Here is a 54,502-nt window from a genome sequence, read left to right as displayed (position 1 = left end):
ACGGGATGGAGCGGCTGGTCAGCAGCGCCCGCTGGGACTCGTCGAGCCCGCTGAGGACGAGCACGACCCCGTACGGGCGGCGGGCGGCGACCTGGTCGGCCCAGGTGCGCCCGGGCGTGAGCCGCCCCGCGCTCTCGGACAGGACCACGCTCAGCCCCTCGTCCCGCGCCACGTTCTCCACCCCCCGGATGACCTCCATCGCCCACGCGCTCTCCAGTTCGTGGAAGACGAGGTCGATGAGCGGCGACCGGGACGCCTCGGCCCGGCGGCGCCGGTAGCCGTGCCGGCGCAGCAGTTCCTCCACCCGGCTGCGGGTCGACGGGGCCACATCGGCGCGGCCGTTGAGCACCTTCGAAACAGTCGGAGCCGAGACCCCGGCCTCGCGGGCGATCTCAGCAAGCGTCGCTGACTGGGCTACGGCGGGATTCGGGCGAGTCATGAACGCGATCGTATCCCTGCGCAACCTCTTGACGAAGACCCTCGGTCGCCATACGTTCCCGGAACATTCGAAATACCACCCGAAACATTCGTGACGCGAGTGCGCCGCACAGGCGAGCGTGCCGCAGAAGAAGAGGTGCTGTCATGGAGTCGATCACTGGGCGGTCCAACGGCGGGCGGCCCACGGGCGCAGGCGCGGACGGCGGCCTGAGCGGCCGCGCGTTCAGCAGGCGCTGGATCCTGGGCGCCGGTGCCACCACCCTCCTCACCACCGGACTCACCGCCTGCGGCTCCGACAGCGACTCCGGCGGGGGCGGCGGCACCCTCACCGCCTTCGTGTACGGGGACGACGCGGTGAAGGTCCAGCAGGCCGCCGTCGACCGCTTCAACAAGTCCGCCGCCGCCGAGTCGGCCAAGGGCAAGGTGAAGCTGGAGAGGATTCCGGGCGCGGAGTACCCGGCCAAGCTCCGCACCGCGATGGGCTCCCCGAGCGCCCCCGACATCTTCTTCAACTGGGGCGGCGGGTCCATCAGGGACTACCAGGAGGCGAAGCAGGTCCTCGACCTGACCGACACCATCGAGAACGACCCGGCCCTCAAGTCCGCCTTCCTGCCCTCGGTGCTCGCGGCGGGCGGACTCGGCGGCCGCAACTACGGGATACCGATGCGCGGCATGCAGCCGGTCATCCTCTTCTACAACAAGTCCCTCTTCGCCGAGCACAAGCTGCAGCCGCCCACCACCTGGGCCCAGTTGCAGGACGTCAACGCGAAACTGAAGAAGGCGAAGATCACCCCGTTCGCGCTCGGCGGCGCGGACACCTGGCCCGAGCTGATGTGGCTGGAGTACCTCGTCGACCGCATCGGCGGCCCGGAGGTCTTCGCGAAGATCCAGGAGGGCGACGCGTCCGGCTGGGGCGACCCGGCCGTCCTGAAGGCCGCCGAGACGGTCCGGGAGCTCATCGACGACGGCGCCTTCGGCTCGAAGTTCAGCTCGGTCGCGTACACCAACGGCGGCGCCCCGGCGGTCTTCGCCAAGGGCAAGGCGGCGATGCACCTGATGGGGTCGTGGGAGTACTCGACGCAGCTGGGCAAGTTCCCGTCCTTCGCGAAGAACAACCTGGGCTGGTGCGCGTTCCCCACGGTCGAGGGCGGCAGGGGCGACATCCGCAACGTCGTCGGCAACCCCACCAACTACTGGTCGGTCAACACCCGCGCGGGGAACAAGGACGCCGCCATCGCCTTCCTGAAGGACTGCGCCTCGGAGACGTACGCCAAGGCGCTGGTCGCCAACGGCGACATCCCGACGACCTCCGGCGCGGCCGAACTGCTGGAGGCCTCGCCCAACCCGGAGTTCGCGAAGTTCCAGTACGAGATGGTCGAGAAGGCGCCCGCCTTCACGCTCTCCTGGGACCAGGCGGTCGGCTCGAAGACGGCGACCCCGATGCTCACCGAGATCAACAAGCTGTTCGTGGGGAAGTCCTCGCCGAGCGAGTTCGTGTCGGCGCTCAAGGAGCTGAAGTGAGCGCACCGAGCCCCGTGAAGGCCCCGGCGGACAGCCGGGCCGCGCGGCGCGGACCGTCCGAGGGGGCGGTGCGGCCACGGCGCCCCGCGGCCTCCGCCGCCGGCCGCCCGCACGCCGCCTGGGCCCTGCCCGCCGTCGTGTTCTTCACGTTCTTCGCCGTGGTCCCGATGGGCCTGGCCTTCTACCTCTCCTTCACCAGCTGGGACGGCCTCGGCGACCCGCGGCCCGTCGGCCTCGACAACTGGCGCAAGCTCCTCGACGACGACCGGATGCTCCAGTCCCTGTGGCTCACGGTCCTGCTGACGGCGGTGAGCTGGGTCTTCCAGACGGTGGCCGCGCTGCTGCTCGGTGTCTGGGCGGCGGGCCGCCAGCGCAACCGGGCGGTGCTGTCCGCGATCTTCTTCGTCCCGTTCCTGCTGTCCTCGACGGCGATCGCGCTGCTCTTCTACGCCCTGCTCGACCCGAACTTCGGCATCATCCAGAAGAACACCCTCGGCTCCTCCAGCGGCGCGTTCCTCGCGATCGTGTTCGTCGGCGGCTGGCAGTTCATCCCCTTCCACACCCTGCTCTACCAGGGCGGGGCCCGGCAGATACCCGAGGTGCTCTACCAGGCGGCGGCGATCGACGGAGCGGGCCGGTACCGCCAGTTCCTCTCGATCACGCTTCCGCAGCTGCGCCACACCATCACGACGTCCACGGTCCTGATGGTCGTCGGCTCGCTCACGTACTTCGAGACCGTGCTGATCCTCACCAAGGGCGGCCCGGGCACCGACACCGCGGTCCTGCCGTACCTGATGTACGAGGCGGGCTTCAAGAGCTACGACTTCGGCTACGCGAGTGCCATCGCGACCTTCCTGGTGCTGGCCGCCACCGGCCTGTCCCTGATCCTCGTGCGGCTGACCGGCTTCGGCGGCATGCGCAGTACCCGTGAAGGGATGTGACGCAGTGTCACACGATACGTTGCCGCGTCCGCGCCCCGTGAAGAGCGACGAGCCTCCCGCCGGGCCGTCCCCGCGCGGCCGCCGCCGGCACCGGACGAAGCGCGCCAACCCGCTCGCGGGGCTCGGCTCCGTCCTGTGGCTCGTGGTCGTGATCGTCCCGATCTACGCGATGCTGTCGGCCTCGCTCACCAGCCAGGACAAGGCGCTCACCGGCAACCCGCTGTCCCCGCCCACCAGCCCGACGCTCGACAACTACAACACCGTGCTGCACAGCGGCTTCGGCCACCTGCTCGCCAACACGGTGATCGTGGCCGTCGCGGTCGTGGCGATCGTCCTCGGCCTCTGCGTCCCGCTCGCGTACGTCGCCGTCCGCACCCGCAACCGCTGGTCGGGCCTGGCCTTCCGGCTCTTCCTGCTCGGCGTCGCGATCCCGGCCCAGGCGGTCGTCGTCCCCCTGTACCTGCTGATCGCGAAACTCGACCTGTACGACAGCCTGCTCGCGGTCATCCTGCCGACGGCGGCCTTCGCCATGCCGGTCTCGGTGCTCGTCCTGGTGGGCACCCTGCGGGACGTCTCGGAGGAGCTGTACGAGGCGATGGCCCTGGACGGCGCCTCACCGCAGCGGATGCTGTTCCAGCTGGCCGTCCCGATGGCCAAGGGCGGCATCAGCACCGTCGTCATCTACTCGGCGCTGCAGGCCTGGAACGGCTTCCTCTTCCCGCTGATCTTCACCCAGTCCGACGAACCGCGCGTCCTGACCCTCGGGCTCTTCAACTACGTCAGCCAGTTCGGCGTGAACATCCCCGCCCTGCTGGCCTCGGTCGTCCTCTCCGGCGTCCCGATCTTCGCCGTCTACCTGGTGGCCCGCCGCGCCCTGGTCGGCGGCCTGATGGGCGTGGGCGGAAAGTGAACCCACTCGACTCTGACAGGAGTTCCATGACCACCGCCCCTTGGCGTGATCCCGCACTGCCCGCCGAGGCCCGGGTCGACGACCTGCTGGCCCGGATGACCCTGGAGGAGAAGGCCGCCCAGCTGTACGGCGTGTGGGTGGGCGCCGCCACGGACGGCGACGGGGTGGCCCCGCACCAGGCCGAGATGACCTCGGACCTCGACTGGGACGAGGTGATCACCCACGGGCTGGGCCAGCTCACCCGCTCGTTCGGGACGGCCCCGGTGGACCCCGCCCTGGGCGCGCGGGCGCTGGCCCTCGCCCAGCGCCGGATCAGCGCGGCGGGCCGTTTCGGCATCCCGGCCGTCGCCCACGAGGAGTGCCTGGCCGGCTTCACCGCGTGGGGCGCCACCGCGTACCCCGTCCCGCTGGCCTGGGGCGCGTCCTTCGACCCGGACCTGGTGGAGGAGACGGCCCGCAGGATCGGCCACGACCTCGCGTCCGTCGGCGTCCACCAGGGCCTCGCCCCCGTCCTGGACGTCGTACGGGACCTGCGGTGGGGCAGGGTCGAGGAGACCATCGGCGAGGACCCGTACCTCGTCGGCACGATCGGCGCGGCCTACGTCCGCGGGCTGGAGTCCGCCGGGATCGTCGCCACGCTCAAGCACTTCGCCGGGTACGCGTCCTCGGCGGGCGCCCGCAACCTCGCGCCCGTACGGGCCGGGATGCGCGAGTTCGCCGACATCACGCTGCCCCCGTTCGAGTTCGCGCTGCGCGAGGGCGGGGCCCGGTCGGTCATGGCGGCCTACACGGACACGGACGGGGTGCCCGCGACCGCGGACCCGTACCTGCTGACCGAACTCCTGCGGGAGCGCTGGGGGTTCACCGGAACCGTCGTCAGCGACTACTTCGGCGTCGGCTTCCTGAAGACCCTGCACCGGGTCGCGGGCACCGAGGCGCAGGCCGCCCACGCGGCCCTGGCCGCGGGCGTGGACGTCGAACTGCCGACGGTCCACTGCTACGGGGACCCGCTGGCCGGGGCCGTACGGGCCGGTGACGTCCCGGAGTCCGTGGTGGACCGGGCCGCCGCCCGGGTCCTCCTCCAGAAGTGCGAGCTGGGGCTGCTGGACGAGGACTGGAGCCCGGAGCCCACGGGCCCGATCGACCTGGACTCGACCGCGAACCGGGAGCTGGCCCGCCGCCTGGCCGAGGAGTCCGTGGTCCTGCTCACCAACCCGGCCGGCCTGCTCCCCCTCGCCCCCGACACCCGGATCGCCGTGGTCGGCCCGCGGGCGTCGGACGCGCTGGCCATGCTGGGCTGCTACTCGTTCCCGTCCCACGTGGGCGTCAACCACCCGGCCCTGCCGATGGGCATCGAGATCCCCACGCTGCTGGAGTCCCTGCGCACCGAACTCCCGGACGCCAAGCTGACGTTCACCGAGGGCTGCGACACCACGGGCCCGGACACCTCCGGCTTCGGGGAGGCCGTCGCGCGCACCACCGAGGCGGACGTCTGCGTGGCCGTGCTGGGCGACCGGGCGGGCCTCTTCGGCCGGGGCACGTCGGGCGAGGGCTGCGACGTGGCGGACCTGCAACTACCGGGCGTACAGGCCGAGTTGCTGGACGCACTGACGGCGACGGACACCCCGGTCGTGCTCGTCCTGCTCACCGGCCGCCCGTACGCGCTGGGCCGCTGGCACGACCGGCTGGCCGCCACGGTCCAGGCGTTCTTCCCCGGCGAGGAGGGCGGCTCCGCGGTGGCGGGCGTCCTGTCGGGCCGGGTGAACCCCTCGGGCCGGCTCCCGGTGAGCGTCCCGCGGGCCCCGGGCGGCCAGCCGTGGACCTATCTCCAGCCCCCGCTGGGCCTGGCCGGCGAGGTGAGCAGCCTGGACCCGACCCCGCTCCACCCCTTCGGGCACGGCCTGTCGTACACGGACTTCACCTGGGAGAACGCGACCGGGACCCCTGCGGAGCCGGAGACGGAACCAGGAACCGGGCCGGAGACAGGGACGGAGCCGGGACCGGAGATCGGCACGGACGGCTCGTACGACGTCTCGGTCACCGTCCGCAACACCGGCTCCCTCGGGGGCACGGAGGTCGTCCAGCTCTACCTGCACGACCCGGTGGCCTCCGTGACCCGCCCCGACGTACGCCTGATCGGCTACCGGCGCCTGGAACTGGCGCCGGGCGCGGCGCGCCGGGTGACCTTCCGCTTCCACGCCGATCTCTCGGCGTTCACCGACCGTTCGGGCCGGCGGGTGGTCGAGCCGGGCGAGCTGCAACTGCGGTTGGCGGCGTCCAGCGCGGACGTACGGCACACGGCGCGGCTGACCCTCACGGGACCGGTCCGCGTACTGGGCCCGGACCGGCGGCTGCGGTGCGAGACAGAGGTGTCGGAGGCGGGCTGACCCCGGCGCGGGGACGGGGGGACGCGGGGGCACAAGTCCGTGGGAGTGTGCCCCCGTCAGTCCTGCGGTACCGGTTCGAAGCGCCAGCGGTGTGCCGGCCGTGCGACCAGGTCGCCGCCAGGTTCCGGCAGTTCGGGCAGCTCGGCGTCGTACGCCGCGTCCCACCAGGTGATGACGAGCACGCGGTCCTGCGGGGCCCGGAGGATCTCCCGGCGCAGCGGCGTCCCGGGCAGTTCCTGCGCCCGGACCCAGGCGAGGAGTTCCGCGCCCCGCCCCTCGGCGGCCCGCGCCTCCCACATCAGCGCGACGGTCACGGGTACAGGTTCCCCTCGCCGGCCTCGTGCACGTGATCGTGGGTGTGCGCGTGCTCGCCGGAGTGGCCGCGCCCCGGCACGTGCGGGTCGGTGACCGGCAGCGACGAGTCCGCCGACAGGTCCCAGTCGGAGGCGGCCCGCCCGCGGGCCACCATCTCGGCGCCGAGCGCGGCGACCATCGCCCCGTTGTCCGTGCACAGCTTCGGCCGCGGCACCCGGAGCTTGATCCCCGCGGCCTCGCACCGCTCCTGGGCCAGCACCCGCAACCGCGAGTTGGCGGCCACCCCGCCACCGATCATCAGGTGGTCGACACCCTCGTCACGGCAGGCCCGTACCGCCTTGCGTGTCAGCACGTCCACCACCGCCTCCTGGAAGGACGCGGCCACGTCCCGCACCGGCACCTCCTCGCCCGCCGCCCGCCTGGCCTCGATCCACCGCGCCACGGCGGTCTTCAGCCCGGAGAAGGAGAAGTCGTACGCGGCGTCGCGCGGCCCGGTGAGCCCGCGCGGGAAGGAGATCGCGTCCGGGTCGCCCTCCTTCGCGTACCGGTCGATGACCGGCCCGCCCGGGAACCCGAGGTTCAGCACGCGGGCGATCTTGTCGAAGGCCTCGCCGGCCGCGTCGTCGATGGTCGCGCCCATCGGCCGTACGTCGCTCGTGATGTCCGAGGACAGCAGCAGCGAGGAGTGCCCGCCGGAGACGAGCAGCGCCATCGTCGGCTCGGGCAGCGGGCCGTGCTCCAGCTGGTCCACACAGATGTGGGACGCCAGGTGGTTGACGCCGTACAGCGGCTTCCCCAGTGCGTACGCGTACGCCTTCGCCGCCGAGACCCCCACCAGCAGCGCACCCGCGAGTCCGGGCCCGGCGGTGACGGAGATGCCGTCGAGGTCGCGGGCGGCGACCCCGGCCTCCTTCAGCGCCCGCTCGATGGTCGGCACCATCGCCTCCAGGTGCGCGCGGGAGGCGACCTCCGGCACGACCCCGCCGAAGCGCGCGTGCTCGTCGACGCTCGACGCGATGGCGTCGGCGAGCAGGGTCGTGCCCCGGACGATGCCGACACCGGTCTCGTCGCAGGAGGTCTCGATGCCGAGGACGAGAGGTTCGTCAGCCATTGATCTCGGTTCCTTGTACGGAAGTTGACGGGTCGTTGAGGCGCATCACGAGGGCGTCCACGTTTCCCGGCTGGTAGTAGCCGCGCCGGAAGCCGATCGGCTCGAAGCCGAAGCGCTCGTAGAGCTTCTGGGCGCGGATGTTGTCGACCCGGCACTCCAGCAGCACCTCGGTGCACTCGAAGGCGGTCGCGGCCCGCAGCAGTTCGGTCAGCAGCAGCGCGCCGAGCCCGGTGCCCCAGTGCTCCCGGGCGACGGCGATGGTCTGCACGTCACCGGCCTCCCCGGCGGCGGCGAGTCCCGCGTACCCGACGATCCGCCGGCCCTCCCCGGGCTCGGCGCCGAACTCGGCCCCGGCCTCGGCCACGACGTACCGCCGGGTCGCCGCGGGCCCGCGCGCGTGGGCCAGGTCGGACCAGAACATGCCCCGCGACCAGGCGTCCTCGGGGAAGAGGTCCTTCTCCAGCTCCAGTACGGGCTCGATGTCCCACCAGCGCATCTCGCGCAGCACCGCGGTCGTCACTTGGGGGTGACCACCTTGTAGTTCTTGGGCACCTGGGCGTCGGGCCGGCGCAGATAGAGGGGCCGGGGCGCCTCCAGTTCCTCGCCCGCCGCAAGCCGCTCCGCCGCCAGGGACGCGAGCGCGGCGGCCGAGACGTGCTCGGGGGCGCGGGCGTCCGGGAAGGTGTCGGGGTAGAGGAGCGCGCCGGCGCCGACGGCGGGCAGCCCGCCGATGTCCAGCTCGCCGGGCCGGTCCACGGCCGGCTCGGTGACCCGGGTACGGGCGTCGGCGTACCGCGCCCAGTAGACCTCCTTGCGCCGGGCGTCGGTCGCCACGACGAAGGGGCCGTCGACCTCGCCCTCCACCCCGGCGGCGTACGCGAGGCCGTCCAGCGTGCACACTCCGTGCACGGGGACGCCGAGCGCGAGCCCGAAGGTGTCGGCGGTCATCAGGCCGACCCTGAGCCCGGTGTACGGGCCGGGGCCCACGCCGACGACGACGCCGGTGACGGAGTCGAGCCGCAGCCCGGCCTCGGTGAGCACCCGGTCGACGGCCGGCAGGAGCAGTTCCCCGTGCCGACGCGCGTCCACCTGGCTGGAGGCGGCGACGACGGACATCCCGTCGTGCAGCGCGACGGTGACGGCGGGGGTGGCGGTATCCAGAGCGAGCAAGAGCACGCGAACAGCCTACGGCGCCCGGACCCGGCGCACGGCCGCCTCAATCCGGCAGGCACTTCCTGCTAACGTCACACCGGCACAACACGGACAAATGCACGGACATGCGTACGGGTATGCGCACGGACGCATCCGCACGGACACATGCCGCACGGACCGTACGAGAGGTGGGCACGCAAGGTGGTTCGGAGCAGCTCGGGAATCGTGGCCGGGCTCACCGCGACGGCATTCGCCGTGATCGGCTTCCTCACCTACCAGGCATCGGCGAACGCGCCGGACGACCTGGCCTCGCCGCCGGCCTCCGAGTCCTCGGCCGCCGCCGCTCCGAAGGCCCCGCGGGACAGCCGGCACCCGACGGCGCTGCCCGCCGGGTCGGGCACCGGGCGGCGGGTCGTCTACTCGCTGGACGACGACCGGGTGTGGCTGGTCGGCCAGGGGGGCGGCGTCGAGCGGACGTTCCGGGTCAGCCCCGGCACGGTGGACCCGCCGCCGGACCGGTACGCCGTCTCCTCGCGCTCCGCCACCATCGTCGGCACGGACGGGGTGGCCGTCGAGCACGTGGTCCGCTTCGCGGGTCTGGACGGCGTCGCGATCGGCTTCAGCGCCGCGTCCGACGGCACGGTCGCACCCCCGGACCCCACCAGGAAACTGGGCGCCATCAGGGAATCGAGGGAGGACGGCACACAGATGTGGACCTTCGCCACCATCGGCACCCAGGTCACAGTGATCAAGTAGCACCCACGGGGCGCCCCTCAGGGACGCGGGGAACCACGCAGTCCTTTCGCCCCTCAGGGACGCGGGGAACTGCGCAGTCCTTTCGCCCTTCAGGGGCGCGGGGAACTGCGCGACCAGCCACAGCGAACCCGCGGAATCCACCCGGCCAGAGCCCCGCGAGGGAACCGCGAGGAAACCGCTAGGCGGCCCGCCGCTCCTCCCGCACGGACCCGACGGACCCACCCGGCTCCACACCCCCGCCGGGGGCGGCCGGCGGCGAGGAGACAGCCCGCACGAACCCCCCTACGGCCAGCAGTTCCGCCACGGAGACCCGAGGAGCATCAGGAACCCCAGGACCCTCGGAAACCGCACCCACACGCGAAGGACCACGTTCCGACGACGTCACGGCGACCTCCTACCGGCTCCGGGAGCAGACGTGGTTAGGTAGACCTAACCAACTCCTCCGCCCATGTCACCACGCCGGACCCGCCGGACGCAACATCTTCCCGACACCCTGTCGGAACGTTGGGACGAACCTACAAACACAGGCCGGCCGACGGCTCGGTCAGCCGGCGAGCCCGGCCAGCTCCACGGAACGCCACCGCTCCCCCACGCCGCGGAGCGTCACCCGCCGGACCTCGTCCGTCGTGTCCCCCTCCGCCCGGTGGATCAGCACGTGCAGCCGGTCGTCCGTCAACTCCTCGACCTTGCCCTCACCCCATTCGACGACGACGACGGAGTCGGACAGCGACACGTCGAGGTCGAGGTCCTCCATCTCGTCGAGTCCGCCACCCAGCCGGTAGGCGTCCACGTGGACCAGCGGCGGCCCGTCACCGAGGGACGGGTGCACGCGGGCGATCACGAAGGTCGGCGAGGTGACCGCGCCCCGGACACCGAGCCCTTCGCCGAGCCCGCGCGTCAGGGTGGTCTTGCCCGCGCCCAGTTCGCCGGTGAGCATCACGAGGTCCCCGGCCCGCAGCAGCCCGGCGAGCCCGCGCCCCAGCTCCCGCATCCGCTCGGGCGAGGTGACGGTCAGCTCGGCCGTGGCGCCGGCCCGGAGGGAGTCGGCCCGGGGAGGGCCGGGCCGGGAAGAACCGGCCCGGGGGGAGGACGTCGAGGAGGCCGGACGCTCCGGCGCTCCCAGGGGGTCAACCGCGTCGTGCGGTGCTGCTGGTGCTTCCATAACCGCCCACGGTAGCCCCTGCCGGGACGGCACCGACGCGGGTGAGCAGGTCGGCGAGCCGGTCCGTGACGGCCTCCGGATGCTCCAGCATCACGAGGTGCCCGGCGTCCGGCACGAGCACCAGTTCGGCGTCCGGCAGCAGGCCGGCGATGGACTCGCTGTGCTCGCTGGGCGTCACCAGGTCCTTGACCCCGGCCAGTACGAGCACGGGCAGGTCGGCGAACCGGGCGAGCGCCGCGGTCTTGTCGTGGTCGGTGAAGGCCGGGTAGAACTCGGCGACCACGTCGATCGGCGTGCCCTCGATCAGCCGTTCGGCGAACCGCGCGACCGCCGGGTCGACGTCCCTGGACGCGAACGAGTACCGCTTGATGATCCCGGCGAACAGATCGGCGGTGGCCCGGCGCCCGCGCTCCACCAGCTCGGCCCGCTGCCCCAGCGCCTTCAGCACACCGGGCAGCACCCGCCGCACCGCGTTGACGCCTGCGACGGGCAGCCCGAAGTTGACCTCGCCGAGCCGCCCGGACGACGTCCCGACCAGGGCCACGCCGACCACGCGCTCGCGGATCAGGTCGGGGTACTGGTCGGCCAGGGCCATCATCGTCATGCCGCCCATCGAGTGGCCGACGAGCACGAGCGGGCCCTGGGGCGCGGCCGCGTCGATGACGGCCTTCAGGTCCCGGCCCAGCTGGTCGATGGTGACCGGCATGCCGTCCTCGGCCTGGGCCACGCCCCGCCCGGACCGGCCGTGGCTGCGCTGGTCCCAGTGGACGGTCCGCACGACCCCGCGCAGCGCGGCCCGCTGGAAGTGCCAGGAGTCCTGGCTGAGGCAGTAGCCGTGGCTGAAGACGACGGTGACCGGGGCCGGCGCCCTGCGGCCGAAGAGCCGGCGGCGGCGCGGGGCCAGGGTCTCGTCGACCTCCACCTCGTCGATCTCGTAGTACAGCTCGGTGCCGTCGTCCGCGGACGCCTTGCCCGGCGTACCGCGCAGCGCCCCGTACGGGCCGGCCGAGTCGAGGGCGAGCCGCGCCTTCCTGCGCATGCCGCGGCCGACCGTGAGCCGCTCTATGGCGACTCCGGCGGCGGCGCCCGCGGCGACCACGCCTATCGCGGCGCCGGCGACGCCCGCCCGGCGCCAGTTCGCGGGCCCGGCCGCGGAGACGGCCGAGGATGCGGCCGCGGCCACCTCCACCGCTGTCTCCGCCCTGCTCTCGCTCACGAACCGCTCCTCTTCGCCGGGTCCTGCCCACGTCTGCCACTGCGTCTGCCGTTACGTCTGCCGGTGCACCTGCCGGTGCGCCTGCCCCTGCCGCCGGTACGACGACCGGTACGACGACCGACTACCCCACTTGTTCCTCATTCACGTTGTTCCTCGTCCACATAGACGCGCGGCACGCGGGTTCCGATGCGGGTGACGATCTCGTACGCGATCGTGCCGGCGGCCCGGGCCCAGTCCTCGGCGGTCGGCTCCCCGTGGTCGCCGGGCCCAAACAGGACCGCCCGGTCGCCGGCCGACGGCTCGTCCCCGCCGAGGTCGACCGCGAACTGGTCCATCGCGACCCGCCCCGCGACCGTCCGCCACTTGCCGCCCACCAGGACCGGGCCGGTGCCGGAGGCGTGGCGCGGGACGCCGTCCGCGTACCCGACGGGCACCAGGCCGAGGGTCGTGTCGCCGGTCGTGACGTAGCGGTGTCCGTAACTGACGCCGTGGCCCGCCGGCACGTGCTTCACCAGCGCGAGCGACGCCCACAGCGTCATCACGGGACGCAGTCCGAGGTCGTCGGGGGTGCCCAGCTCGGGGCTCGGCGAGATGCCGTACGTGGCGATCCCGGTCCGTACGAGGTCGAAGTGGGTCTCGGGGAGCGTGAGGGTGGCGGGCGAGTTGGCGATGTGCCGCACCTCCGGGCGCAGGCCCTGCCCCTCGGCGTGGGCCAGCATCTCGCGGAAGACGGTGAGCTGCGCCTGGATGGAGGGGTGGCCCGGCTCGTCGGCGCAGGCGAAGTGGGACCAGAGACCGGTGACGGCCACCAGGCCCTCCACCTCGGCCCGCCGTGCCTCGGCGACCAGTTCGGGCCAGTCGGCGGGCGGGCAGCCGCCCCGGCCCAGACCGGTGTCGGCCTTGAGCTGGACGCGGGCGGTACGCCCCGTCGCCCGCGCCGCCCCTACGGCCTCCCGCAGGGCCCACAGCCCGCTGATCCCCAGGTCCAGGCCGGCCTCGACGGCTTCCCGCCACGGGCCGCCCGGCGTCCACAGCCAGCACATGATCCGGCCCGGCAGGCCGGCCGCGCGCAGGGCGAGGGCCTCTTCGGGGGTGGCCGTGCCCAGCCAGGTCGCACCCGCGTCGAGGGCCGCGCGGGCGCAGGGCACGGCTCCGTGTCCGTACGCGTCGGACTTGACCACCGTCATGACGGCGGCGGCCGGTGCCGTGGCGCGCAGGGTCCGCACGTTGGCCCGCAGGGCGGCCAGGTCGATCTCCGCGCGGGCACGCGCGGGTGCTGTCTCAGTCATCGCGCCCAGTCTCTCAGAGGGGCCGCGGGGTTCCGGGAGGGGTCAGAGGGTTCGGCAGGCCCTTCGCGCGCCCGTTTCCGGCAGACTCTTCGCGTGCCCGTCCGCACCCTCAGCCCGTGACGTCCCGCCAGGCCTCGCGGACCGCCTCGGCCACGTCGTGCGCCCCCACGGGCGCCCCGCCGGCCGCGCGCCGTCCCGCGAGTCCGTGGAGGTACGCCGCCACGCTGCCGGCGTCCGGCGCGTCGAGCCCGGCGGCCAGCAGCGACCCGGCCAGCCCGGACAGCACGTCCCCGCTGCCCGCGGTGGCCAGCCAGCCGGTGCCGGTGGAGTTCACCCGCACGGGGCCGTCGCCGGGGGAGGCGACGAGGGTCGTCGACCCCTTCAGCAGGACGGTCGCCCCGTACCGCTCGGCGAGCTCCCGTACGGACGCGAGCCGCGCGCCCTCGACCTCCTCGCGCGGGACGCCGAGCAGGGCGGCGGCCTCTCCGGCGTGCGGGGTGAGCAGCGTGGGCGCCCGCCGGGCCCGTACGGCGCCGCGGTCCGCGAGCCGCAGGCCGTCGGCGTCCACGAGCACGGGTACGTCGGCCTCCAGCACGGCCGCGACGGTGCCGGCGTCGTCCCCGGCGCCGGGGCCCACGACCCAGGCCTGCACCCGGCCTGCTTCCTGCGGCCTCCCCGTCGACACCAGCGTCTCGGGGAACCGGGCGAGCACCGCGTCCCCGGCGGGCCCGACGTACCGCACGGCGCCGGCGCCGCCCCGCAGGGCTCCGGCGACGGCCAGCACGGCCGCGCCGGGATAGCGGGAGGACCCGGCCGCGATGCCCACGACGCCGCGCCGGTACTTGTCGCTCCCGGCACCGGGTACGGGCAGCAGGGCCGCCACGTCGGCGTGCTGCAGTGCTTCCAGTTCGGCCTCGCCGGGGAGCGCGAGCCCGATGTCGACGAGCCGCACGGACCCGGCGTACTCGCGCGCCGGGTCGACGAGCAGGCCGGGCTTGTGGGCGCCGAAAGTGACGGTCAGGTCGGCCCGTACGGCGGCGCCGCGCACCTCACCGGTACCGGCCTCGACGCCGCTGGGCAGGTCGACGGCGACGACGGCGGCACGGGTCTCGCCGACCACGTCGACGAGCGCGGCGGCGTCGGGACGCAGGCCGCCCTTGCCGCCGATCCCGACGATGCCGTCGACGACGAGGTCGGCGCGGCGCAGCGCCGCCTCCGCCGTCTCCGGCCCGCGCACCGCCCTCCCCCCGGCGCGGCGCAGGGCCGCGAGCCCGCCGGGGTGGGTGCGGTCGGGGGCGAGCAGGACGGCGGTGACGCCGGCGCCGCGCTTCGCCAGGCGGGCACCGGCGTACAGGGCGTCGGCGCCGTTGTCACCGCTGCCGACGAGCAGCACGACACGGCTGCCGTAGACCTTCCCCAGCACATCGGCACAGGCGGCGGCGAGCCCGGCGGCCGCCCGCTGCATCAACGTCCCGTCCGGAAGCCGCGCCATCAGCTCGCGCTCGGCGGCCCTGACCATCTCCACGCTGTACGCAGTACGCATGGCACGAGTGTCCCGCACGGGCTGCACACGCGGGCCGGCCACCGACGGCGGCCCGGGACAGCGAGTCCGCTCCTGTCCGACTTGCGGCGCCTGCACCCGATGTTGGCTGAAACATCAACTCACCACAGCCGAAAGGCAGTTGTCGTAGATCCTTCTGATTGGCAGACTCGCCTCGCCGACGGAAAGACACGAACAAGTGTGCGAATGCATGCGCGGAAACATCACGTCGGCGAACGGAGCTCACCGCATCCCACCAGGGGGAACATCCATGAACCTCAGCCTGCCCAGAGGCATCCTGGGCCGCGCCACCGCCACCCTCGCGCTGGCACTGGCCATGGCCACCGGCACCACCGGCCTGCTCTCCGGCACCGAAGCGCACGCCCTGCCCGTCACCGAGGGCTCCTTCGGCTTCGGCGGCGACGAGGGCGACTACATCAGCGGCGGCCGGTCCTACGCCTACGAGGCGTCCCAGGACCGTATGAACGTCTTCGGCAACACCGACAACGGGGTGGTCACCGTCTCCGTCGACGGAGCCAACGGCGACTGGTGGACCCTGAACCTCGCGGCGCCGTCCGGCGAGACCCTGGCTCCCGGGACCTACACGGGAGCCACCCGTTACCCGTTCAACGAGGGGACCGAACCGGGCCTGTCGCTCAGCGGCAACGGCCGCGGCTGCAACCAGCTCACCGGTGCCTTCACCATCTCCGCGGTGGAGTTCGGCCCCCAGGGCTACGTGAAGAATCTCGACGCCACCTTCGTGCAGCACTGCGAGGGAGGCACCCCGGCCGCGCGCGGCGAGGTCCACATCGAGAACCCGGCCCCGCCGGCCGAACTCGGCCTGGACCTCGGCATCGCCCTGGACGGCACCGCGAGCTCCCTCAACGGCAAGGCCACCTTCCACGGCACGGTGAGCTGCAACAAGCCGGTGCGGGTGACCGTGACGGGCGACGTCACGCAGGTGAAGAAGCGGGACCTCATCCGCGGTTCCTTCTCCACGTCGGTGTCCTGCACCCCGGGCACCCCGGTCGCCTGGACCGGTACGGCCGTGCCCACCGGCTCGGTCCCCTTCCAGAAGGGGGACGTCGAGGTCGAGGGCCACGCGACGGCGACGGACCCCGACTACGACCAGCCGTTGACGGTCGGCGAGACGGTGGCGGTCCGCCTCACCCGGGTCTGACCTCCACGTCCTGACGTACGGCCGCAGCCGCACCACCCGGCCCGGGTGGTGCGGCTGCGGCACCCGGACCACACATCTCCACACCATCTGCGACGACCTCCGAGGGACGCGCGGAGCGTCACCCCTCCGCGATCACCACCGCCGAGGCGACCCCCGCGTCATGGCTCAGCGAGACGTGCCAGGAGCGCACGCCGAGTTCCGCCGCGCGGGCGGCCACGGTCCCCGTGACCCGCAGGCGCGGCTGCCCGCTCTCCTCGACGTAGACCTCGGCATCGGTCCAGCGCAGCCCCCCGGGCGCACCGAGCGCCTTGGCCAGCGCCTCCTTGGCGGCGAAGCGGGCGGCGAGGGAGGCGACCCCCCGCCGCTCCCCGCCGGGCAGCAGCAACTCGCTCCGCAGGAACAGCCGCTCGGCCATCCCGGCCGTCCGCTCCAGCGACGTGGCGAACCGCTCGATCTCGGCCACGTCGATCCCGACCCCGATGATGCTCACCAGGGCACCTTACGACCCGCCCGGCCAGGGCCACCCTCACCTTCCCGGCCGGAGCCTTCGCCCCCTTCGTCGACGCCCTCAGGAGCGCGGGCTACTCCACCGTCACCGACTTCGCCAGGTTGCGCGGCTGGTCCACCTCGTTGCCCCGGGCCGTGGCCAGCTCGCAGGCGAAGACCTGCAGCGGCACCGTCGCCACCAGCGGCTGCAGCAGCACCGGCGTGGCGGGGATACGGATCAGGTGGTCCGCGTAGGGGACCACCGTCTCGTCGTCCTCCTCCGCGATCACGATCGTCCGCGCACCCCGCGCCCGGATCTCCTGGATGTTGGACACGATCTTGTCGTGGAGCACGGACCGCCCCTTGGGTGACGGCACCACCACGACCACCGGCAGGTCCTCCTCGATCAGGGCGATCGGCCCGTGCTTCAGCTCGCCCGCCGCGAAGCCCTCGGCGTGCATGTACGCGAGTTCCTTCAGCTTCAGCGCGCCCTCCAGGGCGACGGGATGGCCCACGTGCCGGCCCAGGAACAGCACGGTGTCGTGGGAGGCCAGCGACCGCGCAAGCTCCCGTACCGGCTCCATCGTCTCCAGGACGCGCTCGACGTCCTCCGCGATGCGGGACAGGTCGCGTACGACGGCCCGGATCTCGTCGCCCCACTTCGTGCCGCGCACCTGCCCCAGGTACAGCGCCACGAGGTAGCAGGCCACGAGCTGCGTCAGGAACGCCTTCGTCGAGGCGACCGCCACCTCGGGCCCGGCGTGCGTGTAGAGGACGGCGTCCGACTCGCGCGGGATCGTCGAGCCGTTGGTGTTGCAGACGGCCAGCACCTTGGCGCCCTGCTCCCGGGCGTGCCGCAGGGCCATCAGCGTGTCCATGGTCTCGCCGGACTGCGAGATGGCGATGACCAGCGTCCGCGCGTCCAGGATCGGGTCCCGGTAGCGGAATTCGCTCGCGAGCTCGACCTCGCAGGGGATGCGGGTCCAGTGCTCGATGGCGTACTTGGCGATGAGCCCGGCGTGGAAGGCGGTCCCGCAGGCCACCACCACGACCTTGTCGACCTCCCGGAGTGTCCCGGGAGAGATCCGTACCTCGTCCAGTGTCAGCGAGCCGCTCGCGTCGATCCGCCCGAGCAGCGTGTCGGCGACCGCCTTGGGCTGCTCGGCGATCTCCTTGAGCATGAAGTAGTCGTAGCCGCCCTTCTCGGCGGCGGACACGTCCCAGTCGACGTGGTACGAGCGCGTCTCGGCCGGTGCCCCGTCGAACCCGGTGACGTGCACCCCGTCGCGCCGCAGCTCGACCACCTGGTCCTGCCCGAGCTCGATCGCGGATCGCGTGTGCGCGATGAACGCGGCCACGTCCGAGGCGAGGAAGGCCTCGTCCTCGCCGACGCCCACGACGAGCGGTGAGTTGCGGCGCGCGCCGACGACCACGTCCGGTTCGTCGGCGTGGGCGGCCACCAGGGTGAAGGCCCCTTCGAGGCGCCGGCACACCAGCCGCATGGCCTCCGCCAGGTCGGCGCACGCGGAGAACTCCTCGGCGAGCAGGTGCGCGACGACCTCGGTGTCGGTCTCGGAGGTCAGCGCGTGCCCGCGCTCGGCCAGCTCGGCCCGCAGGGCGGCGAAGTTCTCGATGATGCCGTTGTGGACGACCGCGACGCGTCCCGCGTTGTCGAGATGCGGATGCGCGTTCGTGTCGGTGGGCCCGCCGTGGGTGGCCCACCGCGTGTGCCCGATCCCCGTCGAACCGGTCGGCAACGGCCGCTCGACCAGCTCCTTCTCCAGGTTGGCGAGCTTGCCGGCCTTCTTCGCGGCGGCCATCCCGCCGTCCGCGAGCACCGCGACGCCCGCCGAGTCGTAGCCCCGGTACTCCAGCCGCTTCAGTCCGGCCACCACGACATCGAGCGCCGGCTGCGACCCCACGTATCCCACGATTCCGCACATGCACGGCAGCCTAAGCGCGGACGCCCGCCCGACCGGGGCACCGCGTGCCCGATACCGGAAATTCCCGCGCCCCCGCCCACACGCCCGCGGGTCCGCGGGTCCGCGGGTCCGCGGGTCCGCGGGTCCGCGGGCCACGCATCCGCGGCTGTCGGTCACGTGTCCGGGCTGTCGGGCCGATGTCGGCGGGGTGTCGGAGGGGTGTCGGCGGACGCCGGGACCTTGGTGGAGGTCCGCCGGGCGACCGTCCGGCGGGCCCATGGCACGTCACGACACGTAAGGAACCACCATGACCCCTCACGTCACGATCATCGGCGCCGGACTCGGCGGACTGACCCTCGCCCGCGTCCTCCACGTCCACGGCATCCCCGCCACGGTCCACGAGGCCGAGGCCTCACCGACGGCGCGCGCCCAGGGCGGGATGCTCGACATCCACGACCACAACGGCCAGCCGGCCCTGCGGGCGGCGGGTCTGACGGACGAGTTCCGCGCTCTCGTCCTGGAGGGCCGTCAGGCGATGCGGATCCTCGACCGGGACGGGACCGTCCTGTTCGACCAGCCCGACGACGGCACGGGCGGCCGGCCCGAGGTGCAGCGCGGCGAGCTGCGGCAGATGCTGCTCGACTCGCTCCCGGCCGGGACCGTCCGGTGGGGCCGCAAGGTCGGCGCCACCCGGTCCCTCGGCGGGGGCCGCCACGAGGTGGTCTTCGCCGACGGCACCACCGTCGTCACGAACCTGCTGGTCGGCGCGGACGGCGCCTGGTCCCGGGTCCGGCACCTGCTCTCCGCCGCCACCCCCGAGTACGCCGGCATGTCGTACGTCGAGACCTACCTGTACGACGCCGACACCCGCCACCCCGCCGCCGCGAAGGCGGTCGGCGGCGGGTCGATGCTCGCGCTCGCGCCGGGCAAGGGGATCCAGGCCCACCGGGAGAAGGGCGACACCCTGCACACCTACGTGGCGCTCACCAGGTCGCGCGACTGGTTCACCGGCGTCGACTTCACCGATTCCGCCGCGGCCGGCGCACGGATCGCCGGGGAGTTCGAGGGCTGGGCGCCGGAGCTGACCGCGCTGATCACCGACTGCGACACCCCGCCGGTCCTGCGCCCCCTCAACGCCCTCCCGGTCGGGCACCGGTGGGAGCGGGTACCGGGGGTGACCCTGCTCGGCGACGCCGCCCACCTCTCGATCCCGAACGGCGAAGGCGCCAACCTGGCCATGTACGACGGCGCCGAACTCGGCAAGGCCCTCGCCGCGCATCCCGACGACACCGAGGCCGCCCTCGGCGCGTACGAGCGGGCGATGTTCCCGCGCGGCGCCGAAGCCGCGGCCGACGGCACCCAGCTCAACGCGGAGCTCTTCGGCGACGACGCGCCGCACGGCCTGATCGCCTCGTTCACCGGAAGCACCGGGAACACCGGAAACACCGAGGACACCGGAAGCACCGAGGACGGGCGGACCTCGTGAGCCGGCCGCCCTGCTCTCCCTACTCGCCCCACTCGATCCGGTCGATCGCCTCCTGCACCATCCCGAGGAACTCGGCCTCCTCGCAGCGCGGCTTGCTGCCCATCTCGTACAGGTCGATGCAGTCGTAGAGGTACTCGCCCAGGTCCTCGTCGGGAAGGTCGAGCGCCAGTTCGCTGCAGACCCGGCCCGCCACGTCGTCGGCCGGACGGCGCCCGGGCCTTCTTCCGACGAGGTCACGCACTCGGAAACGTACGGTCATGACGACCATCCCCACCACCGGCGTCCCGGCAGGCGGCTCGCTCCCGGGTGGGCGGCACGCTATGCCCGTTACGACCCGTCGGTCCAGGGCTCGGAGGCGTGCGGGACGCGCACGGAACGTGGCCGGAGCGCACACGGAGCGCTCCGGCGTGACGGACTCCACCCGACGCTTCGTTCAAACTGCCGTAACAATGGAATGTGATCCCATCGGTCTCCCCGTTGCCACGGAGCGCCCACCGGCCCAGGCCGGAGGCGACTCCCTACGTCGACCTCACCCGCGCCCAGTGGAGCGCGCTGCGTGAGAAGACGCCGCTCCCGCTGACCGCCGGGGAGGTGGAGAAGCTGCGCGGTCTGGGCGATGTCATCGACCTCGACGAGGTACGGGACATCTATCTGCCGCTGTCCCGGCTCCTCAACCTCTACGTCGGCGCCACCGACGGTCTGCGCGGCGCCCTCAACACCTTCCTCGGCGAGAAGGGCTCCCAGTCCGGTACGCCGTTCGTGATAGGCGTGGCGGGCTCGGTCGCCGTCGGCAAGTCCACCGTCGCCCGCCTCCTGCGGGCCCTGCTGTCGCGCTGGCCCGAGCACCCGCGGGTCGAACTGGTCACCACGGACGGCTTCCTGCTGCCCACCGAGGAGCTGCGGGAGAAGGGTCTGATGGCCAGGAAGGGCTTCCCGGAGTCGTACGACCGCCGGGCGCTGACCCGGTTCGTCGCCGACATCAAGGCCGGCAAGGACGAGGTGACGGCGCCCGTCTACTCGCACCTCATCTACGACCGGGTCCCCGGCAAGCGCCTCACCGTGCGCCGCCCCGACATCCTGATCGTGGAGGGCCTGAACGTCCTGCAGCCCGCCCTGCCCGGCAAGGACGGCCGCACCCGCGTCGGCCTCGCGGACTACTTCGACTTCAGCGTGTACGTGGACGCCCGCGCCGAGGACATCGAGGGCTGGTACCTGAACCGCTTCCGCCGGCTGCGCGAGACGGCCTTCCAGGACCCGTCCTCGTACTTCCGCAAGTACACCCAGGTCTCCGAGGAGGAGGCGCTGGACTACGCGCGCACGATCTGGCGGACCGTCAACAAGGTCAACCTCCTGGAGAACGTGGCCCCCACCCGGGGCCGGGCCACCCTCGTCGTGCGCAAGGGCCCGGACCACAAGGTCCAGAAGCTGAGCCTGCGCAAGCTCTGACCCGGGCGGTCCCGCGGCACCATTACGCTGCCCCCATGCTGCACCTGCGCCTGATCACCCCGGCCGACCGGACCGACGCCGTGATCCGTCTGATCGGGACCACCGTCGGTACGACCCATCTGGCGGTCGTGCCGGGCGCCGCCCGCGTCCCCGCCGGCGACCTCGTGATGGTCGACGTGGCGCGGGAGGCGGGCGACGAGCTGATCAGCGGGCTGCGTGCCCTGGGCATCGACACGGACGGCTCGATCGCCGTCGAGGACATCGACCTGTCGCTGTCGAAGCGCGCCGAGAAGGCGGAGGACGACGCTCCCGGAGAGGGCGCGGACGCGGTCCTGTGGGAGCAGCTGTCCGACGCGACGCACGAGGAGTCGACGCTCTCGGTCACCTACCTCGCCTTCATCACGCTCGCCACGATGATCGCGGCCTGCGGGGTGGTGCTCGACAACGCGATCCTCATCGTGGGCGCGATGGCGGTGGGCCCGGAGTTCGGCCCGCTGGCGGGCATCAGTACGGCCCTGGTCCGGCGCCGGCCGCGTCTGGCGTTGCGCTCGCTGCTGGCCCTGCTGGTGGGCTTCGCGGTGGCGATGGCCGTGACCGTGCTGTTCAGCCTCCTGATGGACGGTCTCGGCCTGTTCAGCCGGGCCCAGTTGGAGGCCGACCGTCCCAACACGGCCTTCGTGTACGCCCCCGACGCGTTCTCCTTCGTCGTGGCGGTGCTGGCCGGCATCGCGGGGACGCTCTCCCTGACCTCGGCCAAGTCGGGTCTCCTGGTGGGGGTGGCCATCTCCGTCACCACGGTCCCGGCCGCCGCCAACGCGGCGGTGGCCCTCGGCTACGGGGACACGTCCCAGACCGCCGGCTCCACGAACCAGCTCCTGCTGAACCTCGCGGGCATCGTCCTGGCGGGCACCCTCACCCTGCTGGTCCAGAAGTGGCTGTGGCGCCGCCCCCGACCGCGTACGTGACGGCCCCGGAGCCGAAGGCAGCCCGGTGGGGGCAGGGGGAACGGCGCGCCCCTGGGTTCACCCCAGTGCGGACTTCACCGCGTCGGCCAGCCGCCCCGCCACGGCCCGGGCCTGGTCGATGTCGGCGGCCTCCACCATGACCCGTACCAGCGGCTCGGTCCCGGAAGGCCGCAGCAGCACCCGCCCGGTGGCTCCCAGCTCCCGCTCGGCCTCCCCCACCGCGGACGCCAGCTCCGCGGAGGTCGACACCCGGGAGCGGTCGACGTCCGGCACGTTGATCAGGATCTGCGGCAGCCGCTCCATCACGGAGGCGAGGTCGCGCAGCGTACGTCCGGTCTGCGCGACCCGGGCCGCCAGCAGCAGCCCGGTCAGCGTGCCGTCACCCGTGGTCGCGTGGTCCGTGATGATCACGTGCCCCGACTGCTCCCCGCCGAGCGCGTAGTCGTGCCGCTTCATCTCCTCCAGCACGTACCGGTCCCCCACTCCGGTCTGCACGAGGGAGACTCCTTCGCGCTCCATGGCCAGTTTGAACCCGAGGTTCGACATGACCGTGGCGACGACGGTGTCCGACCGCAGCTGCGACCGCTCCCGCATCGCGAGCGCGAGCACGGCCAGGATCTGGTCCCCGTCGACCTCCGCACCGGTGTGGTCCACCGCCAGGCACCGGTCGGCGTCGCCGTCGTGCGCGATGCCGAGATCGGCCCCGTGCTCGAGGACGGCGGCCTTGAGCAGGCCGAGGTGCGTGGAGCCGCAGCCGTCGTTGATGTTGAGCCCGTCGGGCTCCGCGCCGATCGTGACGATCTCGGCGCCGGCGCGTGTGAAGGCCTCGGGCGAGACCCGCGCGGCCGCCCCGTGCGCCTCGTCGAGGACGACCTTCAGACCGTCCAGCCGGTTCGGAACGGCCGCGAGGAGATGGGCGACGTACTTCTCGAAGCCCTCCTCGTACGAGCGGACGCGTCCGACGCCCGAGCCGGTCGGCCGGTCCCAGGGAGCGCCGGTGCGGTGCTCGTCGTAGACGGACTCGATCCGGTCCTCCAGCTCGTCGGCGAGCTTGTGCCCGCCGCGGGCGAAGAACTTGACGCCGTTGTCCGGCATGGCGTTGTGGCTCGCGGAGAGCATCACGCCGAGGTCGGCGCCGAGCGCGCCGGTGAGGTACGCCACCGCGGGGGTCGGCAGGACACCGACGCGCAGCACGTCCACGCCGGCGCTCGCGAGACCGGCGACCACGGCGGCTTCCAGGAACTCCCCGGACGCGCGCGGATCCCGTCCGACCACCGCGGTCGGCCGGTGGCCCTCGAAGGTTCCCGCCTCGGCCAGTACGTGCGCCGCCGCCACGGAGAGACCGAGCGTGAGCTCGGCCGTCAGATCCGCGTTGGCGACACCGCGTACGCCGTCCGTCCCGAAGAGTCGTCCCACTGGTGTCCTCCGAACTTGCTCAGACTTACTACACGATTGCTCAAGGATGTGCGGCCCGGCCAGGAGCGCGGCTCCGGCCCCTGCCAGGTATATCCCCCGTACCTGTCCGTCTCCCAGGCCCGTTCCGCGGCTGTGTCCGAAAGGCCGCTCCGAACCGCCCTGAACAGCACCCCGAACGGCGCCCGCACACAGGTTCGGACAAGCGAGCACGGACAAAGGTTGTGGTAAACGAACGCCCCGACGGCACAGAACGTGCCGCCGGGGCGATGCGTGCAGAACAGCGAGCGGGATTTAGCGCTTGCTGTACTGCGGGGCCTTGCGGGCCTTCTTGAGACCGGCCTTCTTGCGCTCGACCGCACGGTCGTCACGCTTGAGGTATCCGGCCTTCTTGAGGGCGGCGCGGTTGTTGTCCACGTCGGCCTCGTTCAGCGCACGGGCCACGCCGAGGCGCAGGGCACCGGCCTGACCGGAGACACCGCCGCCCGAGATGCGGGCCACGACGTCGTAGCGGCCGTCGAGCTCGAGCACCTTGAAGGGCTCGTTGACTTCCTGCTGGTGCACCTTGTTCGGGAAGTAGTCCTCGAGCGTGCGCCCGTTGACCTTCCACTTGCCGGAGCCCGGGACGATCCGGACGCGGGCGATGGCGTTCTTGCGACGGCCCAGGCCGGCGGCCGGCTGCGGGTCGCCGAAGCGGCCCGCGAGGGACTCCGAGGTGTACTCGCCCTCGACGGGCACCTCGGACTCGGTGGTGTACTGCTCGACGTCGACGAGCTCGGTCTCGTTCTCTTCGACCGGCTGCTCAACGGTGGTCTCGGCCACGATTCTCCTCAGATTCTTTTTCGTCTTAGGGGGTGGCCGGAACTACTGCGCGACCTGGGTGATCTCGAACGGCACCGGCTGCTGGGCAGCGTGCGGGTGCTGGTCGCCCGAGTAGACCTTCAGCTTCGAGAGCACCTGACGGCCCAGGGTGTTCTTGGGGATCATGCCCTTGATGGCCTTCTCGACGGCCTTCTCGGGGTTCTTCGCCAGCAGCTCGTCGTAACGGACGGAGCGCAGACCACCCGGGTAACCGGAGTGGCGGTACGCCAGCTTCTGGGTCTTCTTGTTGCCGGAGAGGTGCACCTTGTCGGCATTGATGATGATGACGAAGTCACCAGCATCGACGTGCGGGGCGTAAATCGGCTTGTGCTTGCCCCGCAGGATGTTCGCGGCAGTGGTCGCCAGACGACCCAGGACGACATCCTGGGCGTCGATGACGTACCACTGGCGAGTGATGTCGCCGGGCTTGGGGCTGAACGTACGCACGGTCGTAGCCTTCGCTTCTTCAGTGAGTGGGTCCTGACAATGGGCCACCACGGACGATGTACGACAGCCCTGGCGGACCTCGGGACGCAACCGAGTCCTGCCGCTGGTCATCGGCCCGGTGGACCGGTGTAAGGGCCCCTCACGTGAGAATGAGCAAGCCAATACACATAACGAACCGCAAGAATACCTTCGGTGGCCCGTACGGGTCAAAACGCGGGCCGGCCCGCAGGTACCCGCGGGGTTTCAGGGTATCCCGCAGAGGGCACGCGCCGCCCGGCCCACCCCTTGTCCCGTCTAAGATGCGGCCCATGAGCTTTGGGCAGGGGGGACCCCAGTGGGGTTCCGGGGGATCGGATTCTCAGCCGCCGCAGTGGAGCAGCCGCTCCCCTGACTGGGCGGCCTTGGCCGAGGCCGCCGAGACGCGCAACCGGCGCCGCAGGTGGCTGCTGGTCGGCGGCGGCGCCCTGGCCACCATCGCCGTGGGCGCGGCCGTCGCCGTGGCCGTCGTCTCGGCGGACGGCAAGGAGCAGGCTTCCGGCAAGCCGGCCTCCGAGCTGCCCGTGAGCTCGGACATCCCCTCGGACACCGCGGGTACGGGGCCGTCCTTCGAGGCGACCTCGGCGCCGCCGCCGCTGGACCCGAAGGACTTCATATCCGATGTGAAGAAGGACACCGCGACCCTCGGTCCTGACACCCTCTTCCCGGGCACCCGGCTCACCATGGGCGAGACCGTCTACAAGAAGGGCGCGCTGGCGTCCACGAAGAACTGCGCGGCGGCCGCCCAGGGCACCCTCGGCCCGGTCCTCACCAAGAACGACTGCACCCGCCTCATCCGCGTCACCTACGCGAAGGACGGCGTCGCGGTGACGGTGGGCGTGGCCGTCTTCGACACCGAGGCCAAGGCGCTGCGGGCGAAGACCGACGCCGACGACAAGAGCGTCGTCCAGTCCCTGACCGGTGACGGCGTCCCCGTCTTCTGCCGCTCCGCGGTCTGCCGCTCGACGACCAACTCCTACGGGCGCTACGCCTACTTCACGGTCGCCGGTTTCACGAACGGCAAGGACGTGACGGAGAAGGACGCCAAGGTCTTCAGTACCGGCGACGACCTGGCCGAGTTCACGTTCCGCCAGATCCGCCGCCGCGGCGAGGCCCAGGCATCGGCGGCCGCCAACCAGTAGGCGGCCGCCCGGCCCGGCCGCCCGGCCCGGTCACAGCCGCTTGGCGCTGCGCAGCGTCTTCGCGTAGTAGCCGTTGCCGTCCAGCCGGGAGGCGCCGCCGATGTCACCGATGGTCGGGCCGTTGACCTCCTCGCGGCTGGAGATGAAGACCAGGTGCCCCTCGGTGTCGTAGCCGAGCACCATGCCCACGTGGTCCAGCCGCTCGCCGGTGCGGGTGTCCAGCTTGAAGAAGACCAGGTCACCGGGTTGCAGTTGGTCGATGTTGGCCGGCCGGTCGTCGGCCGAGATCCCGGCCAGCGGAAGCACGTCGACCCCCTCCTTCGAGCGCGCCATGCCGTTGGCGGTACGCGGCAGACCGTCGCCCGACCGGTCCGACGACATCAGCGGGTAGCGCGCCCGGTAGCCGAACACCATGCGGATGTACCCCGAGCAGTCGACGGACCGCGCGCGCACCTCCTCCGGTGTCCCGGTCGTCCCGTCCCGGAAGGGGTACGGGACGCCGAGGTAGTCGTAGAAGTCGGACTGTTCGAGGCGCAGGTCGCCGCCCTCGGCGCCGGCCGTGTTCAGCGGACCGAAGTTGGCGTCACCGGCGAAGGCGGTCCCCTTCTCGTCCTTCTTGACCGGGGCACCGGCCACGTACTGGGAGGCGAAGGCGAAGACGTCGTCCTCCTTGCTGTCCTCGTACTCGGCGTACCACCGCGTGAACCACTTCTCCTTCTCCGCGCCCTTCTTCCACGGCTCGGGCATCAGCCGTACCCAGTCGGTGGTGGAGACCTTGGAGCCGGTCGAGGACGGCTCGGCGAAGGTGCGGCCGGGACCGGTCAGCGTCGCGGTGAGCGCTCCGTCGGTGAACACGGCCTTGACCTGGCCGTCGTCCCCGCGCAGCACGGAGCGGGCGGGGTTCTCCAGCCGGGACCAGCGGGCCCCGCTCCTGTCCTTGCCGTCGGAGGCGGAGCGGCCGGCGCCGTCGAGCACGCCGACGCTCGTGATCTCCGGGACCCCCTCCTTCTCCTGTTTGCGCAGTTCCACGGTGAGGTAGCCGGACGCCCCCACGAGCGCCAGCACCACCACGCCGGAGAGGACCGGTCGCGACTTCTTCTTCCCTGCCATGTTTCTCCCCCGGTGTCTTTCGGGACGGTGTGACGGTGTGACGTGCCCGCTCAGACGGTGGGCATGACGCCGAGCAGCAGACCGGCGGCCACGACGATGTACGCCAGGAGCGAGACCGTGCCGGTCGCCAGCAGCGTGGGCCCCTTGGGCTGGCGCACCAGCTGGTAGGCGACCAGACCGGGCACGATGAAGCCGAGCGTCTGGTTGCCGTAGAGCAGCGGGAACTCCAGGGAGAGCACGATCATCACCGTGGCCTGGAGCAGCACGCCGAGCAGGACCACCGCGGCGAACAGCCGCTTGCCGTAGAGGATCACCAGCCGCTGCATGACCTTGGTGCCCGCGTAGGTCAGCGCCGTGACGCCGACCATCATGGCGGCCCGCTGCAGGTCCTCGATCAGCGTCAGGGCGATCCACCCGGGGGTGATCATTCCGCCGGGGGACAGATTGGTGGTGAGGTAGCACAGCAGCGAGAAGAACAGGCCGATGGCGATGCCCAGGGCGGCCATCTCGGGTGTCAGGGCGGCGGTGGTCAACGGATTCTCCGGGCACGGGGGCGGATGTCACGGGTCTGACGGGGGCCGCGGCGAAGGGCGCGGCCCCCGGTGGGCGGTGGCGGTCAGGAGTGCGGAGGCTGTCCACCGCCCGGCCCGTGACCCGTGACGGGGTAAGGCCAGTCGTCCTCGACCGGCGCGTCGTGGCCGTCGTGGCCGTCCCGGGCGTCGTAGCCGTCCCGGGCGTCGTAGCCGTCGCGGTACCCGTCCCGGCCGGCCTGCGTGCCGTACTCCGGGTACCACTCGGCGGCGGGGTGCGCGGGAGCGCCGTGCGTGCGCTGCGGGGGGACGGTCCGCTGCCCGGCGCCGCCCTCGGGGAGGCGTACCACCGGAAAACCCTGCGTCTGCTCGGCCTGGTAGCGCTCCTCGTACGCCACGGGGTACGAGGCGTACGGGTCCAGCCGGGTGGGCTGGGCGGGCCGTTCGGGCCGGGCGGGCCGGACGGCCGCGGTCCCGGCCCGGTCGGCGGGGTCCTCGGCGGGCGTCTCGTCCGCCGGGAGTTCGGCGAGGTACTCCAGGAGCTCCTCGCCCTGGCCGTGGATGTTGCCGATGGCCACGAGGGAGGAGTCGGCCGCCAGCCGGTCGAGCAGGGCGGGCATGAACTCCTCGGAGGGGCGCCGCTCGCCGCCCAGGTCGACGGCCCGGTCCCGCCACTCGGCGGGAATCGCGTCGATGGCGCTCTTGGCCGGGTGGCCGATGACGAAGACGTTGTCCGGCTGGAGGTCGGGGATGATCTCGCCCATCTGGCCGTTGCGCTCCACCCGGTCGGGGCGGCAGTTGATCACGACGTTCAGCGGGCGGTGGATCGCGCCGAGGTCGAGCAGCTGGTTGATGTTCATCAGCGTCGACTCGGGGTCGTTCGCCGCGAAGACGTTGGCGAAGGCGAGCCGTTTGCCGCCGGGGGCCTCGTACCGCTCCACGGAGAGGACGCCCGGGTCCGGCGGGGCGTCGTACATGCCCTGCAGGGCGACCTCGCGGCCCACGCCGAGGAGGTCGGCCACGACCAGGGCGATCGCCACGTTCTCCTTGAAGGTGAACCAGCTGAAGCCGCGCAGCTCGTCGTCGGAGACCATCTCCGGGTCCGCGTAGATCAGCTTGCAGTCACGGGCGTCCGCCTCCTCCTGGAGGATGTGGAAACGCTCCTGCTCCGCGGTGACGCAGATACCGCCCTCCGGCATCGAGCGGCACAGCGAGCGCGCCACGTCGTCCAGGGTCGGGCCCATCTCGGCGAGGTGGTCCTCGCGCACGTTGCACAGCACGCCGATCGTGGACCGGATCAGCTTGCTCTGGTTGACCTCCTGGAGCGCCGGCATGACGGCCATGCACTCGATGACGAGCGCGTCGGGCCGGTAGGTGGCGGCCCGGCGGACGATGCCGATCTGCTCCACCACGTTGGCGATCCCGAACTTCCGGTAGACCGGCTCCTCGGTGGCGTCGGGGTGGATGAATCGGGCGGCCGTCCCCGTCGTCTTCGCCACGGTGACCAGGTCACCGCCGCGCAGCGCCCCGGCGCACAGCCGGGTGATGGAGGACTTGCCGCGGATGCCGTTGACCAGCACCCGGGAGGGGATGTTGTGCAGCGCGGCGTAGTGCCGCCGCTGCTCGACGATGCCCGCCACCAGCAGCAGCGTGGCGCCGACCAGCAGGACGAAGTACAGATAGAGCACAGCGGGTCACCTTCCTCCGACGGGACGGCCGGGCTCGGCGGGCCGGCGGGCCTGGGTCTGCTTGCGGACCTGGAGCTGCTGGCGGACCAGTTCGAGGCTGCGCACCACGGCTCCCACCTCGTCCTGGTAGCGGGGGTAGTGCACGGTCTTGAGGTCGCCGTCCGCGAGCTTCTCGGCGGCGTCGGCCAGGGCGCGCAGCGGGCGGGCCACGACGAGGTGCACCCAGCCCAGACAGATGACGATCGCGGCCAGCCCGAGGAGTCCGGCGAGCACGCTGCGGTCCTCCAGCCGGTACGGCGCGATCTGGAAGGCCTTGGCGTTCTGCCAGCTGACCACGGTCCAGCCGACGTCGGCCGCCACGCCTCCGCCGGAGAAGGGGGCGGCCGCCGCGACGGTGATCCCGCTGCCCTTGCGGATCAGCAGGCCGTTCTCCACGGGCCCCGCCCCGACCCGTACGCCGGTGGCCCGGACCAGGTCGGTGAGCGAGTCGTCGGGCAGGTCCTCGAAGGCGAGGAAGCCGTCACTGCCGGCGAGGGTCCGCGCCTTGGTGTCGACGACCCGTACCTCGCCCAGGCCGGGCCGGGCGAGCAGCGAGTTGAGGAACTCCACCCGCACCTCGCCGACCAGGGTCGTGCCCTTCTCCCCCGGTACAGGTGCGCCGGTCTGGACGACAGGTTTGCGGCCGCCCTTCCCGGACAGCCGGACATTCGGCAGACCCTTGTCCCGGCTCCATTCGGCGTGTGGTCCGTCGCCCACCCGGGAGACGACCTCGCCGTCCTGGGCCACCAGGTAGAGCGCTCCGTAGCGGGTGTGCTCGCGCAGGGTCTGCTTCAGCAGTTCTCGGGTGGTGCCGGCGGAGCCGTCACCCGCGTCGATCAGGCTGGAGACGGAGACCAGGTCGGCCTGCGCCTCGTTGAGCGCCCTGCGGACGCGGTCGGCCACCAGGTCGGTCCGGTCCCGCTGGTCGTTGACCATGGAGGCCGGGATGCTGACGGAGTCGTCGGTGCGGTTGAGCAGCCAGCCGACCGGCACGGACCAGAGCAGCAGCAGGACGGCCGTGAGCGCGAGCGGCACCCGCAGGCCGAGGCGGCGCCGGCCGCCGGCCGCCGGCTTGTCCCCGTGGGACGCGAAGTCGCCGCCCGGGGCGCCCCCGAGCTGGACGCGCAGCCGCTCGAGCGCGGAGCCCAGGCGTGCTGTCTCACCCCAGCGGGGCACCGCGACCGGCCGCGTCAGATCCCCGCGGGCGAGCCGGCGCGATTCCAGGAAGAGTGCCAGCAGCGGCCGCTGCACGGTCCTCCAGAGCACGGCGGCCGCGATCAGACCGAGCACCACCAGGGCTCCGGCGGCCATCAGCCCGTACAGCTCCCGGCCCGCTCCGGTGGCCTGCTGCTGGACCACGGGCAGCATGGCGACCACGGTGAGGCCGAGACCCGCGCCGACGCTCTGCTTCTCCTCCGGGTCGGCGGAGGCCAGGGAGGCGTAACCCGCCGTGGCGATCCGGCCGTTGTAGCTCTTGCCGGTCAGGCTCCCGCTGACTCCCGGATAGCCGTGGGAACCGGGCTCCCGGGCGGTGACGGGGTTCTCCTCGGTGCGGTCGGCCGCCTGGTCGGACAGGGCGGTCATCTGCTTCTGCAGGAAGGTGAGTTCCTTGCGCTCCTGGTCGGAGTTGAGCGCCTCCGACTGCTCGAAGCCCGCGGTGGCCAGGACCTCCCCACCGGTGGCCACCACCGCCATGGAACGGAACTGCCCCAGGGTGACGGCCGGCACGGACAGGCTGTTGGACGCGATCAGCAGTTGCTGCGGCCGGTCCTTCCAGTCGAGCACCGCCATGGTCATCAGACGTACGTCACCGGTCTCCAGCCGCACCATGCGCGGGGTCAGGGCGTGGTCCCCGGTGAGGACCTCCTTGTCCAGCCAGGCCAGCGGGATCGGCTGGCCCCGGGCGGCCAGCACGTCGCCGCTCTCCAGGTCCAGCACGGTGGTGCCGGTCCACTTCTGGTACGTCGTGCCGAGGTCGGACAGGACGCGTTCCGGCTCGGCCGGCCTGCCCGCGTTGAGTGCGGTCGCGGTGCGGTCGAGGTCGGCGACCCGCTCGTCGATCGAGGCGCGCAGGGCGATGGCGCCGTCCTCCGCGAAGTGCTGCTGCGAGGAGAGCACCGCCTCCGGCACCACCTCGTCGCCCGCCGGTCCGAGCACCTTGGCCGTGAGACCCGCGAGGGCGAGCACGAGCACGCAGAGCAGCGCGATCGGCGGACGGATTCCGCCCAGCAGCGGCATGTCCGCCCGTCTGCGGATGCGCCGGCGCCCCTTACCTGGGCGCACGGCACGGCTGAGTGTCACCGGTGGTCTTCCCCTCCGACCTCGACAGGTCGACGGCCCGCACGGACATCGCCCTCGCACAGGTGCGAGGGCGGCAGCAGGCAGTCATATAAAAGACTTCTCAGGGCCGCCCAGGTTGTAGGCGTTCGCCCCGGAATATGCTGTGACGTCGGTCACTTGTCCAGCGGGAGCTCCTTGAGCCCTTCACCGCCGGGCGCCCCGCGGTTGAAAAGGAAACCGCGGATGCGCTCCTTCGCCAGCCGGTACCGGGCGATCCGCTCCTCGGAGAGGTCGCCGGGCACCGCGATCGCGCGCCGCACATCCACCAGCCGGTGGTCCGTGACCACGTCGGCGGAAAGCTTCTCGCCCTCCTCGGCCGTCGGCGGGATGTCCACCAGGGTCGGGACGTAGCGCGCCGAGACGTCCCAGCCGTCGGCGCCCTCCCGGAACTCGAACCAGCCGATCACCCCTTCCTCCGTCAGCCCCGTGGGCGAGGAGTGCCGGGCGACCTGGTTGCCGAGGCCGTACGCGACCCAGGTGCCGTTCACCTTCTGGATCGGCTGCACCACGTGCGCGTGGTGTCCGATCACCAGGTCGACACCGGTCTCCGCGGTGAGCCGCTCCGCCAGCCGCAGCTGCGGGACGCTCGGCTCGTTGTAGTGCTCCAGCCCCCAGTGCACCGAGAGGATGACCACCTCGGCGCCCCGTTCGCGCGCACGGGCCTCGGCCTTCTTGATCTCATCGGTGTCGAGCCGGTTGAACGCCCAGCGCTGCTTCTCGGGTGTCGGGTTGAGGAAGGACTCCCACGAGTAGGACAGGTGGGCCACCTTGACGCCGTTGACCTCGCGGATGACGGTCTTCGCCGCCTCCTCGCGCGTACGCGCCGATCCGGTGTGCCCGAGACCGGCCTCGTCCATGGCGTCCAGGCTGCGCCGTACGGCGCTCAGTCCGTGGTCGAAGGTGTGGTTGGAGGCGGTCGAGCAGGTGTCGTAGCCGACGTCCTTGAGCGACGTGAGGATCTGCGGTGGGACGAGGAACTCGGGATATCCCTCGAAGGGCCCCTTCGGCTTCCCGACCGGGGTCTCCAGATGACAGATCGCGAGGTCGGCCTTGCCGATGACCGGCTCCACGCCCGCGAGCAGCGGTCCGAAGTCCAGCCCCGCCTCGCCCTTGCCCGTCGTCCCGGCGTCCTTCGCGGCCTGTTCGACCAGCTCGGGGTGGATGAGTACGTCACCCGCCGCGGCGACCGTGAACGAACGCCCGCCCGGCTTCGCGGCCGGCGTCGTCGCGGACTCGGAACCGCATGCGGCGGTGAGGGCCAGGGCCAGTGTAAGAGCGGCCGCACTGGGTACCCGGAAAGGTTTACGGGGCGTCACCTCGCTATGTTCACATGTGAACCACAACGAACACAGGAATCACCATTACAAGACAGTCACGTTTCATGCGTATATGCGCGACACTTGTCCTGGTGTCGACCCTGGCCGGCTGCGACGCGGCGGCGGACGACACGGCGGACAACTCCCCTCCGCCCGCACGGGAGTTGGTGGACCTGCGCAGCCGGATCCTCGCGTACACCACCGGGCTGGGGCCCGACGGCGACTACACCCCGCCGGGCGACGCCGCGCGCACCCGGCTGGCCGAGGGCGTCGGGCGGCTCCTGGACGGCGACGAGGGCGAGGCCCAACGGCTGCTGTCACGGGCCGGGTTCACCCTCACCCGGCTCACCGACACCGCGTCCGGCCGCCGTTACGACGAGATCGCCGCCCGGTCCGGTCCCGCCCGGCGCTGGGGCCGCCTCTATCTGAACGCCGACTCCGAGGTCCGCTGGAGCGCCCAGGTGCCGCACCCCGTCTCCGACCGGGACACCGAACTGCTCGGCGTGCGCCTGCTGGAGGGCGCTCCCGGCGGGTCGCTGGTGCTGGCCGGCGCGCACCGCCGCGCCGGTTCCGAGGGGGCCGCTGACGTCGCCCACCGCGAGGACAGCGCCTTCCACGCCGTCGTCGTGGAGCTCCAGAAGCGCGGGGTGCCCGGCCTGCAGCTGCACGGCTTCGCCAAGGCGCCGGACCGCCCCTACGAGGCCGTGGTCTCCACCGGGGCCGCGCAGAACGCGCTCGGCGAGGCCACCGCCCTGGCCGACCGCATGGAGGCCGACGGTCTGCGGGTCTGCCGGGGCTGGTCGGACCGGTGCCCGCTGGAAGGCACCACGAACGTCCAGGGCCGCTCGGCGCAGCAGCGCCACGCGACGTTCCTCCATGTGGAGCTCGCCCCCCGGGCCCGGGGCGACGGCTTCGGGGCCCGCACCGCCACGAAGGCCCTGACGGAACTCGTCACCGCCTGGACCACCGGCTGACGGACCACGACCCCGCCCCGGGGAAGGCGGCACCGGCAGGCCTTCCCCGGTCCCGCACCCGTCCGCTCAGCAGCACACTCCCGCGCCCCCGGGCAGCGTCCGCCGGTTGCGCGCCTCCTTGTTCCGCGCGGCGAGCAGCTCGTCCGCCGGGTAGCCGACCTCCTCCAGCGTCAGCCCGTGCGGCCGCACCACGTGCACCGCGGAGTCCCGCACCCCGGCGGCCAGTACCTTCGCCGGCCAGTCGGCCCCCCGGTGCCCGTCCCCCACGAACAGCAGCGCCCCGATCAGCGAGCGCACCATGTTGTGGCAGAAGGCGTCCGCCCGCACGGTCGCCGTGACGACCTGGTCACTCCCCCGCTCCAGCCGCAGCTCCTGGAGCGTACGGATGGTGGTGGCGCCCTCGCGCTTCTTGCAGTACGCGGCGAAGTCGTGCTCCCCGAGCAGCCCCTGGGCGGCCTCGTTCATGGCGTCGACGTCGAGCGGCCGGTCGTGCCACAGGACGTGGCTGCGCAGCAGGGGGTCGACCCCGCCCGGATTGTCGGTCACGCGGTAGGCGTACCGCCGCCACATCGCCGAGAACCGCGCGTTGAACCCGCTCGGCGCCTCGGTCACCGCCCACACCCGCACATCCTTGGGCAGCCGCCCGGCCAGCCGCTTGAGCAGCTTCTCCCGGTGCTCGGCCCACAGCTCCTCAGGCAGATCGACATGCGCCACCTGCCCGCGGGCATGCACCCCCGCATCCGTCCGCCCGGCCACGGTCAGCTCGTACAGCGCCTCACCCGACCGCGTCACGGTCCGCAGCGCGTCCTCGATCTCGCCCTGTACGGTCCTGCGCCCCGCGGCCTGCTTGGCCCACCCGGAGAACTCGCTCCCGTCGTACGAGACGTCCATCCGGACGCGGACATGGCCGGGCGCTGCTTCGTCACTCACCTGGAGATCCTTTCAGGAACACGAGAGCGGGCCCGCCCCTGAAAGGAACGGACCCACTCAAGCACGCCCCTGAAGGGGCGCGGGGAACTGCGCGATCAGCCACGACGGCGCCGCAGTCGAAGGACGGTCTTACGCGTCCTTGGACTCCTCGGCAGCCTCGTCACCCTTGGCCACGTCGACCTTGGCGTCCTCGACCTGAGTCTCCTCGGTCTTGGTCTCCTCGGTCTTGGTCTCGACCTCGGCGTCCTTCGCGGAGCGCTTCGTCGCCGCCTCGGCCTCACCGGTGGCCTGCTGGGCCACGGTCAGGGCCTCCACCAGCTCGATGACGGCCATGGACGCGTTGTCGCCACGGCGGTTACCGATCTTGGTGATACGGGTGTAGCCACCCGGGCGGTTCTCGTAGCGCGGGCCGATCTCGGTGAAGAGCGTGTGCACGATGCTCTTGTCCGTGATGACCGAGAGGACCTGACGGCGGTTGTGAAGGTCGCCCTTCTTCGCCTTGGTGACCAGACGCTCGGCGTACGGCCGCAGGCGGCGGGCCTTCGCCTCGGTGGTCGTGATCTTGCCGTGCTCGAAGAGCGACTTCGCGAGGTTCGCGAGGAGCAGCTTCTCGTGCGCGGCACTGCCGCCCAGACGGGCACCCTTGGCAGGCTTCGGCATGGTCTTTCTCCTAGGTGTCTGCCCCGGCCGTATCAGGTACCGAGGTCAGTGTCCGAGCAGGCGATCGCCTGTCGAAGATCCGGACCCTTTTCCAAGGCTCCGGAAGACCCGCGCCCCAAAGGGACGCGGGGAACTGCGCGACCAGCCGCGACGGGCCCGCAGTCAATTCTCAGCCGATCCGGCGAAGTGATCTCGCGGAGCGCTCAGTACTGCTCGGTCTCGACGAAGCCCGCGTCGACGTCGTCGTCCGCGCCGAAGGCGTCGGCGGCGGCGGTCGGGTCGAATCCGGGCGGGCTGTCCTTCAGGGCCAGGCCCATGCCGGCCAGCTTCGCCTTGACCTCGTCGATCGACTTCGCACCGAAGTTGCGGATGTCGAGCAGGTCGGCCTCGGACCGCGCCACGAGCTCACCCACGGAGTGGATGCCCTCGCGCTTGAGGCAGTTGTACGACCGAACGGTGAGCTCGAGCTCCTCGATCGGCAGGGCGAGATCGGCGGCGAGGGCGGCGTCCGTCGGGGACGGGCCCATGTCGATGCCCTCGGCGTCGATGTTGAGCTCGCGCGCCAGACCGAACAGCTCGACCAGGGTCTTGCCGGCCGACGCCATGGCGTCACGGGGACGCATGGCCTGCTTGGTCTCGACGTCGACGATCAGCTTGTCGAAGTCGGTGCGCTGCTCGACACGGGTCGCCTCGACCTTGTAGGTGACCTTGAGAACGGGCGAGTAGATCGAGTCGACCGGGATGCGCCCGATCTCCTGACCGACCTGCTTGTTCTGCACGGCGGAGACGTAGCCGCGACCGCGCTCGACGGTCAGCTCCATCTCCAGCTTGCCCTTGCCGTTGAGCGTGGCGAGGACGAGGTCGGGGTTGTGGACCTCGACACCGGCCGGGGGCGCGATGTCTGCGGCGGTGACCAGACCCGGGCCCTGCTTGCGCAGGTACATCACGACCGGCTCGTCGTGCTCCGAGGAGACGACCAGCTGCTTGATGTTGAGGATCAGGTCGGTGACGTCCTCCTTGACGCCCGGCACGGTGGTGAACTCGTGCAGGACACCGTCGACCCGGATGCTGGTGACAGCGGCGCCGGGGATCGAGGAGAGGAGCGTACGACGGAGGGAGTTGCCGAGGGTGTAGCCGAAGCCCGGCTCCAGCGGCTCGATCACGAACCGGGAGCGGAATTCGTCGACGACCTCTTCGGTCAGCGACGGACGCTGAGCAATAAGCATGGTGCGATCCTTCAGTCAGGGGCGCCCGCTATTTGACGCCCAACTGTTACTGCAAGGGTACGGGCGGCACGTCTCCGAAGAGCTGTACCGCCCGGACCCTGGGAAAAACTAAGACAACCGTGCGTCAGACGCGACGGCGCTTGGGCGGACGGCAGCCGTTGTGCGGCGTGGGCGTCACGTCCTGGATCGAGCCGACCTCGAGGCCGGTGGCCTGGAGGGAGCGGATCGCGGTCTCACGGCCGGAGCCGGGACCCTTGACGAAGACGTCGACCTTGCGCATGCCGTGCTCCTGCGCGCGGCGGGCGGCCGACTCGGCGGCCATCTGCGCGGCGAAGGGGGTGGACTTGCGCGAGCCCTTGAAGCCGACGTGGCCGGCGGAGGCCCAGGAGATCACGTTGCCCGAGGGGTCCGTGATCGAGACGATGGTGTTGTTGAACGTGCTCTTGATGTGCGCGTGACCGTGAGCGACGTTCTTCTTTTCCTTGCGGCGCACCTTCTTGGCAGCGCCCTGACGACCCTTGGGGGGCATCTATAACTCCTACGGGGAGGTGGTCGGTCCTACAGCGAAGACCGCTGATGAAGCGTTGTCCGCTGAGGACTACTTCTTGCCCGGCTTCTTCTTGCCGGCGATGGCGCGACGCGGGCCCTTGCGGGTACGGGCGTTCGTGCTGGTGCGCTGACCGCGGACGGGCAGTCCACGACGGTGACGCAGACCCTGGTACGTGCCGATCTCGACCTTGCGGCGGATGTCGGCCTGGACCTCACGGCGGAGGTCACCCTCGGTCTTGAAGTTGGCGTCCACGTACTCGCGGATCCGGACCAGCTCCTCCTCGGAGAGGTCACGGACGCGCGTGTCGGGGTTCACGCCGGTGTCCGCCAGCGTCTTCTGCGAAAGAGTCCGGCCAATGCCGAACACGTAGGTGAGGGCAACCTCCACGCGCTTTTCGCGCGGGATGTCAACACCGGAAACGCGTGCCATTCAATGGCTCCAGTTGTCGTTCGGAGGTCTTCCACAGAACCGGCTCCCACCCGCCGTCATCCTCTGCCGCGAAGATTCGGTACGGATCGGGTCCCCGGCCTCCGACCGGGGGTGTCGGATCCCTGCGGACAGCGGATCCGGGCTCTGCGTATGAACATGTACTGCGTCGCGCGAAGTTCTGCGGGTGCAGAAGGTGCGGTCGTGCGTCAGCCCTGGCGCTGCTTGTGGCGCGGGTTTTCGCAGATGACCATGACCCGGCCGTGACGGCGGATCACCCTGCACTTGTCGCAGATCTTCTTGACGCTCGGCTTGACCTTCATTGGTGAGGTTCTCCGGGTCAGTGCCACCGCCCCGCGGAAGCGGGGCACAGGCAAGATCTACTTGTACCGGTAGACGATCCGGCCACGCGTCAGGTCGTACGGAGACAGCTCCACCACGACCCGGTCGTCAGGGAGGATGCGGATGTAGTGCATACGCATCTTGCCGCTGATGTGTGCCAGAACCTGGTGGCCGTTCTGGAGCTCAACCTTGAACATGGCGTTCGGAAGAGACTCGACGACAGTGCCCTCGATCTCGATGGCACCTTGCTTCTTGGCCACGCTTCGCCCTTCGAATCGACTACCTTGATCGACTCCGCGCTTACCACATGCAGACATGCGGATGCACGAGAGCCGACGAGTCAGTCTACGTCAGGGCCCCCGGAAAGACGAATCGAGAAAGTCTGCCCCACAAGCAAGATCCCTATGCCAGGACGCGCCCCTTCAGGGACGCGGGGAACTGCGCGACCAGCCCCCGCCGGCCGACACACCGCCGTTCGGCAGAGCCTTCCTGCCCCCCTGGGGGCTACGCCAGGGGATCAGGCGCAGCCGTGATCCCCAGCTCGGCCAGCTTCGCCCGGCCCCCGTCCGGCGCCGTGAGGACGAGCGGCCCCTCCTCCGTCAGGGCGACGGAGTGCTCCCAGTGCGACGACCACGTACCGTCCGTCGTGATGACGGTCCAGTCGTCGGCCAGCACCTCGGTCCGGGGCGTCCCCAGCGACACCATCGGCTCGATGGCGAGGCAGAACCCGGCGACCAGCTTCGGCCCCTTGCCCCGCCGTCGCTCCACGTAGTTCAGCAGGTGGGGGTCCATGTGCATCTCGGTGCCGATGCCGTGGCCGCCGTAGTCCTCGACGATCCCGTACTTGCCGCCGCCGGGCTTCGGCTGGCGGCGGATATACGTCTCGATGGCGCGGGAGACGTCGACGAGCCGGTTCCCCAGTTTCATCGCCGCGATCCCGGCCCACATCGACTCCTCGGTCACCCGGGACAGCTCGACGAGCTCCGGAGCGTGGCCGGAGCCCACGAACGCCGTGAACGCGGCGTCCCCGTGCCAGCCGTCGACGATCGCGCCCGCGTCGATGGAGATGATGTCGCCGTCCTTGAGGACGACGTCGTCGCTCGGGATGCCGTGCACGACGACCTCGTTCACCGAGGTGCAGATGGTGGCGGGAAAGCCGCCGTAGCCCAGGAAGTTCGGCTTCGCCCCGTGCTCGTCGAGCACCTTGCGGGCGACCTGGTCGAGATCGCGGGTCGTGGCACCGGGCACCGCCGCTTCCCGGGTCGCCGCGTGGACGGCGGCGACGACCAGGCCCGCCTCACGCATCTTGGCGATCTGCTCGGGGGTCTTGATCTGCACCATGGGGGCCCGCGCTCTCCGTCTTCTCTGCCTGCTGGGGTACGTACACAACAGTAAGGCCGCGGCGCCCTGCGAGGGCACCGCGGCCGAACCGGCCAGGGCGGCTACTGGCCGCCGCCCTCGCTGTCGTTCCTGCTCTCGGACTGGGCCGTGAGAGCGTCCATCGCGCGCCGGGTGACCTCGTCCACCTTGCCGAGCGCCGAGATCGTCACGACCAGGCCCTGGGCCCGGTAGTAGTCGATGATCGGCTCCGTCTGGGTGTGGTAGACCTCCAGGCGCTTGCGGACGGTCTCCTCGGTGTCGTCGTCGCGCTGGTACAGCTCCCCGCCGCAGGCGTCACAGACGCCTTCCTTCTGCGGCGGGCTGTACGTCACGTGGAAGACGTGACTCGAATCCTTGCGGCAGATGCGGCGGCCGGCGATGCGCTTGACCACCTCGTCCTCGGGGACCTCCAGGTCGAGCACCCCGTCCAGCTCCACGCCGTCGGCCTTGAGCGCCTGGTCCAGCGCCTCGGCCTGCGAGACGTTCCGCGGGAAGCCGTCCAGCAGGAAGCCGTTCACGGCGTCCGGCTGCTCCATGCGGTCCTTCGCCATCGCGATGGTGACCTCGTCCGGCACGAGGTTGCCCTCGTCCATGTACGACTTCGCCAGTTTGCCCAGTTCCGTCTGCCGGCTGATGTTCGCACGGAAGAGGTCGCCCGTGGAGATGTGCGGGATCGACAGGTTCTTGGCGAGGAACGCCGCCTGCGTTCCCTTGCCCGCCCCGGGCGGCCCGACGAGGACGATTCGCATCAGCGGAGGAACCCTTCGTAATTGCGCTGCTGGAGCTGGCTCTCGATCTGCTTCACCGTCTCCAGACCGACACCCACGATGATCAGGATGCTGGTGCCACCGAACGGGAAGTTCTGGTTTGCCCCGAAACCAACCAACGCCATCGTCGGTACGAGAGCGATCAGGCCCAGATACAGCGAACCCGGCCAGGTGATCCGGTTGAGTACGTATCCCAGGTACTCAGCCGTCGGCCGGCCGGCCCGGATGCCCGGGATGAAGCCACCATACTTCTTCATGTTGTCCGCGACTTCCTCGGGGTTGAACGAGATCGCCACGTAGAAGAAGGCGAAGAAAACGATCAACAGGAAGTACGTGGCGATGTAGATCGGGTGGTCGCCCTTGGTGAGGTTCTGCTCGATCCAGGTCTTCCAGCCGGAGGTCCCGCCCGCGAACTGGGCCACCAGCGCCGGGATGTACAGCAGCGACGAGGCGAAGATCACAGGGATGATGCCGGCCTGGTTGACCTTCAGCGGGATGTACGTCGACGTGCCGCCGTAGGAGCGGCGGCCGATCATCCGCTTCGCGTACTGGACCGGGATGCGGCGCTGGGCCTGCTCGACGAAGACCACCAGGCCGACCATGACGAGGCCGACCGCGATGACGGTGCCGAACTCGATCCAGCCGTCCGCGAGGGTGCCCTGCTGCTTGATGGCCCACAGCGCCGACGGGAACGTCGCGGCGATCGAGATGAACATCAGGATGGACATGCCGTTGCCGATGCCGCGGTCGGTGATGAGCTCACCGAGCCACATGACGGCGGCCGTACCGGCGGTCATGGTGATGACCATCGTGATGGTGACGAAGATCGACTGGTCGGGAACGATCTGACCGCCGACCGTGCAGCCCGTGAAGAGCGCACCGCTGCGGGCGGTGGCCACCAGGCCGGTGCCCTGCAGGATGGCCAGGGCCACCGTCAGATAACGGGTGTACTGCGTGATTTTCGCCGTGCCTGCCTGACCCTCCTTCTTGAGGGCCTCCAGACGCGGGATCACCACGGTCAACAGCTGCAGGATGATGCTCGCCGTGATGTACGGCATGATGCCGAGGGCGAAGATCGTGATCTGCAGCAGCGCGCCACCACTGAACATGTTCACCAGGCCGAACAGACCCTGGTTCCCATTGCTCGCCTGATCGATACAGGCCTGGACGTTCGTATAGTCGACTCCCGGGATCGGGATGTGCGTACCCACCCGATAGACCACGATGATGCCGAGCGTGAAGAGCAGCTTCTTGCGCAGGTCGGGCGTCTTGAACGCCCGGGCGAACGCGGTGAGCACGGTGCCTCCTGCGACCCCCGCGCAAGTGCGCCAGAGGTGACGGTCTTGAGGTTCGACGAATAAGTAACGGACAGCTAACTAACAGTCAGGAGCCACCTGGAGTTCCCTGGCGGCACACCGGGCGAAAATCAGCAGCGCAGGCCACCTTACCGGCGACACCGCTTCCCTAGGAACGACCAACCGGGGATGCCCCTTTTGTGGGGCACCCCCGGTCAGGGATCGCTCATGTCATCGGGTTGCCTGACGTACTCAGACCAGCTCGGTGACGGTACCGCCGGCGGCGGTGATCTTCTCCTTGGCGGAGCCGGAGACGGCGTCGACCGTCACCTGCAGTGCCACGGAGATCTCGCCCTGGCCGAGGACCTTGACGAGGCTGTTCTTGCGCACCGCACCGTTGGCGACGAGTCCCTCGACGGTGACCTCGCCACCCTCGGGGTACAGCGACGCCAGCTTGTCGAGGTTCACGACCTGGTACTCGGTCTTGAACGGGTTCCGGAAGCCCTTGAGCTTCGGGAGACGCATGTGGAGGGGCATCTGGCCACCCTCGAAGCGCTCCGGAACCTGGTAGCGGGCCTTCGTGCCCTTGGTACCACGACCGGCCGTCTTACCCTTGGACGCTTCACCACGACCGACTCGCGTCTTCGCGGTCTTGGCGCCCGGGGCGGGACGGAGGTTGTGGATCTTGAGCGGGTTGTTCTCCGCCATGATCAGTCGACCTCCTCAACCGTCACGAGGTGGCGGACGGTGTGAACCATTCCGCGGAACTCGGGGCGGTCCTCCTTGACGACCACATCGTTGATCCGCTTGAGACCAAGCGAACGAAGGGTGTCGCGGTGGTTCTGCTTGCTGCCGATGAACGACTTCTTCTGCGTGATCCTGAGCTGGGCCATGACTACGCACCCGCTCCCGCACGTGCACGAAGCAGAGCCGCGGGGGCGACGTCCTCGAGGGGCAGACCACGGCGGGCCGCGATCTCCTCGGGACGCTGCAGGCCCTTGAGGGCCGCCACGGTCGCGTGCACGATGTTGATCGCGTTGGAAGAGCCGAGCGACTTCGACAGGATGTCGTGAACGCCGGCGCACTCGAGCACAGCACGCACCGGGCCACCGGCGATGACGCCGGTACCGGGAGAAGCAGGCTTGAGCAGGACGACGCCCGCGGCCTTCTCGCCCGTGATCGGGTGCGGGATGGTGCCCTGGATACGGGGAACCTTGAAGAAGTGCTTCTTGGCCTCCTCAACACCCTTGGCGATGGCGGCCGGCACCTCCTTGGCCTTGCCGTAACCGACACCCACGGTGCCGTCACCGTCGCCCACCACGACCAGCGCGGTGAAGCTGAAGCGACGACCACCCTTCACAACCTTGGCGACACGGTTGATCGCGACGACGCGCTCGACGTACGCGGTCTTCTCGGCAGCAGCGCCGCCGTCACGGCCCTTCCGGTCCCGCCGCTCGCCGCCACCGGCACCGCTTCCGCGGCGCTGGGGTCCAGCCATTGGAATTACCTCTCTCTGTTTCCGCTAGCTACGGAACCAGGACTCAGAACTTGAGTCCGGCTTCGCGGGCGGCGTCCGCCAGAGCGGCAATGCGCCCGGCGTACTGGTTTCCACCACGGTCGAATACGACAGTCTCGACACCGGCGGCCTTGGCGCGCTCGGCGACCAGGGCGCCGACCGACTTGGCCTGCTCGGACTTGTCGTTCTCGCCGCCGCGGATCGACGTGTCCAGGGTGGACGCGGACGCGAGGGTGTGACCCTTCACGTCGTCGATCACCTGGGCCACGATGTGGCGGTTCGAGCGCGTCACGACCAGGCGAGGCCGCTCAGCCGTACCGGAGATGTGCTTCCGGATGCGGATGTGACGTCGCTTGATGGCAGCACGCTTGTAAGCGTCGCCCTTAGCAATCTTGACACCGTATGCCATGGCTTACTTACCCGCCTTTCCGACCTTGCGCCGGACGACTTCGCCCTCGTACTTGACGCCCTTGGCCTTGTACGGGTCGGGCTTGCGCAGCTTGCGGATGTTGGCCGCAACCTCGCCGACCTTCTGCTTGTCGATTCCCTCGACCGAGAAGTGCGTCGGGTTCTCGACCTTGAACGAGATGCCCTCGGGCGCCTCGACCGTGATCGAGTGGCTGTAGCCGAGCGAGAATTCCAGGTTGGAACCCTTCGCCAGGACGCGGTAACCGACACCGCTGATTTCGAGCTTCTTCACGTAACCCGTGGTCACGCCGGTGATCATGTTCGCCACCAGCGTGCGGGACAGGCCGTGCAGGGCCTTGTTCTGACGCTCGTCGTTCGGGCGGGTGACATTGAGAATGCCGTCCTCACCCTTGGCGACCTCGATCGGCGCCGCGACGGTGTGGGAGAGAGAGCCCTTGGGGCCCTTCACCTGAACCGTACGGCCGTCGATGGTGACGTCCACGCCGGCGGGAACCGTGATGGGGAGCTTGCCAATACGCGACATAGCTGTTTCCTCCGTTCCCTTCCGCTACCAGACGTAGGCGAGAACTTCTCCGCCTACGCCCTTCTTGCCGGCCTGCTGTCCAGTGAGGAGACCGTGCGACGTGGAGATGATCGCCACGCCGAGGCCACCGAGCACCTTGGGCAGGGAGGTGGACTTCGCGTACACGCGCAGACCCGGCTTCGAGATCCGCTTGATGCCCGCGATGGAGCGCTCACGGTTCGGGCCGAACTTCAGCTCGAGGACGAGCTTCTTGCCGACCTCGGCGTCCTCGACCTTCCAGCCGGTGATGAAGCCCTCCTGCTGGAGGATCTCTGCGATGTGCGACTTGATCTTGCTGTGCGGCATCGCGACATCGTCGTGGTACGCCGAGTTCGCGTTACGCAGACGGGTAAGCATGTCTGCGATGGGATCAGTCATGGTCATGAATTGGCCTTCGGCCTCTCTCGCCGGGGTTTCCTGTATGCGCCATCCCTCTCCCCACTCAGTGGCGGGACGGGTGCGGTGCGGGGACCTACGGCGTAGTAAGCGTTAACTAGTGGGCTGTACCCACATGCGTTCGGGCGGCAGACGCCCAACCCTCCTAGCCTAAGCCATGGAGGAGAGGGCATCTGCCAACCCACTGCTTACCGAGAGCGTCCGGGCATTCCCTTTTGGGGGATTACCAGGAGCTCTTGGTCACGCCCGGCAGCTCGCCGCGGTGAGCCATCTCACGAAGGCACACGCGGCAGAGGCCGAACTTGCGGTACACGGAGTGCGGACGGCCGCAGCGCTGGCAGCGCGTGTAGCCACGTACACCGAACTTGGGCTTACGAGCAGCCTTGGCAATCAGAGCCTTCTTCGCCATCTCGCTTACGCCTCCTTGAAGGGGAAGCCGAGGTGACGGAGAAGGGCACGGCCTTCGGCGTCGTTGGTCGCCGTGGTGACCACGGTGATGTCCATACCCCGGACGCGGTCGATCTTGTCCTGGTCGATCTCGTGGAACATGACCTGCTCGGTGAGACCGAAGGTGTAGTTGCCACGGCCGTCGAACTGCTTGGGAGACAGACCACGGAAGTCGCGGATGCGCGGCAGCGCGAGCGACAGGGTGCGGTCCAGGAACTCCCACATGCGGTCGCCACGAAGCGTGACGTGGCAGCCGATCGGCTGACCCTCGCGCAGCTTGAACTGCGCGATGGACTTCCGGGCCTTGGTGACGGCCGGCTTCTGACCCGTGATGGTGGTCAGGTCGCGGACGGCACCGTCCATGAGCTTCGAGTCACGGGCGGCGTCGCCGACACCCATGTTGACCACGATCTTGACGAGACCCGGGGTCTGCATGACGTTCTCGTAGGAGAACTCTTCCTGCAGCTTGCCCGCGATCTCCTCGCGGTACTTCGTCTTGAGACGCGGAGTGGTGGTGGTAGCCATCAGATGTCCTCACCCGTCCGCTTGGCAACGCGGATCTTGTTGCCCTCGTCGTCGAAGCGGAAACCGACGCGCGTGACGACCTTGTTTCCGTCCTTCTCAACGACCAGCTGGACGTTGGAGACGTGGACGGGCGCCTCGGTCGTGACGATGCCACCGGCCTGCGAACCGCGAGCGGTGGGACCGGCCTTCGTGTGCTTCTTGACCCGGTTGACACCCTCGACCAGGACGCGCTCGTCGCGCGGGTAAGCGGCAATGACCTTGCCCTGCTTGCCCTTGTCCTTACCGGTGATGACCTGAACCAGGTCGCCCTTCTTGATCTTCATGCTTACAGCACCTCCGGCGCGAGCGAGATGATCTTCATGAACTTCTTCTCGCGCAGCTCACGGCCGACAGGGCCGAAGATACGGGTGCCGCGAGGGTCGCCGTCGTTCTTCAGAATGACGGCGGCGTTCTCGTCGAAGCGGATGTACGAGCCGTCGGGACGGCGGCGCTCCTTGACGGTGCGAACGATGACCGCCTTGATGACGTCACCCTTCTTCACATTGCCGCCGGGGATCGCGTCCTTGACGGTGGCGACGATGACGTCACCGATGCCCGCGTAGCGGCGACCGGAGCCACCGAGCACACGGATGCAAAGGATCTCCTTCGCACCAGTGTTGTCGGCGACACGCAGTCGCGACTCCTGCTGGATCACGTCTATCTCCTGATTGTCTGCCGGTTCCCGGGGCGGGCCGTCTGGTACGGCGGCCCGCCCCGAGCCTGGCGGAACTGTTCCTAGGGTGCCCCCCTAGGAGGGATTACTTGGCCTTCTCGAGGATCTCGACGATGCGCCAGCGCTTCGTCGCGGACAGCGGCCGGGTCTCCATGATGACCACCCGGTCGCCGACGCCGGCAGCGTTCTGCTCGTCGTGGGCCTTGAGCTTGTTCGTACGGCGGATGACCTTGCCGTACAGCGCGTGCTTCACGCGGTCCTCGACGGCGACGACGACGGTCTTGTCCATCTTGTCGCTGACGACCAGACCCTCACGGGTCTTGCGGAAACCGCGGCTCGTCTTGGTCTCTTCAGTCACGTTGCTCTCGCTCATCAGGCACTCTCCACCGTCTCGATGCCCAGCTCGCGCTCACGCATCAGGGTGTAGATCCGCGCGATGTCCTTGCGGACGGCCTTGAGCCGCCCGTGGTTCTCGAGCTGACCGGTCGCCGCCTGGAAGCGGAGGTTGAACAGCTCTTCCTTGGCTTCGCGGAGCTTCGCGAGAAGCTCCTCGTCACCCAGTTCGCGCAGCTCGGACGCCTTGGTACCGGCCGACATCACGCTTCACCTGCCTCGCGCTTGACGATCCGGCACTTCATCGGCAGCTTGTGGGCTGCGCGAGTGAGGGCCTCACGGGCGATCTTCTCGTTGGGGTAGGACAGCTCGAACATGACCCGACCCGGGTGCACGTTCGCGATCCACCACTCGGGGGATCCCTTACCGGAACCCATGCGGGTCTCGGCGGGCTTCTTGGTCAGCGGGCGGTCCGGGTAGATGTTGATCCAGACCTTGCCGCCACGCTTGATGTGGCGGGTCATCGCGATACGAGCCGCTTCGATCTGGCGGTTCGTGACGTACGCCGGCGTGAGGGCCTGAATGCCGTACTCGCCGAACGCGACCGTCGTACCACCCTTGGCCTGACCACGGCGCTTGGGGTGGTGCTGCTTGCGGTGCTTGACCCTACGAGGGATCAGCATGTCGGTCAGGCCTCCGTTCCGGTGCTCTCAGCCGGAGCGGCAGCGGCGGCGGGAGCGTCGGCCTTGGGGGCCTCGGCTGCCGGCGCGGACTGCTGCTGCGGCTTGCGGCCGCGGCCGCCACGCTCGCCACCACGACCGCCGCCACGTGCCGGGCGGTCGCCGCCGGGGCCGCCACCGCGGGCCGGGCGGTTGCCCGCACGGGCGGCGGCGTTCTCGGCGCGGACCTCGGCGATGTTCTTGACGTCGCCCTTGTAGATCCAGACCTTCACACCGATGCGGCCGAAGGTCGTCTTGGCCTCGAAGAAGCCGTAGTCGACGTTCGCACGGAGCGTGTGCAGGGGCACGCGGCCCTCGCGGTAGAACTCCGAGCGGGACATCTCGGCGCCGCCGAGACGGCCACCGCACTGGATCTTGATGCCCTTGGCGCCGGCCTTCATCGTGCCCTGCATGCTCTTGCGCATGGCACGACGGAAGGAGACGCGGGAGGACAGCTGCTCGGCGACGGCCTGGGCCACCAGCTGAGCGTCGGTCTCCGGGCTCTTCACCTCGAGGATGTTGAGCTGGACCTGCTTGCCCGTGAGCTTCTCGAGGTCACCGCGGATGCGGTCGGCCTCGGCGCCGCGGCGGCCGATGACGATGCCGGGACGCGCGGTGTGGATGTCCACCCGCACACGGTCACGGGTGCGCTCGATCTCCACCTTCGAGATGCCGGCGCGCTCCATGCCGGACGTCATCATCCGACGGATGGCGACGTCTTCCTTGACGTAGTCCTTGTACAGCTTGTCGGCGTACCACCGGGACTTGAAGTCCGTGGTGATGCCGAGCCGGAACCCATGCGGGTTAACCTTCTGGCCCATTACCGGGTTCCTTCCTTGCTGCTGACGACCACGGTGATGTGGCTGGTCCGCTTGCGGATCCGGTAGGCGCGGCCCTGGGCGCGCGGACGGAACCGCTTCAGGGTCGGACCCTCGTCGACGTACGCCTCGGAGATGACGAGGCTGTCGGCGTCGGTGTGGTCGTAGTTGTGTGCGGCGTTGGCGATGGCGCTGTCAAGCACCTTGCCGACGGGCACGCTCGCGGCCTGCGGGGCGAAACGCAGGACCGCCTGAGCCTCCGTGGCATCCATGCCACGGATAAGGTCCACCACACGGCGGGCCTTCATGGGCGTGACGCGGATGTACCGCGCCTGGGCCCTGGCTTCCATGGTTGTCCTTCCAGTGTCTGTCATGGTCATTCCACCCCGCGTTAGCGGCGCTTCGACTTCCGGTCGTCCTTGACGTGACCCCGGAAGGTGCGCGTCGGCGAGAACTCGCCGAGCTTGTGGCCGACCATCGACTCGGTGACAAACACCGGGATGTGGATCTTGCCGTTGTGCACCGCGATCGTGTGACCGAGCATGGCCGGGATGATCATCGAGCGACGGGACCAGGTCTTGATGACGTTCTTGGAACCGGCTTCGTTCTGGGCGTCCACCTTCTTGATGAGGTGGTCGTCGACGAAGGGCCCCTTCTTGAGACTGCGCGGCATCTAAACCCGCTCCTAGCGCTTCTTGTTCGTCTTGCGGCGGCGGACGATGTACTTGTTCGAAGCCTTCTTCGGCGAACGAGTACGACCCTCCTTCTGACCCCACGGCGAGACCGGGTGACGTCCACCGGAGGTCTTGCCTTCACCACCACCGTGCGGGTGGTCAACCGGGTTCATCGCCACACCGCGAACGGTCGGACGGACGCCCAGCCAGCGCTTGCGGCCGGCCTTGCCCCAGTTGATGTTCGACTGCTCGGCGTTGCCGACCTCGCCGACGGTGGCGCGGCAGCGCACGTCGACCAGGCGGATCTCTCCGGACGGCATGCGCAGGTGGGCCATCTGGCCCTCCTTCGCGAGCAGCTGCACGGAGGTACCGGCGGAGCGGGCGAACTTGGCACCGCCACCGGGACGGAGCTCGATCGCGTGGATCGTGGTACCGACCGGGATGTTGCGCAGTGCCAGGTTGTTGCCCGGCTTGATGTCGGCCCCGGGACCGTTCTCGACACGGTCGCCCTGCGACAGGTTGCGGGGGGCGAGGATGTAGCGCTTCTCGCCGTCCGCGTAGTGCAGCAGCGCGATGCGCGCGGTGCGGTTGGGGTCGTACTCGATGTGCGCGACCTTCGCCGGCACGCCGTCCTTGTCGTGCCGACGGAAGTCGATGACGCGGTAGGCGCGCTTGTGTCCGCCACCCTGGTGGCGAACGGTCACACGACCGGCGTTGTTACGGCCGCCCTTGCTGTGCAGCGGGCGGACCAGCGACTTCTCCGGCGTGGACCGCGTGACCTCGACGAAGTCGGCGACGCTGGAGCCACGACGGCCCGGCGTAGTCGGCTTGTACTTGCGGATTCCCATTTCTCAGTCCTCGTCCGATATTCGGACCAGGGCGCTCCGTTAGGAGGCCTGGCCGAAGATGTCGATACGGTCGCCCTCAGCGAGGGTCACGATGGCGCGCTTGGTGTCAGCACGCTTGCCGAAACCGCTCTTGGTCCGCTTGCGCTTGCCCTGGCGGTTGATCGTGTTGACCCCGGTGACCTTGACCGAGAAGACCGCCTGGACGGCCTGCTTGATCTGGGTCTTGTTGGCGCCCGGCGCGACGACGAAGGTGTACTTGCCCTCGTCGAGCAGCGCGTAGCTCTTCTCGGAGACGACCGGCTTGATGAGGACGTCACGGGGGTCCGTGAAGCTCTTGCTGATCGGCGTCTCAACGGTGTTCTTGCCCTCGGCCTCGTGGCGCTTCGCCTTGGCGACGCGCGCGGCCTTGGCGGCCTTGGCCGCCTTGGGGGCAATGCTCGGGTGGCGCGTAGCCATCAGGCTTCGCTCCCTTCGGTGTCGGTGGCCTTGGGGCCGGACACGAAGGACTCGAAAGCGGCCTGGGTGAAGACCACGTCGTCCGAGACGAGAACGTCGTACGTGTTCAGCTGGCCCGGCTCCAGGATGTGGACCTGGGGCAGGTTGCGCGCGGAGAGCAGCGCGGCCTCGTCGGCACGGTCGATGACCAGGAGCACGTTCTTGCGCTCCGAGATCTTGCCGATCAGTGCCTTCGCGGCCTTGGTGGAGGGGTTCTCGCCCTCGACCACGCCGGAGACGACGTGGATGCGAGCGTTGCGGGCCCGGTCGGTGAGGGCGTGGCGCAGGGCCGCGGCCTTCATCTTCTTCGGGGTCCGCTGCGAGTAGTCGCGCGGCTGCGGGCCGTGCACGACGCCACCACCGACGAACTGGGGCGCGCGGGTCGAGCCCTGGCGCGCGCGGCCGGTGCCCTTCTGACGGTAGGGCTTCCTACCGCCACCACGGACCTCGGCGCGGGTCTTGGTCTTGTGCGTGCCCTGGCGGGCAGCGGCCAGCTGGGCGACGACGACCTGGTGAAGCAGCGGGATGCTGATCTTCTCGACGTCGAAGATCTCCGCGGGGAGCTCGACCGTCCCGGTCTTGTCGCCTGCCGGCGAAATGATGTCAACAGTGCTCATCGTTACCTCAGGCCCCCTTGGCCGCGGTGCGGACCAGGACGAGGCCGCCGTTCGGACCGGGGATGGCTCCCTTGATGAGGAGCAGTCCCTTCTCCGCGTCAACGGCGTGGACGGTCAGGTTCTGGGTGGTGACCCGCTCGTTGCCCATGCGGCCCGCCATGCGCATGCCCTTGAAGACACGGCCGGGGGTGGCACAGCCACCGATGGACCCGGGAGAGCGGTGCTTGCGCTGGACACCGTGGCCGGCGCCGAGGCCATGGAAGTTGTGACGCTTCATGACACCGGCGAAGCCCTTGCCCTTGCTCTTGCCGGTCACGTCCACCTTGACGCCGGCCTCGAAGGTCTCGGCGGTGATCTCCTGGCCGAGGACGTACTCGCTGGCGTCAGCGGTACGGATCTCGACGAGGTGACGGCGGGGGGTGACGTCGGCCTTGGCGAAGTGACCCTTGAGGGGCTTGTTCACCTTGCGCGGGTCGATCTCGCCGAAGGCGATCTGGACCGACTCGTAGCCGTCGGAGTCATTCGTACGGACCTGGGTCACGACGTTCGGGCTCGCCTTGACGACGGTGACCGGAACAACACGGTTGTTCTCGTCCCACACCTGCGTCATGCCGAGCTTCTCGCCCAGGATGCCCTTGATCTGCTTAGCCATTCTCAGACCACATCCCCTAGAGCTTGATCTCGATGTCGACACCGGCCGGGAGGTCGAGTCGCATCAGAGAGTCAACGGTCTTGGGCGTCGGGTCGAGGATGTCGATCAGGCGCTTGTGCGTGCGCATCTCGAAGTGCTCGCGCGAGTCCTTGTACTTGTGCGGCGACTTGATGACGCAGTACACGTTCTTCTCAGTGGGCAGCGGCACCGGGCCCGCGACCGACGCACCAGTGCGTGTCACCGTCTCGACGATCTTCTTCGCCGAGGAATCGATGACCTCGTGGTCGTAGGCCTTGAGCCGGATGCGGATCTTCTGTCCCGCCATGGCTACTCAGTAGTCCTTTGTCTAGTGAAACGCTCCGCAACCCGGGGGTTCGCGTCCCCGCCTCCGACCCACGCGGTCGGGTGTGTCGCGTCCTCGGCGCGGAGATATCCATCAACGGATTTCCCTACCAGGGACACGGCCCGTCCCAAAGACGACCGCAGGACCGGGGGCCGAACACCCACCGGGCGCCTGGCCGGCACCCCGCTGACACTTCCCGGAAGATTCCCGTACGTCCGCCCCAGCGCTGCCCTGGGGCAGTTGGAGCGACGAGTACTGTGGGACTCGCTTCCGGTCCTCCCGGCGGGAGGCGCGCAGCATCGGCACTCAACCGAGCAACCCCGACAGTCTGCCACACGGGGCGGGGACCTGGCGAATCGAGCCGGAGAGGATACCCCCGGAGTGACGTGGATCAAACTCTCCGGGCCGGCCCGCCACGTCGGCGGTGCCGACGCGGGGTCCTCCGGGCGTCACCGGCCGCGCAGGTGATCTCCCGCCGCCGGGGCCCGCATCCGTCCTGCACGCGCGACACGATCGCGGCCGCTCGCGGTCGGCGGGCCCGCCCCCGGCCTTCGTCGCCCGGCCCCCGTCGCCCGGCTTCTCAGTTCCGGGGCTCGTCGCGTTCGAGCGCGTCGTAGTCGATCGGCCGGCAGCCCGGGGCGTAGGCACGCAGGAACGCGGCCGCCTCCGCCGGCAGGGGCGGGGTCGCGATCACCCAGCCGGGGCCGGTCCAGCACGTACCAGGGCCCGGCATACTCCTGCACGAGCCAGCTGTCCCGGGTGTCACTGCGGTGGATGGCGCATTCGTCGCCCCGGAAGATCTGCTCGACGTAGCCGAGACCGGGCTGGACCAGGACCCGGGCCTCGCCGCCCGCCCGATACGTGATCTCCCCTCCGTGTCCTGTCGCGACCTGCGCGAACTCGGCGGCGAACTCCGCCAGGAAACGGCGCGCGGCCTCTCACCGCTCGTGCCCGGCGCTGCCCGTACAAGGGCCCGTCGTCACCGGTGAGCCGGACACGGCGAACCTCGGCTCATACGGGGTGCCCGTTTCGGCGATGACCCCGCCTGCCCCTTCTCTCCCCGGTCAGGATTCGTCCGCGAAGGGGGCCTGGTCGTCTCCCCAGTGGAACCGGTACGCACCGGTGCCACCGTCGAAGACGGCGCGGAGACCGCGGTCCGGGAGGCCGAATTCGTTGCGCACCCACCCGTCCATCGCGAGCGCCGCCACCTCCGACCGGAAGAAGACGGGAGGGAAGGTGAGGGCGCTGACCTCGATGAGCAGACCGTCCGGGTGGGCCGGGGCCAGCTCGGCGGAGTGCACCGAGAGCCCGTACGAAAGCCATGCGGCGTCACGCCAGTTGATGCCGTCGGGAAGAGCCAGCCATACCTTCCGGTAGATCTGCAGGCGAAACCCCTCTCCCGCCCCGCCGGCACTACCGGTGCCCGCACCCGGAGCCCGACGTTGCGCTGTCAGATCTGCGGCCAGGCCCCCGAGAGGACTCCGAAGGCGGTATTTGAAAGTGTTGCTCATCTGCCGTTGCCCATGCGTCTCGACCCGTCTCGGATCTGGTTGTCTCGGATCTAGAATTTCAAAAGATGGAAAACTGATTTACTGAAGACATTCTCCGGACTTGGCGCTCTGGGCGGCGCGGGTGGCGGCGCGGACCTTCGCCTCGTCGGGCTTGTCGACGTCCTTGCCACCGGTCGGATCGTCCTTGTACTTGTCCGCCTCCTTGTTCGCCCGCGTGACCCAGGAATCGGCTGTCGTGAGGCGGGACTTCGCGGAGGACAGATCGGCCTGGGCTTCGCGCCCCTTGGCCAGCGCCTTGTCCGCCAGGGCCTGCGCACGCTCCAGCTGCGGCCAGTACGCGGCCAGCGCATCGCCGGCCAGGTCGTAGGACTTCTTCAGCTTCTTCAAGTTCTTCGGGACACCCGAGAACTCGTCCCGGAACACCTCAGCCGTCTTGCCCACCATCGACAGGACGGCATCCTCACCCGCCATCCCCTGCACCAGCCGCAAAGCATCCTGCACATCGTCCGCGAAATCATGCAGGCTCTTGGCCAGCGACTTCACCCGGACCGGATCCCCCGGCGTCGGATCCCTCTCCAGATCCAGCACATGCCAGTCCGTCGGCCGATACCCCACCACCACGCAACCCCCGTCACGCCGACCTCACCAGAAACATACGCGGCAGCGAACTTACTAGGCACAGGCGTTCGGCGTGCAGCTCAGATCAGGTACGGCTTGGACCACGGCTTCCCCGGCAAGCCGTCGGCGGGCGCACCATGTTCAGGAACTGCGTCCGCGCAGAGCTTGCCGTGCATCGCCGGCCGCATACGCTGCCAGCGTCCACCAGTGCTCCAGCTTGTCCCGCACTCTCATGCACGCCGCCGTGCACTTGAACCACCGCGGCAGTTCCCGGAACGGCACGAAGGTCAGGGTGTCCCTGATGGCGTCGTCGGCGATGCCACCGGGGCCTTCGGCACGCAGCGCCGCGTACAGCTCCGGGGTCAGCCCGTTGTTGAGCCGGGCTGCGGTGCCCGCCGCGGTGAATGCGAACCCCCGCTGACCGACGTCCGGCAGCCCCATCGCCCTGACGATCCTGGGAGACGCCTCCTCCAGGGAACACTGGAATGCCAACCCGATCGCCGCCGTGCCGAGATGCGGCGCCCCGCGCTCGAATGCGGTATCCCACTCAGCGGGATCATCGATGCCCAACAATCCTTTACCGGTTTCCCAA

65 protein-coding genes and 1 pseudogene (2 of these 66 only partly in view) are annotated in these 54,502 nt (G+C 70.2%); 11 read left to right on the top strand and 55 right to left on the bottom strand.

The genetic code is table 11. From position 1 onward, the window contains the following. On the bottom strand, positions 1-439 hold the start of the coding sequence (locus tag QFZ75_RS23210) for a LacI family DNA-binding transcriptional regulator (RefSeq protein WP_307539771.1). 614 nt of this gene lie to the left of the window's left edge; the window shows 439 of its 1,053 coding nt (coding positions 1-439); the start codon lies at positions 437-439; its stop codon lies off the left edge, out of view. Between the two features lie 143 nt (positions 440-582). Here QFZ75_RS23210 and QFZ75_RS23205 point away from each other — a divergent pair, with 143 nt between their 5' ends. The 4 genes from QFZ75_RS23205 (at position 583) to QFZ75_RS23190 (ending at position 6,197) form a co-directional block, all read left to right on the top strand. Next, positions 583-1,959: an ABC transporter substrate-binding protein gene (locus tag QFZ75_RS23205; RefSeq protein WP_307539770.1), complete on the top strand. Its 1,377-nt coding sequence runs from the start codon at positions 583-585 to the stop codon at positions 1,957-1,959. A 125-nt stretch (positions 1,960-2,084) separates the two neighbouring features. Continuing rightward, positions 2,085-2,900, top strand: a complete 816-nt coding sequence (locus QFZ75_RS23200) for a carbohydrate ABC transporter permease (RefSeq protein WP_373466056.1) — start codon at positions 2,085-2,087, stop codon at positions 2,898-2,900. A 4-nt stretch (positions 2,901-2,904) separates the two neighbouring features. Then, a complete protein-coding gene (locus tag QFZ75_RS23195) occupies positions 2,905-3,810 on the top strand; it encodes a carbohydrate ABC transporter permease (RefSeq protein WP_373465924.1) in 906 nt (301 codons plus the stop codon). A 26-nt stretch (positions 3,811-3,836) separates the two neighbouring features. Then, complete coding sequence (locus QFZ75_RS23190) at positions 3,837-6,197, top strand: glycoside hydrolase family 3 N-terminal domain-containing protein (RefSeq protein ID WP_307539766.1); 2,361 nt, start codon at positions 3,837-3,839, stop codon at positions 6,195-6,197. Between the two features lie 56 nt (positions 6,198-6,253). On the opposite strand, the gene QFZ75_RS23185 is transcribed toward QFZ75_RS23190, so the two are convergent. Genes QFZ75_RS23185 through tsaB form a run of 4 tightly spaced genes read right to left on the bottom strand, consistent with a single transcriptional unit; the run spans position 6,254 to position 8,799 of the window. Beyond that, on the bottom strand, positions 6,254-6,511 hold the full coding sequence (locus tag QFZ75_RS23185; protein WP_307539764.1) for a hypothetical protein: 258 nt from the start codon (positions 6,509-6,511) through the stop codon (positions 6,254-6,256). Then, entirely contained in the window at positions 6,508-7,623 is a 1,116-nt protein-coding gene (gene tsaD / locus QFZ75_RS23180) for a tRNA (adenosine(37)-N6)-threonylcarbamoyltransferase complex transferase subunit TsaD (RefSeq protein WP_307539763.1), read from the bottom strand. Before tsaD ends, QFZ75_RS23185 begins: the two co-directional genes overlap by 4 nt. After that, positions 7,616-8,119, bottom strand: a complete 504-nt coding sequence (rimI, locus tag QFZ75_RS23175; RefSeq protein ID WP_307544706.1) for a ribosomal protein S18-alanine N-acetyltransferase — start codon at positions 8,117-8,119, stop codon at positions 7,616-7,618. The genes tsaD and rimI overlap by 8 nt, the downstream gene beginning before the upstream one ends. 20 nt (positions 8,120-8,139) lie before the next feature. After that, positions 8,140-8,799 carry a tRNA (adenosine(37)-N6)-threonylcarbamoyltransferase complex dimerization subunit type 1 TsaB gene (gene tsaB / locus QFZ75_RS23170; protein WP_307539761.1) on the bottom strand — a complete coding sequence of 220 codons (660 nt, stop codon included), beginning with the start codon at positions 8,797-8,799 and terminating at the stop codon, positions 8,140-8,142. A 177-nt stretch (positions 8,800-8,976) separates the two neighbouring features. Between tsaB and QFZ75_RS23165 the strand changes: the two genes are divergently transcribed. Next, positions 8,977-9,531: a hypothetical protein gene (locus QFZ75_RS23165; RefSeq protein WP_307539759.1), complete on the top strand. Its 555-nt coding sequence runs from the start codon at positions 8,977-8,979 to the stop codon at positions 9,529-9,531. A 544-nt stretch (positions 9,532-10,075) separates the two neighbouring features. On the opposite strand, the gene tsaE is transcribed toward QFZ75_RS23165, so the two are convergent. From tsaE to QFZ75_RS23145, 4 genes are all read right to left on the bottom strand, one after another. Further along, positions 10,076-10,693: a tRNA (adenosine(37)-N6)-threonylcarbamoyltransferase complex ATPase subunit type 1 TsaE gene (gene tsaE / locus QFZ75_RS23160; RefSeq protein WP_307539757.1), complete on the bottom strand. Its 618-nt coding sequence runs from the start codon at positions 10,691-10,693 to the stop codon at positions 10,076-10,078. Next, positions 10,659-11,909 (bottom strand): alpha/beta fold hydrolase, encoded by a 1,251-nt coding sequence (locus tag QFZ75_RS23155; protein ID WP_307539756.1) that lies wholly within the window; start codon positions 11,907-11,909, stop codon positions 10,659-10,661. The genes tsaE and QFZ75_RS23155 overlap by 35 nt, the downstream gene beginning before the upstream one ends. A gap of 137 nt (positions 11,910-12,046) precedes the next feature. Then, positions 12,047-13,198 carry an alanine racemase gene (alr, locus tag QFZ75_RS23150; protein ID WP_307539754.1) on the bottom strand — a complete coding sequence of 384 codons (1,152 nt, stop codon included), beginning with the start codon at positions 13,196-13,198 and terminating at the stop codon, positions 12,047-12,049. Between the two features lie 109 nt (positions 13,199-13,307). Beyond that, on the bottom strand, positions 13,308-14,741 hold the full coding sequence (locus QFZ75_RS23145) for an NAD(P)H-hydrate dehydratase (protein ID WP_307539752.1): 1,434 nt from the start codon (positions 14,739-14,741) through the stop codon (positions 13,308-13,310). A gap of 268 nt (positions 14,742-15,009) precedes the next feature. Here QFZ75_RS23145 and QFZ75_RS23140 point away from each other — a divergent pair, with 268 nt between their 5' ends. Next, the gene (locus QFZ75_RS23140; protein WP_307539750.1) at positions 15,010-15,918 is read left to right on the top strand and encodes a hypothetical protein; all 909 of its coding nucleotides are present in this window, start codon (positions 15,010-15,012) and stop codon (positions 15,916-15,918) included. A 118-nt stretch (positions 15,919-16,036) separates the two neighbouring features. Here the strand turns inward: QFZ75_RS23140 and QFZ75_RS23135 are convergent, their stop codons facing one another. Continuing rightward, complete coding sequence (locus QFZ75_RS23135; RefSeq protein WP_307539748.1) at positions 16,037-16,408, bottom strand: holo-ACP synthase; 372 nt, start codon at positions 16,406-16,408, stop codon at positions 16,037-16,039. Positions 16,409-16,499: 91 nt separating this feature from the next. Further along, positions 16,500-18,347 carry a glutamine--fructose-6-phosphate transaminase (isomerizing) gene (gene glmS / locus QFZ75_RS23130; protein ID WP_307539746.1) on the bottom strand — a complete coding sequence of 616 codons (1,848 nt, stop codon included), beginning with the start codon at positions 18,345-18,347 and terminating at the stop codon, positions 16,500-16,502. A 286-nt stretch (positions 18,348-18,633) separates the two neighbouring features. On the opposite strand from glmS, the gene QFZ75_RS23125 reads away from it, so the two are divergent. Next, positions 18,634-19,812 (top strand): NAD(P)/FAD-dependent oxidoreductase, encoded by a 1,179-nt coding sequence (locus QFZ75_RS23125; RefSeq protein ID WP_307539745.1) that lies wholly within the window; start codon positions 18,634-18,636, stop codon positions 19,810-19,812. Between the two features lie 19 nt (positions 19,813-19,831). Here the strand turns inward: QFZ75_RS23125 and QFZ75_RS23120 are convergent, their stop codons facing one another. Further along, positions 19,832-20,071 (bottom strand): hypothetical protein, encoded by a 240-nt coding sequence (locus tag QFZ75_RS23120; RefSeq protein ID WP_307539743.1) that lies wholly within the window; start codon positions 20,069-20,071, stop codon positions 19,832-19,834. Between the two features lie 197 nt (positions 20,072-20,268). Here QFZ75_RS23120 and coaA point away from each other — a divergent pair, with 197 nt between their 5' ends. Further along, positions 20,269-21,258 carry a type I pantothenate kinase gene (gene coaA, locus QFZ75_RS23115; protein WP_307539742.1) on the top strand — a complete coding sequence of 330 codons (990 nt, stop codon included), beginning with the start codon at positions 20,269-20,271 and terminating at the stop codon, positions 21,256-21,258. Between the two features lie 35 nt (positions 21,259-21,293). Further along, on the top strand, positions 21,294-22,223 hold the full coding sequence (locus QFZ75_RS23110; protein ID WP_307539740.1) for a DUF389 domain-containing protein: 930 nt from the start codon (positions 21,294-21,296) through the stop codon (positions 22,221-22,223). Between the two features lie 57 nt (positions 22,224-22,280). Here the strand turns inward: QFZ75_RS23110 and glmM are convergent, their stop codons facing one another. The 3 genes from glmM to rplM form a co-directional block, all read right to left on the bottom strand. After that, positions 22,281-23,639, bottom strand: coding sequence for a phosphoglucosamine mutase (glmM, locus tag QFZ75_RS23105; RefSeq protein WP_307539738.1), 1,359 nt, complete (start codon positions 23,637-23,639; stop codon positions 22,281-22,283). Between the two features lie 291 nt (positions 23,640-23,930). Beyond that, a complete protein-coding gene (gene rpsI, locus QFZ75_RS23100; RefSeq protein ID WP_307539736.1) occupies positions 23,931-24,458 on the bottom strand; it encodes a 30S ribosomal protein S9 in 528 nt (175 codons plus the stop codon). Between the two features lie 42 nt (positions 24,459-24,500). After that, positions 24,501-24,944, bottom strand: coding sequence for a 50S ribosomal protein L13 (gene rplM / locus QFZ75_RS23095; protein ID WP_055614906.1), 444 nt, complete (start codon positions 24,942-24,944; stop codon positions 24,501-24,503). A 308-nt stretch (positions 24,945-25,252) separates the two neighbouring features. Between rplM and QFZ75_RS23090 the strand changes: the two genes are divergently transcribed. Continuing rightward, positions 25,253-26,122, top strand: a complete 870-nt coding sequence (locus QFZ75_RS23090; RefSeq protein ID WP_307539734.1) for a hypothetical protein — start codon at positions 25,253-25,255, stop codon at positions 26,120-26,122. 30 nt (positions 26,123-26,152) lie between these two features. On the opposite strand, the gene QFZ75_RS23085 is transcribed toward QFZ75_RS23090, so the two are convergent. The 5 genes from QFZ75_RS23085 to QFZ75_RS23065 form a co-directional block, all read right to left on the bottom strand. Further along, on the bottom strand, positions 26,153-27,232 hold the full coding sequence (locus QFZ75_RS23085; protein WP_307539733.1) for a C40 family peptidase: 1,080 nt from the start codon (positions 27,230-27,232) through the stop codon (positions 26,153-26,155). Positions 27,233-27,282: 50 nt separating this feature from the next. Further along, the gene (locus tag QFZ75_RS23080) at positions 27,283-27,765 is read right to left on the bottom strand and encodes a poly-gamma-glutamate biosynthesis protein PgsC/CapC (protein WP_307539731.1); all 483 of its coding nucleotides are present in this window, start codon (positions 27,763-27,765) and stop codon (positions 27,283-27,285) included. Positions 27,766-27,848: 83 nt separating this feature from the next. After that, on the bottom strand, positions 27,849-29,450 hold the full coding sequence (gene pgsB, locus QFZ75_RS23075) for a poly-gamma-glutamate synthase PgsB (protein WP_307539729.1): 1,602 nt from the start codon (positions 29,448-29,450) through the stop codon (positions 27,849-27,851). Positions 29,451-29,456: 6 nt separating this feature from the next. Continuing rightward, positions 29,457-31,727, bottom strand: a complete 2,271-nt coding sequence (locus tag QFZ75_RS23070) for a HAMP domain-containing protein (protein WP_307544704.1) — start codon at positions 31,725-31,727, stop codon at positions 29,457-29,459. Positions 31,728-31,942: 215 nt separating this feature from the next. After that, positions 31,943-33,145 (bottom strand): CapA family protein, encoded by a 1,203-nt coding sequence (locus tag QFZ75_RS23065; RefSeq protein WP_307539727.1) that lies wholly within the window; start codon positions 33,143-33,145, stop codon positions 31,943-31,945. 89 nt (positions 33,146-33,234) lie between these two features. On the opposite strand from QFZ75_RS23065, the gene QFZ75_RS23060 reads away from it, so the two are divergent. Then, positions 33,235-34,119 carry a hypothetical protein gene (locus QFZ75_RS23060; RefSeq protein WP_307544702.1) on the top strand — a complete coding sequence of 295 codons (885 nt, stop codon included), beginning with the start codon at positions 33,235-33,237 and terminating at the stop codon, positions 34,117-34,119. A 66-nt stretch (positions 34,120-34,185) separates the two neighbouring features. Here the strand turns inward: QFZ75_RS23060 and truA are convergent, their stop codons facing one another. The 35 genes and pseudogenes from truA to QFZ75_RS22885 all read right to left on the bottom strand — a co-directional run. Next, the gene (gene truA / locus QFZ75_RS23055) at positions 34,186-35,049 is read right to left on the bottom strand and encodes a tRNA pseudouridine(38-40) synthase TruA (protein ID WP_307539726.1); all 864 of its coding nucleotides are present in this window, start codon (positions 35,047-35,049) and stop codon (positions 34,186-34,188) included. Positions 35,050-35,178: 129 nt separating this feature from the next. Beyond that, on the bottom strand, positions 35,179-35,709 hold the full coding sequence (rplQ, locus tag QFZ75_RS23050) for a 50S ribosomal protein L17 (RefSeq protein ID WP_307539724.1): 531 nt from the start codon (positions 35,707-35,709) through the stop codon (positions 35,179-35,181). A gap of 203 nt (positions 35,710-35,912) precedes the next feature. Then, complete coding sequence (locus QFZ75_RS23045) at positions 35,913-36,935, bottom strand: DNA-directed RNA polymerase subunit alpha (RefSeq protein WP_046583607.1); 1,023 nt, start codon at positions 36,933-36,935, stop codon at positions 35,913-35,915. Between the two features lie 124 nt (positions 36,936-37,059). Continuing rightward, positions 37,060-37,464: a 30S ribosomal protein S11 gene (gene rpsK, locus QFZ75_RS23040; RefSeq protein ID WP_003956432.1), complete on the bottom strand. Its 405-nt coding sequence runs from the start codon at positions 37,462-37,464 to the stop codon at positions 37,060-37,062. Positions 37,465-37,533: 69 nt separating this feature from the next. Then, entirely contained in the window at positions 37,534-37,914 is a 381-nt protein-coding gene (gene rpsM / locus QFZ75_RS23035; RefSeq protein ID WP_307539720.1) for a 30S ribosomal protein S13, read from the bottom strand. 206 nt (positions 37,915-38,120) lie between these two features. After that, the gene (gene rpmJ / locus QFZ75_RS23030; protein ID WP_003998809.1) at positions 38,121-38,234 is read right to left on the bottom strand and encodes a 50S ribosomal protein L36; all 114 of its coding nucleotides are present in this window, start codon (positions 38,232-38,234) and stop codon (positions 38,121-38,123) included. A gap of 57 nt (positions 38,235-38,291) precedes the next feature. Next, entirely contained in the window at positions 38,292-38,513 is a 222-nt protein-coding gene (infA, locus tag QFZ75_RS23025; protein ID WP_003948620.1) for a translation initiation factor IF-1, read from the bottom strand. A gap of 244 nt (positions 38,514-38,757) precedes the next feature. Beyond that, positions 38,758-39,594 carry a type I methionyl aminopeptidase gene (gene map, locus QFZ75_RS23020; protein ID WP_307539718.1) on the bottom strand — a complete coding sequence of 279 codons (837 nt, stop codon included), beginning with the start codon at positions 39,592-39,594 and terminating at the stop codon, positions 38,758-38,760. Between the two features lie 101 nt (positions 39,595-39,695). Further along, positions 39,696-40,382, bottom strand: a complete 687-nt coding sequence (locus QFZ75_RS23015) for an adenylate kinase (RefSeq protein WP_307539716.1) — start codon at positions 40,380-40,382, stop codon at positions 39,696-39,698. Then, complete coding sequence (secY, locus tag QFZ75_RS23010) at positions 40,382-41,698, bottom strand: preprotein translocase subunit SecY (RefSeq protein WP_307539714.1); 1,317 nt, start codon at positions 41,696-41,698, stop codon at positions 40,382-40,384. Before secY ends, QFZ75_RS23015 begins: the two co-directional genes overlap by 1 nt. 249 nt (positions 41,699-41,947) lie before the next feature. Next, a complete protein-coding gene (gene rplO, locus QFZ75_RS23005; RefSeq protein WP_043676833.1) occupies positions 41,948-42,403 on the bottom strand; it encodes a 50S ribosomal protein L15 in 456 nt (151 codons plus the stop codon). A gap of 2 nt (positions 42,404-42,405) precedes the next feature. Beyond that, positions 42,406-42,588 carry a 50S ribosomal protein L30 gene (gene rpmD, locus QFZ75_RS23000; RefSeq protein ID WP_307539712.1) on the bottom strand — a complete coding sequence of 61 codons (183 nt, stop codon included), beginning with the start codon at positions 42,586-42,588 and terminating at the stop codon, positions 42,406-42,408. 2 nt (positions 42,589-42,590) lie between these two features. Continuing rightward, entirely contained in the window at positions 42,591-43,193 is a 603-nt protein-coding gene (gene rpsE, locus QFZ75_RS22995; RefSeq protein ID WP_055513610.1) for a 30S ribosomal protein S5, read from the bottom strand. 43 nt (positions 43,194-43,236) lie between these two features. After that, entirely contained in the window at positions 43,237-43,620 is a 384-nt protein-coding gene (gene rplR, locus QFZ75_RS22990; protein WP_307539710.1) for a 50S ribosomal protein L18, read from the bottom strand. Positions 43,621-43,623: 3 nt separating this feature from the next. After that, on the bottom strand, positions 43,624-44,163 hold the full coding sequence (rplF, locus tag QFZ75_RS22985; RefSeq protein ID WP_269247080.1) for a 50S ribosomal protein L6: 540 nt from the start codon (positions 44,161-44,163) through the stop codon (positions 43,624-43,626). Positions 44,164-44,187: 24 nt separating this feature from the next. Next, on the bottom strand, positions 44,188-44,586 hold the full coding sequence (rpsH, locus tag QFZ75_RS22980) for a 30S ribosomal protein S8 (RefSeq protein ID WP_081218894.1): 399 nt from the start codon (positions 44,584-44,586) through the stop codon (positions 44,188-44,190). Positions 44,587-44,821: 235 nt separating this feature from the next. After that, a complete protein-coding gene (locus tag QFZ75_RS22975) occupies positions 44,822-45,007 on the bottom strand; it encodes a type Z 30S ribosomal protein S14 (protein ID WP_003948630.1) in 186 nt (61 codons plus the stop codon). 5 nt (positions 45,008-45,012) lie between these two features. Then, a complete protein-coding gene (gene rplE, locus QFZ75_RS22970) occupies positions 45,013-45,570 on the bottom strand; it encodes a 50S ribosomal protein L5 (protein ID WP_307539706.1) in 558 nt (185 codons plus the stop codon). Then, entirely contained in the window at positions 45,570-45,893 is a 324-nt protein-coding gene (gene rplX / locus QFZ75_RS22965; protein WP_055513601.1) for a 50S ribosomal protein L24, read from the bottom strand. The genes rplE and rplX overlap by 1 nt, the downstream gene beginning before the upstream one ends. A 2-nt stretch (positions 45,894-45,895) precedes the next feature. Beyond that, entirely contained in the window at positions 45,896-46,264 is a 369-nt protein-coding gene (gene rplN / locus QFZ75_RS22960; protein WP_003992364.1) for a 50S ribosomal protein L14, read from the bottom strand. 103 nt (positions 46,265-46,367) lie between these two features. Next, positions 46,368-46,655 (bottom strand): 30S ribosomal protein S17, encoded by a 288-nt coding sequence (rpsQ, locus tag QFZ75_RS22955; protein WP_307539704.1) that lies wholly within the window; start codon positions 46,653-46,655, stop codon positions 46,368-46,370. After that, positions 46,655-46,879, bottom strand: a complete 225-nt coding sequence (gene rpmC / locus QFZ75_RS22950) for a 50S ribosomal protein L29 (RefSeq protein WP_003998824.1) — start codon at positions 46,877-46,879, stop codon at positions 46,655-46,657. Before rpmC ends, rpsQ begins: the two co-directional genes overlap by 1 nt. After that, positions 46,879-47,298, bottom strand: coding sequence for a 50S ribosomal protein L16 (gene rplP, locus QFZ75_RS22945; RefSeq protein WP_004927269.1), 420 nt, complete (start codon positions 47,296-47,298; stop codon positions 46,879-46,881). Before rplP ends, rpmC begins: the two co-directional genes overlap by 1 nt. 5 nt (positions 47,299-47,303) lie before the next feature. After that, positions 47,304-48,155 carry a 30S ribosomal protein S3 gene (gene rpsC / locus QFZ75_RS22940; RefSeq protein WP_055614925.1) on the bottom strand — a complete coding sequence of 284 codons (852 nt, stop codon included), beginning with the start codon at positions 48,153-48,155 and terminating at the stop codon, positions 47,304-47,306. Then, positions 48,155-48,502, bottom strand: coding sequence for a 50S ribosomal protein L22 (gene rplV / locus QFZ75_RS22935; RefSeq protein WP_030619142.1), 348 nt, complete (start codon positions 48,500-48,502; stop codon positions 48,155-48,157). Before rplV ends, rpsC begins: the two co-directional genes overlap by 1 nt. 41 nt (positions 48,503-48,543) lie before the next feature. Further along, a complete protein-coding gene (gene rpsS / locus QFZ75_RS22930) occupies positions 48,544-48,825 on the bottom strand; it encodes a 30S ribosomal protein S19 (protein ID WP_307539701.1) in 282 nt (93 codons plus the stop codon). 12 nt (positions 48,826-48,837) lie between these two features. Beyond that, on the bottom strand, positions 48,838-49,674 hold the full coding sequence (rplB, locus tag QFZ75_RS22925) for a 50S ribosomal protein L2 (protein ID WP_307539699.1): 837 nt from the start codon (positions 49,672-49,674) through the stop codon (positions 48,838-48,840). 39 nt (positions 49,675-49,713) lie between these two features. Continuing rightward, a complete protein-coding gene (gene rplW / locus QFZ75_RS22920; RefSeq protein ID WP_307539697.1) occupies positions 49,714-50,130 on the bottom strand; it encodes a 50S ribosomal protein L23 in 417 nt (138 codons plus the stop codon). Continuing rightward, positions 50,130-50,786, bottom strand: coding sequence for a 50S ribosomal protein L4 (rplD, locus tag QFZ75_RS22915; protein ID WP_307539695.1), 657 nt, complete (start codon positions 50,784-50,786; stop codon positions 50,130-50,132). The genes rplW and rplD overlap by 1 nt, the downstream gene beginning before the upstream one ends. 7 nt (positions 50,787-50,793) lie before the next feature. Further along, the gene (gene rplC / locus QFZ75_RS22910) at positions 50,794-51,438 is read right to left on the bottom strand and encodes a 50S ribosomal protein L3 (RefSeq protein ID WP_307539693.1); all 645 of its coding nucleotides are present in this window, start codon (positions 51,436-51,438) and stop codon (positions 50,794-50,796) included. 16 nt (positions 51,439-51,454) lie between these two features. Continuing rightward, positions 51,455-51,763: a 30S ribosomal protein S10 gene (gene rpsJ / locus QFZ75_RS22905; RefSeq protein WP_003948644.1), complete on the bottom strand. Its 309-nt coding sequence runs from the start codon at positions 51,761-51,763 to the stop codon at positions 51,455-51,457. A 598-nt stretch (positions 51,764-52,361) separates the two neighbouring features. After that, positions 52,362-52,514: a hypothetical protein gene (locus QFZ75_RS22900; protein ID WP_307539691.1), complete on the bottom strand. Its 153-nt coding sequence runs from the start codon at positions 52,512-52,514 to the stop codon at positions 52,362-52,364. 331 nt (positions 52,515-52,845) lie between these two features. Further along, positions 52,846-53,082: a hypothetical protein gene (locus QFZ75_RS22895; RefSeq protein WP_307539689.1), complete on the bottom strand. Its 237-nt coding sequence runs from the start codon at positions 53,080-53,082 to the stop codon at positions 52,846-52,848. A 306-nt stretch (positions 53,083-53,388) separates the two neighbouring features. Then, positions 53,389-53,910: pseudogene (locus QFZ75_RS22890) on the bottom strand (putative T7SS-secreted protein); the annotation flags it as partial. Positions 53,911-54,051: 141 nt separating this feature from the next. Then, a protein-coding gene (locus QFZ75_RS22885; RefSeq protein WP_307539687.1) for a hypothetical protein crosses the window boundary here: on the bottom strand, positions 54,052-54,502 show its 3' portion. 17 nt of this gene lie beyond the right edge of the window; only the last 451 of its 468 coding nucleotides appear in the window; its start codon lies beyond the right edge, outside the window; its stop codon occupies positions 54,052-54,054.

It is taken from the genome of Streptomyces sp. V3I8, assembly GCF_030817535.1.
GTDB lineage: Bacteria > Actinomycetota > Actinomycetes > Streptomycetales > Streptomycetaceae > Streptomyces.
This window is presented reverse-complemented; position numbering and strand designations above follow the sequence as displayed.

Excerpts from the sequence above, each read along its gene's own strand:
- QFZ75_RS23205 (WP_307539770.1), top strand. The coding sequence starts at position 583 with ATGGAGTCGATCACTGGGCGGTCCAACGGCGGGCGGCCCACGGGCGCA.
- QFZ75_RS23190 (WP_307539766.1), top strand. The coding sequence starts at position 3,837 with ATGACCACCGCCCCTTGGCGTGATCCCGCACTGCCCGCCGAGGCCCGG.
- tsaD (WP_307539763.1), bottom strand. The coding sequence starts at position 7,623 with ATGGCTGACGAACCTCTCGTCCTCGGCATCGAGACCTCCTGCGACGAG.
- rimI (WP_307544706.1), bottom strand. The coding sequence starts at position 8,119 with ATGCGCTGGTGGGACATCGAGCCCGTACTGGAGCTGGAGAAGGACCTC.
- tsaE (WP_307539757.1), bottom strand. The coding sequence starts at position 10,693 with ATGGAAGCACCAGCAGCACCGCACGACGCGGTTGACCCCCTGGGAGCG.
- alr (WP_307539754.1), bottom strand. The coding sequence starts at position 13,198 with ATGACTGAGACAGCACCCGCGCGTGCCCGCGCGGAGATCGACCTGGCC.
- QFZ75_RS23145 (WP_307539752.1), bottom strand. The coding sequence starts at position 14,741 with ATGCGTACTGCGTACAGCGTGGAGATGGTCAGGGCCGCCGAGCGCGAG.
- QFZ75_RS23140 (WP_307539750.1), top strand. The coding sequence starts at position 15,010 with ATGAACCTCAGCCTGCCCAGAGGCATCCTGGGCCGCGCCACCGCCACC.
- glmS (WP_307539746.1), bottom strand. The coding sequence starts at position 18,347 with ATGTGCGGAATCGTGGGATACGTGGGGTCGCAGCCGGCGCTCGATGTC.
- QFZ75_RS23125 (WP_307539745.1), top strand. The coding sequence starts at position 18,634 with ATGACCCCTCACGTCACGATCATCGGCGCCGGACTCGGCGGACTGACC.
- QFZ75_RS23120 (WP_307539743.1), bottom strand. The coding sequence starts at position 20,071 with ATGACCGTACGTTTCCGAGTGCGTGACCTCGTCGGAAGAAGGCCCGGG.
- QFZ75_RS23110 (WP_307539740.1), top strand. The coding sequence starts at position 21,294 with ATGCTGCACCTGCGCCTGATCACCCCGGCCGACCGGACCGACGCCGTG.
- QFZ75_RS23090 (WP_307539734.1), top strand. The coding sequence starts at position 25,253 with ATGAGCTTTGGGCAGGGGGGACCCCAGTGGGGTTCCGGGGGATCGGAT.
- QFZ75_RS23085 (WP_307539733.1), bottom strand. The coding sequence starts at position 27,232 with ATGGCAGGGAAGAAGAAGTCGCGACCGGTCCTCTCCGGCGTGGTGGTG.
- QFZ75_RS23070 (WP_307544704.1), bottom strand. The coding sequence starts at position 31,727 with ATGCCGCTGCTGGGCGGAATCCGTCCGCCGATCGCGCTGCTCTGCGTG.
- rplQ (WP_307539724.1), bottom strand. The coding sequence starts at position 35,709 with ATGCCGAAGCCTGCCAAGGGTGCCCGTCTGGGCGGCAGTGCCGCGCAC.
- QFZ75_RS23045 (WP_046583607.1), bottom strand. The coding sequence starts at position 36,935 with ATGCTTATTGCTCAGCGTCCGTCGCTGACCGAAGAGGTCGTCGACGAA.
- rpsK (WP_003956432.1), bottom strand. The coding sequence starts at position 37,464 with ATGCCCCCCAAGGGTCGTCAGGGCGCTGCCAAGAAGGTGCGCCGCAAG.
- rpsM (WP_307539720.1), bottom strand. The coding sequence starts at position 37,914 with ATGGCACGCGTTTCCGGTGTTGACATCCCGCGCGAAAAGCGCGTGGAG.
- rpmJ (WP_003998809.1), bottom strand. The coding sequence starts at position 38,234 with ATGAAGGTCAAGCCGAGCGTCAAGAAGATCTGCGACAAGTGCAGGGTG.
- map (WP_307539718.1), bottom strand. The coding sequence starts at position 39,594 with ATGGTGCAGATCAAGACCCCCGAGCAGATCGCCAAGATGCGTGAGGCG.
- QFZ75_RS23015 (WP_307539716.1), bottom strand. The coding sequence starts at position 40,382 with ATGCGAATCGTCCTCGTCGGGCCGCCCGGGGCGGGCAAGGGAACGCAG.
- rplO (WP_043676833.1), bottom strand. The coding sequence starts at position 42,403 with ATGGCGGAGAACAACCCGCTCAAGATCCACAACCTCCGTCCCGCCCCG.
- rpmD (WP_307539712.1), bottom strand. The coding sequence starts at position 42,588 with ATGGCCCAGCTCAGGATCACGCAGAAGAAGTCGTTCATCGGCAGCAAG.
- rpsE (WP_055513610.1), bottom strand. The coding sequence starts at position 43,193 with ATGGCTGGACCCCAGCGCCGCGGAAGCGGTGCCGGTGGCGGCGAGCGG.
- rplR (WP_307539710.1), bottom strand. The coding sequence starts at position 43,620 with ATGGCATACGGTGTCAAGATTGCTAAGGGCGACGCTTACAAGCGTGCT.
- rplF (WP_269247080.1), bottom strand. The coding sequence starts at position 44,163 with ATGTCGCGTATTGGCAAGCTCCCCATCACGGTTCCCGCCGGCGTGGAC.
- rpsH (WP_081218894.1), bottom strand. The coding sequence starts at position 44,586 with ATGACCATGACTGATCCCATCGCAGACATGCTTACCCGTCTGCGTAAC.
- QFZ75_RS22975 (WP_003948630.1), bottom strand. The coding sequence starts at position 45,007 with ATGGCGAAGAAGGCTCTGATTGCCAAGGCTGCTCGTAAGCCCAAGTTC.
- rplE (WP_307539706.1), bottom strand. The coding sequence starts at position 45,570 with ATGGCTACCACCACCACTCCGCGTCTCAAGACGAAGTACCGCGAGGAG.
- rplX (WP_055513601.1), bottom strand. The coding sequence starts at position 45,893 with ATGAAGATCAAGAAGGGCGACCTGGTTCAGGTCATCACCGGTAAGGAC.
- rpsQ (WP_307539704.1), bottom strand. The coding sequence starts at position 46,655 with ATGAGCGAGAGCAACGTGACTGAAGAGACCAAGACGAGCCGCGGTTTC.
- rpmC (WP_003998824.1), bottom strand. The coding sequence starts at position 46,879 with ATGTCGGCCGGTACCAAGGCGTCCGAGCTGCGCGAACTGGGTGACGAG.
- rplP (WP_004927269.1), bottom strand. The coding sequence starts at position 47,298 with ATGCTGATCCCTCGTAGGGTCAAGCACCGCAAGCAGCACCACCCCAAG.
- rpsC (WP_055614925.1), bottom strand. The coding sequence starts at position 48,155 with ATGGGCCAGAAGGTTAACCCGCATGGGTTCCGGCTCGGCATCACCACG.
- rplV (WP_030619142.1), bottom strand. The coding sequence starts at position 48,502 with ATGGAAGCCAGGGCCCAGGCGCGGTACATCCGCGTCACGCCCATGAAG.
- rpsS (WP_307539701.1), bottom strand. The coding sequence starts at position 48,825 with ATGCCGCGCAGTCTCAAGAAGGGGCCCTTCGTCGACGACCACCTCATC.
- rplB (WP_307539699.1), bottom strand. The coding sequence starts at position 49,674 with ATGGGAATCCGCAAGTACAAGCCGACTACGCCGGGCCGTCGTGGCTCC.
- rplW (WP_307539697.1), bottom strand. The coding sequence starts at position 50,130 with ATGGCTACGCGCCACCCGAGCATTGCCCCCAAGGCGGCCAAGGCCGCC.
- rplD (WP_307539695.1), bottom strand. The coding sequence starts at position 50,786 with ATGAGCACTGTTGACATCATTTCGCCGGCAGGCGACAAGACCGGGACG.
- rplC (WP_307539693.1), bottom strand. The coding sequence starts at position 51,438 with ATGGCTAAGCAGATCAAGGGCATCCTGGGCGAGAAGCTCGGCATGACG.
- rpsJ (WP_003948644.1), bottom strand. The coding sequence starts at position 51,763 with ATGGCGGGACAGAAGATCCGCATCCGGCTCAAGGCCTACGACCACGAG.
- QFZ75_RS22900 (WP_307539691.1), bottom strand. The coding sequence starts at position 52,514 with ATGCCGGGCCCTGGTACGTGCTGGACCGGCCCCGGCTGGGTGATCGCG.